Below are 43,934 nucleotides of genomic sequence, written 5' to 3' on the forward strand. Positions count from 1 at the left end.
GATATCTTCTGGACACGTCGGGGCGGGGCTTTCTAAAAATAAAACGGACGTGAACGCGACCCGAGCGCCCGCGCCCCCGGTCGCGCCCGGGGTCAGTGCTTCGGCACGGCGTCCGCGGACTCCGGCAGCGGGTAGGCGCCGGGGTCGACCGGGCCCGGGAGGTCGGTCGCCGGGCGGCCGGGCGCGGTCGGGTCCGGCAGCGACGGCTGGGCCGGCGGGGCCGGGACCTGGCTGAACGGGATGCCGGGCGGCGACTGGACCGGGCTGGTCCGGCCGAGGGGCGGGGCGCCGCGGCCCTGGACGGCGCAGCCCGCCAGGCCCTCCAGGCCGTCCGGGCTCTGGACGGCCGGCTGGTTGCCGGTGAAGCAGTTGCCCGGGTCGACGGAGGCGAGCACCAGGTCGGTGCCGTTGCCGGTGGCCCGGTTGTCCTCGACGCGGTTGCCGCTCGCCGGGTGCCCGGGCGGGTCGGTGACGAGGATCCCGGCCGCGCGGTTGCCCCGGACCAGGTTGCGCTGCACCTGGTTGACGGTGCCGCCGCCGATCCCGATGCCGATGCCGTAGGCGCCGTCGGCCTGTTGGGGGGTGTCGGTGGCGTTGTTGTCGGTGACGACGTTGCCCGCGAGCACCGCGCCGTGCTGCGGGGCGAGGGCTTCGAGGTCGTTGGAGTTGAGGGTGACGCCGACCCGGTTGCCGCGGACCAGGTTGCCGACGACGGTGAGGTTGTCGGAGGCGTTGGTGATCTCGATGCCGACGGCGTTGCGCTCGACGGTGTTGCCCCGCACCAGGGTGTCGCAGGGCTTGCACTGGCCGACGTAGATGCCGGAGTCGGCGCCCCCGGAGGCGTACGAGTCCTCGATGACTCCGCCGCGGGCGTCGAAGGCGTAGATGCCGTACAGGCCGTTGTTGTAGGCGGTGACGTTGCTGGCGCGGAAGCCCTGGACGGGCGGGAAGCGGACGGTGTCCAGCGGGTCGTAGGCGGAGCCGCCGGCGCCGTGCTGCTGCAGCTTCTCGTCGGTGACGCCGGTGAACAGCACGCCGTTGGCGAGGTAGCCGTGGACGGTGAGGTTCTCCACCACCGAGCCGGGGCCGGAGACGGTGATGCCGTTGACCAGCCGCAGGCCGCCGTCCAGGACCACGGTGTTGCGGTCGGTGCCGCGCAGCACGATCTTGGGCTTGGTGAGGCGCACGCTCTCCCGGTAGGTGCCCGGGTCGACCAGCACGGTGTCCCCCTCGCGGGCCACGTCCACGGCCTGCTGGACGGTCGGGAAGTGCTGCGGGACCCGGATGACCGTGCCGTCCGGGTGCTTGGCGTCGGAGGAGGCCGAGCCGCCCGAGGAACAGCCGGTGAGGGCGAGGACGGCGGCGGCGAGCAGCGCGGGCAGACGCCTGACGGTTCGGGTCCCGCGTGAGGGTGTTGCGGTCGGGCCGGGGTGACGGGTGGTCAAAAGTTGCATACGGCGTGTTCTATCGTCTCCAATGTCGCCCATGCATGCCGAAGCCGGAAAGGCGCAGGACCGGACACCGACCGTCAGGACCGGTGTGGGTCGGAGGGCTCTGATCACGGGCGGGGCGGTGGCGGCCGCCGGACTCGGTGCCGGGGCCGCGGCGCTGGCCCTGGGCGGCGGCGACGGCCGGGCGGACCCCGGCCGGCCGGCGGCGGCGCCGGAGCCGTCCGCCGTGCCCTTCCACGGCGAACGGCAGGCCGGGGTGACGGCCCCGCAGCAGCCGGCCACCCAGCTGCTGGCCCTCGACCTGGCGCCCGCCGCGACCTCGGACGGGCGGGCCGCCCTGCGCGGCCTGCTCGGCGGGCTGACCCGGGTGCTGGCCGAGGCGGCGGGCGCCCGCCCGGCGGACGCGCGGCTGCGGGACGGACGGCCGGCCGGGCTCAGCAGCCTGGTGGGGGTCGGGCCGGGCCTCGCCGCCCGGCTGGGGCTGAACGTTCCGCCGGCCCTGCTGACCGAGCTGCCCGCCTTCCCCGGGGACCGGCTCGACCCGGCGCGCGGCGGCGGCGACCTGGTGGTCCAGCTGTGCGCGGTGGACCGCTGGCCGCTGTCCGTGGTCGCCGAGCAGGTGGGCGATGCGGCCCGGGCGGCCGGCGCGACGGTGCGCTGGACGCAGTCCGGCTTCCTGGCCCGGACGACCGGGGGCGCCACCCCGCGCAACCTGTTCGGCTTCAAGGACGGCACGGCGAACCCGGACGGTACGGACAGCGGGCAGTGGGTCTGGGGTCCGCCGGGACCGTACGAGCACGGGACGGCGCTGGTCTACCGCCGGATCCGGATGGACACCGCCGCCTTCGCCGCCCTCCCCGGGGACCGCCAGGAGCAGGTGATGGGCCGCCGGGCCGGCGACGGCGCCCCGCTCACCGGCACGGCGGAGCACGACGAGCCGGACATCTACACCAAGAACCCGGACGGCTCGTACGTCATCCCGGCCACCGCCCACGTCCGCCTCTCCAGCCCCCGGCTGGACGGCGGCGCCCGGATGCTGCGGCGCGGCTACAGCTACGACGACGGCCCGGGCGACCGGGGCCTGCTGTTCTGCGCCTTCGTGCGCGACCCGGCCCAGTTCACCCGGGTCCAGAACCGGCTGGCCGCCCGCGACGCCCTCAACGCCTTCGTCGAGCACACGGCCTCGGCGGTGGCCTACGTGCTGCCGGGCGCGCCCGAGGGCGGGACGCTGGGGGACGGGCTGTTCGGATGAGCCGTTCGGACGAGCTGTTCGGGCGAACGGTGCGGAGGAACAGCCGCTGTCCGGCGGGAACATGAGCACCGGCGCAGCGACGCCGAGTGCGTCGAGCGGCGCCGGGAGCGGTGGCCGAGCGCCCTGCCCGACGGCTGGCGCCGAGCGGGGCGCCGACCGCGCTCCCGGACGCGGCTACCAGTCCACCGGGAGGCGGGCCGGGCTCCGGGTGGTGCCGCCGAGCTGCCAGGCGAGGTCCGCGACCGGGACGGTGAGGCGCAGGCCGGGCAGCGCGGTGGCGAGGCGGTGCAGGGACTCGCGCATCTCCAGCCGGACCCGCCAGGCGCCGATGCAGTAGTGCGGTCCGGCGCTGAAGGCGAGGGTGGGGGCGGCGAGCGGGAGGCCGAGGTCGGCGTCGAGGCCCTCGGGATGGACGGCCGGGTCGCGGTTGGCGCTGCCGAGGCTGACGGCGACGACCGAGCCGGCCGGGATGGTGACGTCACCGACCTCGATCGGCGCGGTGGTGCGGCGGATGGTGGCCTCGTCGTCGCCGAGCGGGATGTAGTGCAGCAGGCGTTCGGCGGTGCGCTCGGCGATGGCCGGGTCGGCGAGGCGCGGCCAGTGCTCGGGGCGTTCGCCGAGTACGTAGACCAGGGCGTTGGCGAGGGCCCCGGCGACGCTCTCGTTGCCGCTGGCGGTGAGCCCGGCGACCAGGAAGACGAGGGACTCCTCGGGGACGCCGCCGTCCTGGTCCGCGGCCCGGACCAGCCGGCTGACCAGGTCGTCACCGGGCTCGCGGCGCCGGCGGGCGACCAACTCGCCCATGAAGGCGCCGAATTCGGCGAGGGTGTCATCGTGACCGGTCTCGGTGCCGCGTCGCTCCTCGCCCCGGTCCTCGGCCTGGCCCTCGGCCGGGCTCCCGTTCTGGCCCTCGTTCTGGTTCGAGCTCCGGTTCCCGCCCTCGTCCTCGCCCTGGGCGAGCAGGGCGAGCGTCCAGCGGTGCAGCCGCTCCTCGTCCAGATGGTCGGGCCCGTCCCCGTCGAGCCCCATCAGCCGGGTGGTGACGGCGAACGGCACCGGCCGGGCGAACGCGGGGACGAGGTCGGCCGGCGGGCCGGCGGCGACCAGCCGGTCCACGGACTGCTGGACGGCGGCGGCGACCCAGGGCTGCCAGCCGGCGATGGCGCGCGGGGTGAAGGCCCGTTGGGCGGTGCCGCGCAGCCGGCGGTGGGCGGGCCCGTCCTGGTTGAACAGGGACGCCGGGTTGGCGGCCACGTCGGCGGTGGCACCCGCGGTGCCGACGTCATGCAGGTCGGCCCGGGTGACCCGGGGGTCGCCGAGGACCTGCCGGACGTCGTGGTAGCGGGTGATCAGCCACGCGGGGGTGCCGTCCGGGAGGGTGGTGGGGTGGGGCGGCTGGGCAGGGGTGAGGGGGAGCCGGTGGAGTGGGGGGAGGGTGGTCCGGGGGTCGGCTGCGACGGAGTCCATGGGTCCCTTCGCGGGGTTCGGAGGTCCGGCTGGTCGAGGGGAGTCGAAGCGCGTAATTGTCATATATTCATAGGCAATTGGACGCTTGTGGTGCTTCTCCCGTTACGCCCCGATGATATGCCCTCGGTGCCCCCGGTCGGGCGCCGGATCGGCGGGCAGCAGCGGCCGGAGGGCGCCCAGTACGGCACCGATGCAGGCGTCCCGCAGCTCGGTGCGGGTGCAGGTCTCCTCGGTCAGCCAGTCGATGACCAGCACCCGGACGAACACCAGCCAGCTGCGCAGGACCTGTGACACCGCCTGCCGCGCCCGCTCGTCCGCGAGCGGGAGGACGCCGAGCAGCCGGCCGCGCAGGGCGTCGAGCTCCTCGGCGATGATCGTCTGGATCACCTGGTCCCCGGCCAGCACCCGGTTGGCCGTGAGCACGGCGTGCCGGTTGGCGATGAAGTAGTCCAGGTGGGCGTCCATGCCCTCGACCAGCTGCTCGATCAGGGTGTCGGCCGGGTCGAAGCGGGTCTTGGCGAGCAGGCCGTCGGCGGCCTCCCGGTAGACCGCGGCGAAGAGGTCGTGCTTGCTCGCGAAGTGCCGGTACAGCAGCGCGCGGGAGACTCCGGCCCGCTCGGCGACCTCCTCCATCAGCACCTCCTCGTACGGCCGTTCGGCGAACAGTCGGGCGCCGACGGAGAGCAGCTGGGCGCGTCGCTCGGGGAGGGAGAGCCGACGGCGTCGTTCGTGGACTGGCATGCGGGCCAGGCTACTTGACACATGTCTACTTGTCGGCGCCGGCTTGGTGGGGCACGATTGGTAGACACGTGTCAACCAGACCTCTGACGGGTGGGTGGGTCATGGCCAAGGCGTTACGGGTGCTCACGTGGACGATGGGGATCGCCTGCGTGGCGATCGGGTTCCTCCACATCCTGCTGGGAAACGCCGCGATGCCCGGGATCGCGGACGCCGGTCCGACGGTCGGCAGCTTCGGCCGCTTCATGGGCGCGGTCTTCGCCGGGTACGGCGTCGCCTGGATCCGGGCCGCCCGGCAGGCGCCGGTGCCCGCCCGGACGGTCCGGCGGCTGGCGGCGGTGCTCCTGCTGGGCGGCCTCGCGCGGGTGCTGTCGATCGTGGTGGACGGCCGGCCGCACTGGTTCCAGCTGGTGCTGATGGCGATCGAACTCGGGCTCGCGCCGGTGTACTTGTGGCTCGCCGACGCCGACGAACGGGCTCGGGGCGGGAGCGGGAGCGGGGTCGGGAGCGGCAGCGGGGCCGGGGCCGTCGAGCGGCCGCGGGGCGGGGCTCAGCCCACCGGGGCGTAGTCCGCCAGGTGGGCGGCGAGGGTGGCCCGGTCGACGGTGGCGCCGGTCAGCGAGACGTAGCCGTCCGGGCGGACCAGCACGACGGCGTCGCCGCGGAGCCCGTACGCCCGGGCGACGTGGCCACCGGGGTCGAGCACGGCCGCCCGGCGCAGGCCCGGGAGGGCGGGCGGACCGAACGGGTCGGACGGGGTGGAGTCGGCGGGCAGGTCCGGGCCGCCGGGCGGTCCGGCCAGGGCCGGGTGCTCGCCGACCGTCAGCAGGGTGAGGTGCGGGCCGCGGAACAGGTCGAAGAGCCGGGTCGGCGTGTCGTCGGCGGTGGTGCAGGGCGCGTCGGGGGCGCGGTCGCCGGCCCGGATGCCGGTGGTGTCGTCGAGGTCGCGGCCGAGCGGCCCGCCCCGGTAGCCGACCGACAGCCCGGTGAAGTCGGCCCCCGCCGCATTGGACATGGTGCGGAACTGGTCGGTGAGGGCGCGGGCGCCGTCGGCGCTGAACAGCCTGCGGTGCTGGGTGGAGGTGGCGGCCAGGACGGCGGCGGCGACCGGCAGCCGCTCGGCCTGGTAGCTGTCCAGCAGTGCCTCGGGTGCGCCGCGCAGCACGGCGGCCAGCTTCCAGCTCAGGTTGTGCGCGTCCTGGATACCGGTGTTCATGCCCTGGCCGCCCGCCGCCGAGTGGCAGTGCGCGGCGTCCCCGGCGAGGAACACCCGGCCGTCGCGGTAGCGTTCGACCATCCGGACCGTCGGCCGCCAGACGGTGGACCAGGTCGGCTCGTGCAGCCGGACCCCGGGCAGGCCGGCCCGTTCGGCGAACAGCCGGCGGAAGGTCTCCGGGGTCGGGGCCGGCAGCTCGCCGTGCCCGTCCGGTTCGACGAGGACGTGCGCGGCCCAGGTGTCGTCCTCGCGCATCGGGACCAGCACCAGGGCGCCGACCCCCAGTCGGGGGTGGTTCCACAGGTGCATGCGGTCGGCGTCCAGGCCGTCCACGTCCAGGGTGGCCATCAGGAAGCGTTCCTCGTCCCAGGTCTCGCCGAGGAAGGGGATGCCGGCCAGTTTGCGGACGGTGCTGCGGCCGCCGTCGCAGCCGACGAGGTAGCGGGCGCCCAGCTGCTGGGTGCGGCCGTCGCGGCGGAGGGTGGCGAGCACGCCGTCCGCGTCCTGGGTGTGGCCGACCAGCTCGGTGCCGGTCTCGACGGTGACGCCGTACCCGGCGAGCCGCTCGCGCAGCACGGCCTCGGTGTGGTGCTGGGCGAGCAGCAGCATGCCGTTGTACGGGCGGTCGGGGGTCGGGCGGTTGGTGGGCGCCGGGTCGACCTCCCCGACGATCCGGTCGCCCTCGTAGGTGCGGACCTTGAGGTTGAGCGTGCCCCGGTCGAGGATCGCGTCCGCGACGCCGAGGTCGTGGAAGACCTCCAGCGTGCGCGGGGTGATCCCCTTGCCGCGCACGCCCCGGTCGCGGAAGCCCGGCTCCCGCTCGACGATGCGGCAGGCGACCCCGGCGCGGGCCAGGCCGAGGGCGAGCGCGAGGCCCACCGGGCCGGCGCCGACCACCAGGGCCTCGGTCGCACGGTCGGGGTGGGCGGGGCGAGTGCTGTGAACGGTGAGCATGACGGATCCCCCTCGGCCGTCCGGCCATAAGATACGGCGCGTTTCCTGCTTCCGACTGTAGACTCGGGCCCGCAAGAAACGCAACGTATCTACGAGGGGTGGGTGCGGAAACCCGTGGAGCAGGGCAAGCCGGCGCGGCGGCGCGGCGACGAACTGGAACGGGCGATCCTGGACGCCGTCTGGGGCGAACTCGTCGAGCACGGCTACGACCGGCTCACCATGGACGGCGTCGCCGCCCGCGCCCGGACCAGCAAACCGGTGCTCTACCGACGCTGGCCGAACCGCCCCGCCCTGGTCATCGCCGCCCTCGGCCACAACGCCCCGGACTTCCAGGAACCGCCGGACACCGGCGAGTTGCGCACCGACATGCTGCTCTTCATGCGCAGCCTGCTGCACCGCTTCGACGACCTGCCGGGCGAGGCCGTGCACGCCTTCCTGGTCGACCTGCTCCGCGACCCGGAACTCCGGGCCCGCTTCACCGGCTCGCTGACCTCCGACGGCCCGGTGAACACCCTGGAGACGATGCTGCGCAGAGCCGCCGACCGGGGCGAGATCAACCCCGACCGGATCACCCCGAGGGTCGTCTCGCTCCCGCTCGACCTGCTGCGCGACGCCTTCCTGACGGGCGGGACGGTGGCGCCGGACCAGGTGGTGGAGGAGATCCTGGACGAGGTCGTGCTGCCGCTGCTGCGGGCACCCTCGGAGGGCTGACCGTACGGTGGCCGTGCTTCAGCGCCGATCGAACGAACGTCCGTGAAGGGAGTCCGGAACATGAGCGGCACCGTGGTGGCAGTCAGCAGCAACGCCGAGTACTCGTTCACCAAGCCGAACCGGGACGGCATCATGCTGCTCGCCGGACTCGGCGTCGAGGGCGACGTGCACGCCGGGGTGACGGTCAGGCACCGTTCCCGCGTCGCCCAGGACCCGACCCTGCCCAACCTGCGCCAGGTCCACCTGATCCACCGCGAACTGCTCGCCGAACTCGGCGAGTCGGGCTTCGACGTGGCACCGGGCGCGCTCGGCGAGAACATCACCACCGAGGGCGTGGACCTGCTCGGCCTGCCGGTCGGCGCCGTGCTGCGGATCGGCCCGGAGGCGGCGGTGGAGATCACCGGCCTGCGCAACCCGTGCGCCCAGATCGACGCCTACCGGCCCGGCCTGCTCAAGCAGGTCGTCGGCCGCGCCGAGGACGGCACGATCGTGCGCCGCGCCGGAATCATGGGCATCGTCCGCACCGGCGGTCCGGTCCGGCCCGGCGACACCGTCGCGGTCGAGCTGCCCGACGGCCCGCACCGCCCGCTCGACCGGGTCTGAGGGCGTCGGGGTGTCGGGGCGTCGTCGATCGACGACCCGGTTGATCCCCCAAGTCGGCTGCTCCACAAGCCGGATGGCCGTCGAGCATACCCCCACCCCGTAACGGCGACGGCTCCCGGCGCGCGAGCAGCCGGGAGCCGGGGTGGAGCCTTCGTCGCTGACGAGGGTCAGGACCTGACCAGACGGGCGATGGCCTGATTGGCCTCGCGGATCTTGGTGCTCGCCTCCTGGCCGCCCTCGGCGATGGCGTCCCGGACGCAGCATTCGATGTGCTCGTCGAGGAGTTGGAGGGCGAAGGACTGGAGGGCGCGACTGGCGGCGGAGACCTGGGTCAGGACATCGATGCAGTAGGTGTCCTGCTCGACCATGCGCTGAAGACCACGGATCTGGCCCTCGATGCGGCGGAGCCGCTTGAGGAAGTCGTCCTTGTGGGAGCTGTAGCTGGCCATGGCCGTCTCCGGTTCCTGTGCGGTGAGGCGTGCCCACACTCTACCGGCGGCGCGGTAGGGGGAGTCGGCCCGGACGGGCGGGGTGGTGCCCGCCCGGGCCGACGTCCGCGGGTCAGCCCTCGACGCGGCCGACCAGGTCGTAGCCGGCCTCGTCGACGGCGGCGGCCACCTCGGAGTCGGCGAGCGACCGGGTGCTGCCGACGGTGACCTTGCCGGTGGCGAGGTCCACGGCGACGTCGTCGACGCCGTCGAGCTTCTTCAGCTCGGCGGTCACCGAGGTGACGCAGTGGCCGCAGGTCATGCCCTTCACCTGGAAGACCGAGGTCCGGGCGGACTCGGCGGCCGGGGCCGCGCCGGTGCCGCACGAGCCGCAGCAGGAGGAGGTCTCGGTGGCGGCGGACTCGACGGTGACGGTGGTCTCGCTCATGGGTGTGCTCCTGTCGTGGGTGCCCGGCGCCGGCCGGGCTGTCCGGGCGGCTGCTTCGCTGGTGAACATACCATACCCCCCTAGGGTAATGAAGAGGGTTCGCCGCGGCGCCTCCCGTCCGGCCGGCGCAGTGCCGTCCGGCGCGACGCGGGCGTCAACACAGCGCTGTGACAGTCCTGTTGCGGGTGCCCGGGCAAGGTGGGGGAGCTGCCCCGCATCCCCGACCGACACCACCACCAGAGGTGAACCCCATGGACCAGAGCACCCGGCCCGCCGCCCCGCGCGGCCTGCGCGAGATCCTCGCGGCCGGCGAGCGGACGTACTCCTTCGAGTTCTTCCCCGCCAAGGACGAGGCCGGTGAACGCGCCCTGTGGGCCGCGATCCGGCGGGTGGAGGCGGTCGCGCCGACCTTCGTCTCGGTCACCTACGGCGCCGGCGGCTCCTCGCGCGACCGCACCATCGGCACCACCGAGCTGATCGCCTCGCAGACCACCCTGCGCCCGGTGGCCCACCTGACCGCCGTCGGCCACTCCACGGCCGAACTCCAGGCCGTCCTGCGGCGCTACGCGGACGCCGGCATCCGCGACGTCCTCGCCCTGCGCGGCGACCCGCCGGGCAACCCCAATGGCGCCTGGCAGCCGCACCCGCAGGGCCTGCGGTACGCGGCCGAGCTGGTCCAACTGGTCAAGGACTGCGGCGCGTTCACCGTCGGCGTGGCCGCCTTCCCGGAACGCCACCCGCGCTCGGCGGACTGGGACGGCGACATCCGGCACTTCGTCGCCAAGTGCCGCGCCGGCGCCGACTACGCCGTCACCCAGATGTTCTTCGAGGTCGAGCACTACCTGCGGCTGCGCGACCGGCTGGCCGCGGCGGGCTGCGACACCCCGGTCATCCCCGAGATCATGCCCGCCACCGACGTGCGCCAGATCAGCCGCTTCGCCGAGCTCAGCGGCGCGTCCTTCCCGGCCGGCCTGGCGCGGCGACTGGAAGCGGCCCGCGGCGACCGCGCGGCGGCCCACCGGATCGGCGTCGACCACGCCACCCGGATGGCCGAGCGCCTCCTCCACGAGGGAGCCCCCGGCCTGCACTACATCACCCTGAACCGCTCCACCGCCGCACTGGAGATCCACCGCAACCTCAACCCGACGGCCCGCCTCCTGACCGCCACCCCCGCCTGACCCCGAACTCTCCCCGCAGATCCGTTCCGCGAGATCGGCGGGCGCGGGGAGCCCCTTGCCGTCCGGTGGCGGTCATCGGCGGCCGGGCCGGTGAGAACCGGCCCGGCCACCCCGCTGCACTCCACCCGTGCGAGGCCGGGACTTCCGGTGGGCGGCCGTCAGGTGTGGGCGGGGGTCACCGGGTGCGGTAGGCGTCGGTGATGGTCTGGTCGAGGGTGTTGCCGTCGGCGTCGGTGAGTTCGGCGTGCAGGGAGACGGCGGTGCCTGCCGGCGGGTTCTGGACGGTGACGGCGCCGGCCTCGACCGGGAGGCGGGTCCACGAGGCGCCGCCGTCGGTGGAGGCCGAGACGGTCAGGGAGCGGGTGCGGCCGTCGGCAGCGGCGCCCTGCACGGTGACCGGGATGCGCAGCGGGCTGCCGGCCGTCGCGGTGCCGGCCGGGGTGAGCTCGGGGGAGAACCGTACGACGCTCACCGGGAGGGCGGTCGGCCCGGTGGTGGCGGCCGAGGTGAAGGTCCAGGACGCGTTGACGCGGGTGGTCGCGCCGGCCGCGGCCTTGCGGGTCGCGGTGGCGGCCAGGCGGTACGAGGCCTTGCCGGGGGTCACGGTGAACTCGCCGCGTCCCGCCGCGCCGGACGCGGCGCCGACCAGCACGCCGTCGCGGTACAGCGAGGTGTAGGCGGTGTCGAACGACGGGGTCCACGGCGCGTGGCCGTCGCCGTCGGCGAGCAGCGGGACGTCGGCGGTGATCCGGTCGCCGTCGCGGGAGACGGCGGGCCGGTCGGTGAGTGCGGGGCCGAAGACGGGGCCGTCGAAGGTGTGGGTGGTCGTGGTGCCGGCCCGGACGGCGAGGCGGTCGGCGGTGTAGTGGTTCGGCCTGCTGCCGTCGGCGCGGGGGACGGTGACGCCGATGTCCCAGGTGCCGCGCTCGGGTGCGACGAGGAAGGTGGCGGTGCCGGGGGTGGCGATGCTCCGGGACTCGCCGATGCTCGCCCCGTCGGTCGGCTGGAGGCTGACGAGCGCGGTGCCGGCGCCGCCCGGTCCGGCGGCACCGCGGATGTTCACGGTGGCCAGTTCCCGCGCGGAGTAGTGCTTGCTGAGCCCGGTCAGCGCGCGGGTGCCGGAGAAGGTCCTGCCGAGCAGGTAGCCGCGGCTGCCGGTCTCCCAGTTGACGTCGAACCACTGCTTCACCTCCCCGGCCCCGGTCTCCGGTCCGAGGTGGGCGACGCGCAGGTTCGGCGACCCGTTGGCGACGTTGACGGTCCGGGTGGCACCCTCGTGGGTGACCTCGACGAACATCCCACTGTGCCGGAAGCGCGCGGTGTCGTCCGGCGGCCGGACGTCGACGAGGGCGGTGGTCCGCGCGTCGACGGTGACGGTGGTGTCGTGGTCGAGGTCGAGGCGCGGCTGGACGATCCAGTCCGTCCAGATCGTGCCGCCCGGCTCCAGACCCGAGGTCAGATTGCTGTCCAGCAGGTACCGGCCCTTGGGCAGCCGCACGGTGGTGGTGCCGGAGGGGGCGTCCAGTTGGACCGAGGTGTCGGCGCCGGGGCCGGAGATCCCGGTGACGCTGGTCCGGTACGGTGCGGTCGCGCGGCCGGCGCGGTCCAGGTGCTTGACGGTGAGGGTGTACGTCTCCGGCTCCGCGGCGAAGGCCGTGCCGGTGAGGGCCGTGCCGCCGAAGGCGGGGGTCGAGGTGCCGACCAGGGCGACGGCGACGGCCAGGGCCCGGAGGGCGTTCCGGCGGGAAACGGAACGGGAGGCGGAGCGGGCGGCGGAACGAGGGACGGAACGAGCGACGGAGCGGCGTGCGGAACGGGGAGCGGAGGTTGCGGTCATGTCCTGTACTGCTCGGACGGACGGGGGAGTTCCTGTGACGCACGTCACCGGAACCCGGGCGCCGGACCGGGCAGGGCAGAGTGTGGAAGCACTCATGAGAACGCGTCTTCGCCGCGGCGACCCCGACGTCCTGGGCGAGCTGTACGACGAGCACGCCCAGGTGTTGTACCGCTACGCCCTGCGCGTGACGGGCGACTGGGCGGAGGCCGAGGACGTCGTCTCGACGACCTTCCTGGAGGCGTGGCGCGGCCGGGAGCGGCTGCACCCCGACGGCGACGGGCTGCGCCCGTGGCTGCTGGGGATCGCGACCAACGTCATGCGCCGCAATGCCCGTGCCCGTCGGCGCCGTGACCTCGCGCTCGCCCGGATCCCGGAGCGCGGTTCGGTCCCGGACTTCGCCGACGACCTGGTCGCGCATCTCGCGGACGTGGAGCAGTTGCGTGCCGCCCGCCGGGCGCTCGCCCGGCTCCGGCGCCGCGACCGGGAGGTCTTCACCCTCGTGGTGTGGGCCGGACTGGACTACGCGAGCGCGGCCGAGGCGCTCGGCACGCCGGTCGGCACGGTCCGTTCGCGACTGTCCCGGGCCCGCGCCCGACTGCGCGAACTCACCGAGGCCGAGGCCCATGCCGAGGCCAGAGCCGCGGCCAGGGCGCACGCCAGGGCCCGTGCCGCCGTCCCCGCCCTGCCCGTACCGGGCCGCCTGCCCGCGCTCCGGCCGTCGACCCAGGAGAGCCACGGATGAACGCCGTCCCATGGCGCGGTAGGCCGCGCCCGTCGTCCGGGGAGCCCGGAGAGCCCGGAGAGCCCGAAGAGCCCGGGGGGCCCGAGGAACCCGGGAGATCGGACGTGTCCGAGGAGTCCGAGCGCCGCGAGCTCGCCGAGCTGCTGCCGCCGCCGGCGGTGCCCGGCCTGGGCGCGGATCGTCAACTGCTGCTGAGGGAACAGGTGTTGCGCCGGGCCGCCGCATCCGCGGAGCCGCCGGGCCGCCGCTCCGCCCCGCGGGCCCCGTTCCGGCGTCCGGCAAGGTTCCGGATCGCGGTGCCGGCGCTGGCCTGCGCGCTCGCGGTCGCCGGTGTCCTGGCGGTGGACCTCGGGGGCGCGGGGACGGCCGGGCGCGACCGTACGGTGGCGCAGGGCGGTGCCGCCGTCGCCTCCGAAGCGGCTCGGCTCCTCGACCGGATCGCGCTCGCCGCCGCGGCGGGGCCGGAGCAGCCGACGGTCGGCGCCGACCGGTTCGTCTTCATCGAGAGCAGGGTGGCCTACGCCGCGCAGAGCGCGGCGGGCGGCCCTGTGACGATGGCTCCCGCGCACACCCGGCAGGTCTGGCTGTCCGCCGACGGCAGCCGTTCCGGCCTGCTGCGCGAGGAGGGCGGGCCCGACACCCGGCTCGGCGAGGACGGGCCGGTTCTCCTCCTCGACCGGCCGGGGGCGTCGCCGCGGCCCGACGCCTCGCGCGGGAGCGGCCCGTCGATCGGCGAACCGACCCACGCGTACGTCGCCTCCCTGCCCACCGACCCGGACGCCCTGCTGAGGCTGATCCGGGAACAGACCCGCGGTGCGGGCCAGGGCGGTGCGGGCCAGGACCCGGACCAGCGGGCCTTCGCGGCGATCGGCGACCTGCTGGCCGAGACCTGGGCGCCGCCGCGGGTCAGTGCCGCGCTCTACCGGGCCGCCGAGCGGATCCCCGGGGTCACCGTGGTCCCGTCGGCCGTGGACGCCGCCGGCCGGGAGGGCGTCGCCGTGGCCCGTACGGCGCACGGGCGGCAGACGCAGTGGGTCTTCGACCGGACCACGTACGCGTTCCTCGGCGAGCGCACGGTCCTCGGCGAGGCCGGCGAGGCGGGGCCGGCCGGGACGGTGGTCGGCACGTCCGCGGTCCTCGTCAAGGGGGCGGTCGACCGCGTCGGCGAACTCCCGCGGGCGGCAGGCTGATCCGGGCCGCCGCCGCACGGACCGCCGCACTGACCGCCGTACTGGCCCCGCCCACCTCGCCGGGCCCGCGCGCATCGGTGGGATGACCGATGTGCGGGCGGCGGGGGCGCGGCCATAGTCCTGACAGGAGCGTCCGCGGGTGGCCGCGGTGCGCCCGGTTCCCGAAAGGACGTCCTGTGGACACGTGTGCGGCGTATGCGGATCTGGTGTTTCTCGGCGGGCGGGTGGTCACGGTCGACGCGGACTTCTCGGTCGCCTCGGCCCTGGCGGTGACCGGTGCGGTCATCAGCGCCGTCGGCGGAAAGGAGGACGTCGCGCCGCTCATCGGGCCCCGCACCCGGGTCGTCGACCTGCGGGGGGCGACGCTGCTTCCCGGCATCAACGACTCCCACCTGCACGGATGCGCCTTCGGCATGGCGACGCCGCCGCTCTCCCTCGACCTCGGCCACCCCGCGGTGTCCTCGCTCGGGGACGTGGCCGAGGCGGTGCGGGAGGCCGTCGGACGCACCCCGGCCGGGCAGTGGACCACGGGGCACGGCTGGGACACCGGGTACCTCGACGAGTGCCTCCTGGATCCGTCGCGGCAGCCCTCGCGGCACGACCTCGACGCCGTGAGCCCGGACCACCCCGTCGTGCTGTACTCCTTCTCCGGACACGCCACCTGGGTCAACTCCAAGGCCCTGGAGCTCATCGGGATCGACCGGAACACCGTCGCCCCACCCGGCGGAGCCGTCGTGGTGGACGAGGCGGGGGAGCTCACCGGGCTGCTCCACGAGGGGGCCCAGGCCCTCGTCCGGAACGCGCTGCCGCCGCTCGGCCGGCAGGAGCGGACCGATGCGATCAGGACGACCCTCGCCACCCTCGCCCGGCTCGGCGTGACCAGCTACACGGAGCCCGGGCTCGGCCCCGGCGGCGAGGGCATCATGCGGGGCGCGCTCGGCGAGGAGACCCTCGACGTGTACCGCCGACTGCTGGCCGACGACGAACTGACCGCCCGCGTCGGCGTCCTGCTGCTGCCCACCGGCATGGCGAGCACCACCGAGGAGTTCGCCCGCGGCCTCGCCGCCCTCGGTGAGCCCGGCGACACGGACCCGCGCCGCCTCGCGGTCCACGGGGTCAAGGTCTTCGCCGACGGCATCGTCCCCAACAGGACGGCCTGGATGCACGAGCCGTACGTCGGCGGCGGCTGCGGCTCCCTGTGCGTCGGCGGCGACACCGACAGCGAGCGGACCGCCGGGATCGGGGCCATGATCCGGCTCGCCCACACCGCCGGGCACCAGCTGGGCGTCCACGTCACCGGCGACCGGGCCATCGACACCGTCGCGGACGCCTTCGCCGCGGCCATGGCCGAGCACCCGCGGCCCGACGCCCGCCACTACGTCATCCACGGCGACTTCCTCACCGCGCACAGCATGGAGGTGCTGGCCGCGCACGGCTTCGGCGTCAACATGAACCCCACCATCAAGTGGACCGTCGCCGACATGGAGGAGGAACTCGTCGGCGCCGAGCGGGCCGCGTACGCCTGGCCCTACCGCGACGCCGTCGACGCCGGCGTGCGGGTCACGAGCGGATCCGACGCGCCCGTCACCCACCCGGACTGGCGCCAGGGCGTCGCCACCATGATGCTGCGCGAGTCCAAGGCCGCCGGCCGGGTCAGCGGCCCCGAGCAGCGCATCGGCCTGGCCGAGGCGCTGCGCACCTACACGATCGACGCGGCCTGGCAGGACTTCGCCGACGACTGGAAGGGCTCCCTGGAGCCGGGCAAGGCCGCGGACCTGTGCGTGCTCGACGGGGACCTGCTCGCCGCCGACCCCCGCGACATCCCGACGATGCCCGTCGTCCTCACCGTCATGGACGGGCGGATCGTGCACGACGCCCTGCGCGATTGACGTAACTCCGGGCACATGATCATCCTTGGACGGTGGCGGCGGAGCGAAGCGGGGCGGAACGCAACGGGACGGACATCCTGGACGCGGCCGTCCGGGTCCGCGAGGCCGCCAGGGGTGCCGCGGCCGGTACGACCGGCCTCGACGCGGTCCTGGCGGCGCTGTCGGAGGTGATGGAGTACGACCACGCCTCCCTGGCCCGGTGGGATCCGCTGCGCGGGCACCACACCACCCTGGCCGGGAGCTACCCGGACGACGCCACCGCGTACATCGAGACCCGCCTGCACCACGATCCGGTGTTCCCCGTGCTCCGCAGTCCGGCCCGGGGCGGCCTGTGGCTCGGGGATGTCCCCGGGCGGCTCCTCGCGGCCTCCCCGGGCTTCCGGGAGGTGCTGCGCCCCCTCGGCATCGAGGACGGCGTGGCCCAGTGCCTGTTCGCCGTCGACGGCCGGTACGTCGGGATGCTGAACGTGAGCACCCGTCGGCCGCGGCGCGCGCCCGATCCCGCCCGGGCCGTGGTCACCCTGCTCAGCGAGGCGCTCGCCGCGGCCGTCGCCCCCCGGGCGGCCTCGCGGCCCGAGGACGCGCCCGCGGCCGTCCTGCCCGCGTCGTCCCGGCCCGGCGGACTCTCGCCCCGGGAGCTCCAGGTCCTGGCCGAACTGACGGCCGGCCGCACCAACCGGGAGATCGCCGAGCGGCTGTACATCACGCCGCGCACGGTGGGGACCCACATCGAGCACATCCTCGCCAAGCTCGACCTCCCCAACCGTGCGGCCGCCGCGGCCCGGGCCGCGGCCTGGGGGATCGGCTGCTCCCGCTGACGCGGACCGGCGGCCCGCGGCCGTAGGAGCGGGGCGGTCGGCGCGCGGGGTCGTCCGGCACCCTGCGGACGGGCCCGCTCAGTGCTGGTGGTCGGCGGGGGCCGGGGTCTCGGCGGCGCCGTCCGTCGTCACGGTGAAGGCCGCCGTGCGGACGGTGTCCTGGTGCTTGAAGTCCAGGAAGAGGCGGTAGCCGCCGGTGCTCGGGGCGGTGGTGGTGAAGCCGATCTCCGGGCCCGGGGCGCCGGTGTCCGGGTGGACGTGCAGGTAGGCGAGGTCGCCGGCGCGCAGCGCGACGAGGTGGCCGTACGCGCCGAGGTAGGGCTGGAGGTCGGTGACGGGCCTGCCGTCCTTGCTGACGCTCAGGGTCAGCCTGCCGCTGCGCCCGGGCGTGAGGTCGCCGCCCAGGGTGACGGTGTAGCCGTCGACCGTGACGGTCCGTCCGGTCTCCGGCAGCGGGGCGGGCCGCAGGTCGCCCGCGGCGTGCAGGTCGGCGCCGAGGGTGAGTCCCTCGGCGGTGCCGGCCGGGGTGAAGTCCGCGAGGACCCGGTACTCCCCGGCGGCGGGGACGGCGGTCCGGGCGCTCCAGGTGCCGTCGGCGGCCAGGGTCGGGTGCAGGTGCTGGAAGGTCGACAGGTCGCGCGGGGCGACGATCAGGTGCAGGTCCTTCTCATGCTCCTGCTGGTAGGCGGTGACGGGTTTGCCGTCGCTGCCGAGGATGCGGAAGCGCAGGTCGGTGGGGGAGCCGGCGGTCACGAAAGGGTTCTCGACGCTGAGCGTGTAGCCGCGCTCGGAGATCTGGAGCCCGCCGGGCGGGTGCTCGGCGCCGCCGCCCGACTCCTCGGTGTGCCCCGCGTGCCCGGCCATGGCGGGGACGGGGGAGGGGCCGCCGCTGCCGGTGGCGTGGCCGACGCCGAGGGCGAGGCCGAAGGCGGCGGCGAGTCCGGCGGCGAAGGCGGTGATGCGCAGCGGGGTGTTCATGACGCGGTTTCTCCTCGTGGCGCGGAGCGAAAGGGGGGTGGGGCGGGCGCTCAGGCCCGCATGAGCCGGGCGATGGCCTGCGTGGCCTCGGCGACCTTGGCGTCCGCCTCGGCGCCGCCGGCCGCGATGGCGTCGTGGACGCAGTGGGCGAGGTGGGAGTCGAGCAGCTGCAGGGCGACCGACTGGAGGGCCTTGGTGGCGGCCGAGACCTGGGTGAGCGTGTCGATGCAGTAGGTGTCGGTGTCGACCATGCGCTGGAGGCCGCGGATCTGGCCCTCGACGCGGCGCAGTCGGCGCAGCAGCCGGTCCTTGTCGTCGTGGTAGCCGGCCATGGGGTCCTCCTCGGGGTTCCGCGGGGTTCGATGCCTTGAGTGAATACCCCATGGGGGTATCGAGTCAAGCGGTCGCCGTCCCGGAAAAATACCTGCCAGGGGTATCGCTCAACCCTTGCGGTCGATACCCCTCGGGGGTATAAATGAACCCGGCACCGCCCGATACCCCTCCTAGGTATGAAGGCCCGGCCGCCGAACGTACCGCACGACGACGTCACGAGGAGCGACGATGACTACCCAGGCACCCGCCTCCGCGGAGGTGGAACTCTCGATCGGCGGAATGACGTGCGCCTCCTGCGCGGCCCGCATCGAGAAGAAGCTCAACCGGATGGACGGGGTCACCGCCAGCGTCAACTACGCCACCGAGAAGGCGAAGGTCTCCTTCGAGGGCGGGGTCGAGGTCGCCGACCTGATCGCCACCGTCGAGGCCACCGGCTACACCGCCGCGCTGCCCGCGCCCCCGGCCGCGGCAGGCGGCGCGGACGCCGAGCGGTCCGGGCCGGCCGACGAACTGGCCCCGCTGCGCCAGCGGCTGTTCACCGCGGTGGCGCTCGCGGTCCCGGTGATCGCGATGGCGATGGTGCCGGCCCTCCAGTTCGACAACTGGCAGTGGCTGTCGCTGACCCTCGCCGCCCCGGTCGTCACCTACGCCGCCTGGCCGTTCCACCGGGCCGCGTTCACCAACGCCCGGCACGGCGCCGCGACCATGGACACCCTGGTCTCGCTCGGCACCCTCGCCGCGTTCCTCTGGTCGCTGTGGGCGCTGTTCCTCGGCGACGCCGGGATGCCGGGCATGCGGCACGGCTTCGAGTTCACCATCGGCCGCAGCGACGGCTCGTCCAACATCTACCTGGAGGCGGCGGCCGGCGTCACCGCCTTCATCCTGGCCGGCCGCTACTTCGAGGCGCGCTCCAAGCGCACCGCCGGGGCCGCGCTCAAGGCGCTGCTGGAACTGGGCGCCAAGGACGTGACGGTGCTGCGCGGCGGAACCGAACTGCGCATCCCGATCGCGGACCTCGCGGTGGGCGACCGCTTCGTGGTCCGGCCGGGCGAGAAGATCGCCACCGACGGTGTGGTGGTCGAGGGTGCCTCGGCCGTGGACGCCTCGATGCTGACCGGCGAGTCCGTCCCGGTCGAGGTCGGGGTCGGGGACGCCGTCACCGGTGCCACCGTCAACGCGGGCGGGCGCCTGGTGGTCGAGGCCACCCGGGTCGGCGCCGACACCCAGCTGTCCCGGATGGCCAGGCTGGTCGAGGACGCGCAGAACGGCAAGGCCGCCGCGCAGCGCCTCGCCGACCGGATCTCCGCGGTCTTCGTGCCGATCGTGATCACCCTCGCGGTGGCCACCCTCGGCTACTGGCTGGGCACCGGCGAGGGCTGGACCGCCGCCTTCACGGCAGCGGTGGCCGTGCTGATCATCGCCTGCCCGTGCGCCCTCGGCCTGGCCACCCCGACCGCCCTGCTGGTCGGCACCGGCCGCGGCGCCCAACTGGGCGTCCTGATCAAGGGCCCGGAGGTGCTGGAGTCCACCCGCAAGGTCGACACCATCGTCCTGGACAAGACCGGCACCGTCACCACCGGCCAGATGACCCTGCTCGCGGTGCACACCGCCGAGGGCGTGGACCGGGCCGAGGTGCTGCGCCTGGCCGGCGCCCTGGAGCACGCCTCCGAGCACCCGATCGCCCGGGCGATCGCCACCGCCGCCGCCAAGGCCGGCGAACTGCCCGCCGTCGAGGGCTTCGAGAACGTCCCGGGCCTGGGCGTCCAGGGCGTGGTGGACGGCCACGCCGTGGTGGCCGGCCGGGAGGCCCTGCTGAACGCGTGGTCGCAGCACCTGCCCGAGACGCTGGCCGAGGCCAAGCGCACCGCCGAGGCGGCCGGCCGCACCGCGATCGCGGTCGGCTGGGACGGCGAGGCGCGGGCCGTGCTGGAGGTCGCCGACGCGGTCAAGCCGACCAGCGCCGAGGCGATCGGCAAGCTGCGCGCACTGGGTCTGACCCCGGTGCTGCTGACCGGCGACAACCGGCTGGTCGCCGAGGCCGTGGCGGCCGAGGTCGGCATCGCGCCGGAGCACGTGATCGCCGAGGTCATGCCGCAGGACAAGGTCGACACCGTCAAGCGGCTGCAGGCCGAGGGCAAGGTCGTGGCGATGGTCGGCGACGGCGTCAACGACGCCGCCGCGCTCGCCCAGGCCGACCTGGGCCTGGCGATGGGCACCGGCACCGACGCCGCCATCGAGGCCGGCGACCTCACCCTGGTCCGCGGCGACCTGCTGGCCGCGGCGGACGCCATCCGGCTCTCCCGCAGGACCCTCGGCACCATCAAGAGCAACCTGTTCTGGGCCTTCGGCTACAACGTCGCCGCCCTGCCGCTGGCCGCGGCCGGGATGCTCAACCCGATGATCGCGGGGGCCGCGATGGCCTTCTCCTCGGTCTTCGTGGTCGGCAACAGCCTCCGGCTGCGCCGCTTCCGCTGAGCGGCCCCCTCCGCCTCCGCCTCGTCCGCGCTTCCGCGGGGGCCCCGCGTCCGTCCGGGCGCCGAGGCGCCGAGGACCCGAGCCACTCCCCACCGCCGGGCCGAGGCCCCGGAACCCCGCAAAGGGTTCCGGGGCCTCGGCGTCGGTCCGGCCGATCAGTCCTCCGGCAGCCCCACCGCCTGCCAGCGGTACGCCGCGTCCTCCTGCCACACCTGCAACTCGCCCTCCACCACCGCCGCCAGGCACAGCCGCCAGTCGTCGCCCATGGCCAGCGCGACCCGGGTGGCCGGGCGCAGCGTGGGCCGCCACCAGCGCGGCCGACGGGAGGCGCCGCCGGCCGGCAGCCGCAGCCGTACGCCGCCAGCGCCGGCCAGTGCGACGGTCGGGCCGCCGCGGTGGCCCACCATGGCGATGCCGAGCGAGGGCTCGCCGTCGCCGATCTCGGTGCCCGCCCCGGCCGCGCCGAGGGTGTGCAACTGGACCGAGCCGTCCGCCCGCAGAGTGGCGGCCTGCGGTCCGGCGGAGGTGCGGGCCAGCGCCCCGGCGCGCAGCGGCCCGGCCGGGCCCACCGGGACGGGCGGCCGGGCGGCGCCGGGCCGCCAGCTCAGCACCCGCTCGCGGTGCTCGACCAGCAGCAGCCAGGCACCGGGCCGCTCCTCCTCGGCGGCGAGCACCCGGTCGGCCGGGCAGCCGGGGTGTTCCTGCCCGGTCAGGGTGCGGCCGGGGGCCCAGCGGTAGGAGCGCAGCGCGCCGCCGGCCGCCGTCCAGACCGTCATCTCCCCGGACGAACCGACCGCGCCCGCCAGGCCGTTGACCCCGCGCGCCGCCTCCCACCAGCCGGTCGCCGTACCGACCCACAGGGTGCCGCCGCGGTCCTCGGCGCAGACCACCAGCTCGGCCTGGGGGCCGGCCCAGCCGGCGCTCAACTCCCGTACGGCGGAGAGGCCCTGGCCGGCAGGAAGGCGCCGGTCGCGGCTGCCCGGCCCGGTCAGCGCGGTGCCGTCGGCGCCGCCGGTGACCACCAGCGGCCGCCCGGCCGGGTCGGGCAGCACGGCCAGGCCCGCGGTGCGGGCCACCGGCCGGTGGCCGCGCAGCAGTTCGCGGCCCCTGGCGGCCCACGGGCCGAGCGGGGAGGGACGGCGGTCCGGCTCGCGGGCCAGCGGCTCGCAGGCCCAGCGCGCCAACTCCTCGCCGTAGCCCGCGGCCAGCAGTTCGGCGCGGGCCTGCTCGGCGGCCAGCCGGTGGTCCAGCCGGCCGTGGTCGGGCAGCAGCAGGGTGCGGGCGAGGGTGCCGACCGCGAACAGGTCCTTGGCGGTGGTCGGGAAGCCGCCCACCTGCTCGGCCTCCGGCGGGACGTGCCCGGGGGTGAACACCGCGACCGTCAGGGTGTGGTCCAGCGGGGCGAGGAAGGTCAGGTCGATCAGCTTGACCTGCCCCTGGCCGTCCACCAGGACGTTGGCGGGGGAGATGTCACGGTGCACCCAGCGCTTGCGGTGCAGCTCGTCGACGATCCGGCAGAGCCGGGTCAGCACCTCCGCCACCGCCGACGGGCCGCCGCGCTGGCCGCGCGCCCAGGTGTGCAGCGGCGCGCCCTCGACCCAGGGCGAGATCTGGTAGCCCAGCAGCGCGCCGCCGGGCGGGGTTCCGGGCCGGTGCGGGGAGGGGCCGAGCAGGAAGCTGGGCACCACCAGGTCGGTGACGCCCAGCCGGTGCGCGTTGTGCGAGACGTCGTCCCAGCGGCCGAGCCAGCGCCGCACCTCGGTCGGGTCGCGCTCCAGCATGATCTTGGCGGCGACCAGCTCCTTGCGCCCGTTGTGTCCGGTGCGAACCGCCCGCCACACCTCGGCCTCACCGCCCCGGTGGTGGAACTCCAGGAGCTCGTACTGCTCCGGGTCGAACTCCGGCCCGAACCGGAGCCCGGGCACCCAACGCGACTCCGACACACGACCCCCGACGCTACTGACCGCTGTGGACGCGCTGTTGGCGCGCTGCTGTTGAGCCGCTGCCGTGCTGCCGTTCCGCCGGCGACGCGATGCCCAGGATAGTGCTCTTTCCTGTTCGTCCGTCCGATCGAGGGCCTATTCTGATGGCGCCCGGGCAACATCACGACACGACGTCAACTCATGATCGCCCAAAGACAGTTGATCATGCGATGGTCGGTGTCCGAACACAGGGGGACGGTGCATGGCACTGATAGCGGTGCTACTGGTCGTGCTGGCGCTGGCCGGTGCGGTCGCCGTCGTCCTGGCCCGCCGCCGACGGACCCTGGACGCCCAGGCGGTGACGAAGGCCCTGGCCGCGGCCGCCGAACGGCTCGCCGCCGGCCGGGCCGCCCAGGCCCGCCGCCGCTACGCCCGGCTGGCCCGCCGACTCGCCGACGCCCCCGAGGAACTGCGCCCGCAGCGCGGCCTCGCCCTGCTCGGCCAGGCCGACGCCACCGTTCCCACCGGCGACCAGCAGGCCACCCTCGCCCTGCACCGCGAGGCCTACCCGCTGCTCGCCGACCCGGCCCGGCAGCTGCCCCGGTGGAGCCTGCGCCGCCTCGCCGAGGAACGGATGCGGGCCCCCGAGGGCGACCTCGGCCCGCTGCTCGCCTTCCTCCGGGCCACCGCCGCGGGCGCCGAGCCCGGCGAGGAGGCCGAAGCCGCCGCCCGCACCGTCGACTGGCTGCAGCACCGCTGCCGCGAAGGCGCCCCCGACCAGCGCGAACACGTCACCGCCGCCGCCCTCGCCGCCCTGCCCGGCCGGGACTGGCCCGTGCTCGCCCGGGCCGCCCTGCTGTGCGCCACCGACCGGGCCGCCGACGCCGAGGCCCTGCTCGCCGCCGCCGCCCCCACCGGCAGCGGCGAACTCTGGTTCCGCTGGGGCGCCCAGCTCTACACCCTGCACCGCGACCGACCCGCCGTCACCGCCTTCGACGAGGCCCTGCGCCGCGGCCCCGGCGAACCCTCCCCGTGGGGGCGCGGCCCGGCCCTGCGCACCGACAGCCTGCTCTTCCGCGGCCTGGCCCGCCAGCGCCTCGGCGCCACCGAGGAGGCCTGGGCCGACCTCGCCGCCGCCGCCGGCGAGAGCCCGACCGACCCCCGCCCCCGCTACGCCCTCGGCCGGCTCGCCCTGCTGCTCGGTGCCGACGAACCGGCCCGGGAGCAGTTCACCGCCGCCCTGACCGTCCGGCCCGACTTCGCCCCGGCCCGGTTCGGCCTCGCCCTGGTGCACGAGCGGGCCGAACGCCCCGCCGAGGCCGCCGCCGACTACCGGGCCGGCCTCGGCGGGGCCCCCGACTGGCGCCCCGCCAGGGTCCGGCTCGGCGCCGCCCTGCTCGCCGCCGGCCAGGCCGAACAGGCCGAGCCGGTCCTGCGCGCCGAGGCCGACACCGAACCCGGAAGCCGCTGGACCGCCGTCGCCGCCTTCCACCACGGCCTCGCCCGCGCCCGCGCCGACGACCCGGCCGGCGCCCTCGCCCGCTGGGAGTCGCTCGACGACGAGGACCTGGGCCCCCGCCGGGCCCTGGCCCGCGACCGGCTCGCCCGCACCCGCCTGGCCACCGACCCGACGGCCGCCCGCGAACTCTGGCAGCAGGCCACCGCCGACCACCCGGCCGCCCCCGGCTACCGGGCCGCCCTGCGCGAAGCCGCCCTGCGCGAGGCCGCCCACCTGCTGGTCACCGGCCGGGACCACGCCGAACCGCGCGCCCGCGCCGCCGCCGCGCTCGCCCTCGCCGACACCCTGCCCGGCGCCCTCACCCACCGCCAGGCCCGGCTGCGGGCCGCCCTCGCCCTGGCCGAGGGCACCCCGGAGCCGGTCACCACCCTGCTCGACGCCGGCAGCGGCCTGCGCGACCGCTACCACCTGGCCGCCGTCGCCCTGCTGGCGGGACGCCCGGCCCGGACGATCGCCCTGCTCGGCCCGCCCGACCCGGCCGGTGACCCGGCGACCGCCCGACTGCGCGCCCTGCTCGCCGAACGGGCCGGCAACTGGGCCGCCGCACTGGACTGGTACCGGTACTTCCTGGCCTCGGGCACCGCGGCGGGCGCGGCGCCCACCGGCGACTGCGCGCTCTGCGACCGCCCCGCCGCCGGCACCTGCGGCGGCTGCGGCCGCGAGGCCTGCACCGACCACCAGCACACCCCCGAGGCCGCCGGCTCGGCCCGCTGCGTGCGCTGCGCCACCCCCGCCCTGCGCGCCGTCCTCGACTGCGCCCGCCGGGCCGGCACCCCCGAAGAAGCCGAACCCGTGCTCGCCCGCTGGGCCGAGGCGCTCGGCGAGGGCGCCGCCGCCGCGGCCGTCCGGCTCGACCTCGCCCTGCTGCGCGCCGAACTCGGCCGGCTGGACGACGCCCTGGCCGGCCTGCCCGCGGACGCCGGGACGGCCCGCGCCGCCGTCCTGGTCCACCGGGCGGGCGCAGCCCTCGCGGCCGGGCGGCTCGGCCCGGCCGCCGTCGACCTGCGCCAGGCGCTCCGACTCGCCCCCGGACACGAGCTGCCGGGCCGCGAGCGGGCGGCCGGCGCACTCGTCCTGCTGGCCGAGCACGAGGCGCACCAGGCCGCCCTCGACGGCCGCCACCGCGAGGCCTGGGAGGTCTACCGAGAGCTGCTGGTCAAGGACCCGGCCCACCCCCGGCTGCTGCACGCCCTCGGCCTGGCCGGCTACCGGCTCGCCGCCGCTGCCTTCGCCGCCTCCGGCACCCCTGATGCGCCTGGCGTCCCCGACGTCCCAGGCGCCCCCGGTGCCCCCGACTCCCCCGGCGAAGAGGTCTGGGCCTGGACGCTCGGCTGCCTGGTCGCCGCCCTGCACCAGCCCGAGCTGTGGACCGAGTCCGCCCGGATCACCGGCCGCACCGCCGAACCCCAGCGGCTGGCAGCCGCCCGCGCCGCCCTGCTCGACCGCCTCCGCGACGACCTGCGCGCCCTGGACCGGGCCGCCGGACGCAGCGGCGACGAGGTCACCGCCTGGACGCTGCGCCTCGGCATGGAGGCGCACTGCGCGGACGCCTTCGCCCAGGAGGACATCCGGATCACCCTGCCCGGCCGCCCGGCCCGCCGTCTCGCGCTCGGCCCCGCGCTCGAAGGGCTGCTCCGCGACGATCCCGAACTCCCGGGCTGGGCCGAGGCCTTCGAGCAGGCCGTACGGGCCTGGCGGCGGCCCGCCGGCCCCGACGCGCCCGCGCCCACCCGGGCCCTCGGCCTGTTCGGCGACCTCGGCGCGCAGCGCTACCTGCAGCTCCAGGGCCGGCAGGCCGCCGCCGTCGCCGCCCTGGACGCGGTGCCCGAACAGCGGCGCGGCGAGGACTGGCAGTCGCTGCTCGGCGAGTCCCTGGTCAGCCAGGCCCGCGAGCACCACCGCAACCAGGACTGGCGCGAGGCCCTGGAGAGCCTCACCCGCGCCCGGTCCGTCCCCGGTGCCAGGCTGCCCGCCGACGCCGCCGTCATCGCCGCCGAGTCCGGCCTGCGAGCGGCCCGCGCGCTGCTCAAGAACAACCTGGACGACCAGGCGGGGGCCGCCGAACTCCTGGAGAAAGCCCTGGCGTTGGCCCCCGACGACCCCGAGGTGCAGGGTGACCTCGGTGCCACCTACGCCCAGTGGGCGCGCAAGATCAACAACGAGGACAAGGACTACCCCCGCGCCCTCGCCCTGCTGGAGAAGAGCCTGGAGCTGGCACCCGGCGACCCGACCGCCCGCCACTTCCTGGAGGCCGCCCTCGGCAACCGGGCCGGCCAGCTCAGCCACGCCGACGCCACCGACGCGGAACTCGTGGAGGCCGCCGAAGCCTGGCGGGCGCTGATCGAACTCAACCCCGATCCGGACCACCGGCTCGGCCTCGCCTTCGTGCTGCGCCAGCTCGCCCGCTCGGCCGCCTTCGCCGACGACCGCCGGCGCGCCGTCGAGTGGATGGCCGAGGCGCTGCGCGCCGACCCGGAATGGGAAGGCGGGGTCGAGCAGGAGGCCCCGCGCCGGGTCTCGGTGATGCTCGCCAACCACGTGGTGGACGGCATGGAGGACCAGCCGTTCACCGACCAGGCCGCGATGCTCCAGAGGGCCAGGTCCTACGACGACTCCACCGACATCCGCCGGCTGATGGTCAGCGTCTGGCGCGGCAAAGCCATCAGCCACTACGAGGGCCGCCGCTACCGCGCGGCGATCCGGCTGCTGGAAGAGGCGCTCGAACTGTCCGGCACCGCGGAGGACACCGACAAGCTGCGCCGCGAACTCGGCATCGTCTACGGCTCCTTCGCCGTCCAGCAGGCCAATGCCCGAAAGCTGCGCGAGGCCCGGGACCTGGCCCGCAAGGCCGTCGAGTACAGCCCGGACGACGTCGAGCTGCACGTCATGCAGCGGCGGATCAACTCGCTCTACTGACGGCAACCGCACGGCAGTTGACGTCGTCCTAGACCGTACGCCGCAGACCGCAGACCGCAGACCGCCGGCCTCAGGCCGTCACCCGGGCCGCCACCCCGAGCCGTCCCCGACACCGCGAGGAGAGAGACCGCCCGCCATGCCACTGAACGAACCGTCGCCGTACGAGGTCCTGGGCATCCCGCTCACGGCCGGCGTGCGCGAGATCAACCTCGCCGTCGGACCGGCGATGCGGGCCGGCCGGTACACCCGCCAGCAGATCCAGGAGGCCGCCGCGCTGCTGCGCAACCCGGACCGGCGCCTGGAGGCGGACCTCCAGCAGCCCCTCCCGCCCGAGCCGGTCGACCAGGCCGCCGAGCTGCTCGCCCCCGCGCTCGCCGAGCCGCTGCTGGTGATCGAGCGCCCACCGCTGCCGCCGGCCGCCCTTCCCGCCCTCCACCGCGCCGAGCTGGCCGCCGACTTCGCCGAGCCCGCCCCCGGCGGCGCCGACCCCGAACCGCCCGTCCCCGCCCGTTACGCGGCGGACCTGTCCGTGCTGCCGCAGATCGAGGTTCCCGAATGACCGACGCACCCACCGGCGCGCCCGCCGACTCGCTCGCCGACGCACCCACCGGCGCGCCCGCCGACCCGCCCGCCGACCCGCCCGCCGACGCACCCACCGGCGCGCCCGCCGCAGACCCGCTCGACGGCCGCCGGCGGCTGGAGATCCCGCCCGGCGTCGAGGACGTCGACCTGGAGCAGGCGTTCGGCCGGCTGCTCTTCCGGGCCTCGCTGCTGGGGAGCAAGCTGACGGAGCAGAAGCAGGCCGCCCGGGCCGAGCAGCGCGAACTGCTGGGCATCCTGGTCGAGGTGGACGACGCGCTCGCCGCCCTCGGCCTGGACCGCGAGCTGGTGGCGCTCGGGCGCGGCGCCGGACTGGAGGCCACCCGGCGGCGGTTGCTCGGGCAGCTTGCCAAGGCCAAGGTGCGGCCGATGCGGCTGGAGGGCATGACGGCGGACCCGGACCTGACCGAGATCGTGGGCACCGAGCCCCGCGCCGGGGTGGCGCCGGAAACGGTGGTGCGGACGGTGGTGACCGGGTTCTTCTGGGGGGACGAAGTGCTGCGCCGGGCCCAGGTGGTGGTCGCCGCGCCGGAGCCGGATCCGCGGCCGGAGCCCGGGGACGGGCCGGTGGAGGCCGCGGCGGAGGACTTCCCGCCGCCGCTCCCGGAGCCGGAGCCGACCGAAGCCACCGAAGCCACCGAGGTCACCGAAGCCGCCGAGACCGCCGGGACCGCCGCACCCGTCGAGCCCGAGGCGCCGGAGACGCCCGAGGCCGCCGAGGCCGCCGAGGCCGTCCCGCCCGCCATCGCCCCCGCGTTCGCGACCGCGACCGCGCCCGCCGCCGTCGACCCGATCACCCGGGCCCAGCCCAAGGCGGCCCCGCCCCGGGCCCGCCGCCGGGGCAAGGCCGTGGCCAAGCAGGCCAAGCAGGCCAAACAGGCCAAGCGCAAGAAGTAGCCAGGACCACGAGGGGCAAGAGGGGAACGACATGTACCGCACACTCGGCATCGACCTGGGCACCACCAACTCGGTGGTCGCCCACCTGCGCCGGGGCGAGCCGGAGATCATCTTCAACCGGCAGAACCAGGAGGCCACGCCCTCCGTGGTCGGCAGCGGCCGCAAGGGCGAGCTGCTGGTGGGCTCCACCGCGCGCAGCCGGATCGCCGTCGACGGCGTCAACGTGATCCGCTCGGTCAAGCGCTTCATGGGCCGCAAGTTCAAGGACCCGCAGGTGCAGGCGGCCCTGAAGGAGGTGGACTACAAGGTCACCGCGGGCACCGACGGCGACGTCAACGTCTGGTTCAACGGCCGCTCGTACACCCCGATCGAGATCTCCGCGATCATCCTGCACCGCCTCAAGGAGGACGCCGAGCAGCGCTTCGGCGAGCCCTTCCACCGCGCCGTCATCACCGTCCCCGCCTACTTCGGCGAGCGGCAGGTCGCCGCCACCCAGGAGGCGGGCCGGATGGCCGGCCTGCACGTGCTGCGGATCATCAACGAGCCGACCGCCGCCGCCCTCGCCTACGGCATCACCTCCGAGGCGGGCGACGAGGGGCGGACCGTCCTGGTCTACGACCTCGGCGGCGGCACCTTCGACATCTCCATCCTGCTGCTGGTGCCCGGCTCGGTCTCGGTGCTCGGCATCGAGGGCGACAACCTGCTCGGCGGCGACGACTTCGACCGCGGGATCACCACCGCGCTGCTGGAGGACATCCGCGAGGAGTACGGCGCGGAGTACCAGCCCGACCTGCGCGACCGTCCGAAGATCGCCGCCACCGCCGAGACCATCAAGATCGAGCTCTCCAACCAGGAGTCCTCCGAGGTCATCCTGCCGGGCCTGGGCGCCGGGCAGCTGGTGCTGGAGACGGAGTTCGAGCGGGCCCGCTTCGAGGAGCTGATCGAGGCCCGGATCGAGCGCACCATCGAACTGACCCACAAGGCCATCATGCAGGCCAACCTGACGGTCGGGGACATCGACGAGGTGGTGCTGGTCGGCGGCTCGACCGCGATCCCGCTGGTCGCCCGCCGGCTCGGCGAGGTCTTCGGCCCGCGCCGGATCCGGCGCGGCGTCAACCCGATGCAGTGCGTGGCGCTCGGCGCGGCCGTCCAGTCCGCGCTGGTCGGCGAGGTGGAGTGCCCCGAGTGCCGGGCCCCCGGCGACCTGTCCGCCTCCAACTGCGCCAACTGCGCCACCACCCTGCTCGGCGGCGCCCGGGTCTCCTGCCCGACCTGCCACATCCCGGTCGACGCCGACGCCGCCGCCTGCCCCAAGTGCGAGCGGGCGCTGGACGGTTCGGGCGTCACCGGGGCCGGCGCGACGGTCCCGCAGCAGACCCGGGCCACCGCCGTGGTGCACGGCGGCAACTGCCCGCGCTGCGGCACCCCGGCCGCCCCCGGCGTCACCGCCTGCGAACTGTGCGGCGAGCCGCTCAACTCGGCCGCCCCCGGCCACACCAAGGTGGCCGGCACCGCCGCCGAGGACGTGGGCCTGCGCTGCGCCTCCTGCGGCCTGGTGAACCCGCCCGGCTGCGAGGTCTGCCCGGGCTGCGGCGAGCTGGCGCAGGTCACCAACCCGTTCGACATCACCCCGAAGAACCTCGGCATCGAGCTGAACGACGGCCGCCTCGCCGTCATCATCCCCAAGAACACCAGCTACCCGACGAGTTCGCCGGTCAGCCGGGAGTTCGTGGTCTCCGGCAGCGGCCGGCAGCGGCTGGAGATCGCGGTCTACGAGGGCGAGCACGAGATCGCCCAGCAGAACGAGTTGATCGGCCACCTGACCCTGCGGCTGCCCGAGGGCCTGGGCGGCCGCACCCCGGTGGAGGTCTCCTTCGGCCTCGACCGGGACCGCACCATCACGCTGTCGGTGCGGATCCAGGGCGGCGCCGAGAAGACCGTCAAGCTGGAACGGGTCACTCTCGACCCCGAGTTGAAGGTGCAGGTCGAGGAGCAGCAGCGGCAGATCGAGTCCTTCACCGACCGCTGGGGCGGCGAGCTGACCGAGGCCGAGATGCGCGAGGCGCAGCGGCTGATGGACAGCCTGGACGACCTGGCGGCCGGGCAGACCCGGGGTCGGTCGGTGGACGCGGCGCTGGAGCGGGCCCAGCAGCAGCTCAAGGCCCAGCGCTGGGTGCGCGGTTCGGAGGCGTACCTGAGCCTGTTCATCCACTACTGCGAGAAGCACCTCGATCCGAGCGACCTGGACCGGTTGCGGTCGGTGGCCGCGGAGCTGCGGCTGCGCCGCGAGGCCGCCGACTGGGAGGGCGCGGTGCGCGCGGCCCAGCGGGCGGACGAGCTGTGCGACGCGCTCGGGCACACCATGCGGATGCTGACCATGTGCAACGTCTACGTGACCCAGAACATGGTCTCGCCCGCCCTGGGCCAGCTGATCATGGCCGAGCTGCGCGGGCTGGACGAGGCGGTGGAGGCGCCCAACATGGCGGAGGTCAACACCCACATGTCGAATCTGCTGGCCCTGTACGCGCAGGCGCAGCGGGAGCTGGGCAGCGAGCCGGCCCAGGAGTCGCTCGGCCCGGTCCGCCCCGAGGAGGCGGGGCCGCGATGAGCGCCGTGGAGGCCTTCCCGCAGGTGCCGGAGGTCCCGGCGGCCCCGGGGGTCCAGGGGATCCCGGACGCGCCGGAGGTGCCGTGTCCGCTGTGCAGGGTCCCGGCGGATCCGCAGACCCTGCGCTGCCCCTCCTGCCGGGAGGATCTGTCGGTGCTGTTCCGGCTGCGTTACGCCGGACGGATCGACTACAACCGGGCGCTGGACGCCCTGGCGGCCGGGAACGGGCCGCTCGCCCTCGGCCTGCTGCACCGCGCGGTGGCGGCCGAGCCCGGGCTTCATCCGGCCCGGGAGCTGCTGGAATCACTGAACGTCGCCGCTCCCGCGGTGGCGGCGCGGGTGGGGCGGGAGGCCGACACGCCCTAGAACGGGGCAATCCGGCGTGCGGAGGAGCTGATCGCTTGTGATCGTGGGCGAGGTGTGATCGTCACACTTCGACCCGCTCTGCTCACAAGGAGTGACGCAATGCGTATGCGTACCACCTTCGCCGCCACCGCCCTCGCCGCGGCCGCGGTCCTCGCCGGGGCCGGCACCGCCTCCGCCGGTGAGGCCACCGCCAACGGTGCCGCCATCGGCTCGCCCGGCATCCTGTCCGGCAACGTGATCCAGGTTCCGATCAACCTGGAGGCCAACGTCTGCGGGAACTCGATCGGCATCATCTCGCTCCTCAACCCGGTCACCGGCAACACCTGCATCAACAAGTGACCCTGTGCGCTGGGGCCGTCCGTCGACCGCGACGGCCGGCCCCAGCGCCGCGTGCGCACCCCCGTTCGGGGGTGGCGGCGCGGGGCCGGGGCCCGCGACCATGGTCCCCGTCCCGCACCGCCGTCCCCAGGAGCCAGCCCGTGCCGACCACGCCGACCCCGCGCAGCTACGCCTCCGGCACCTCGGACGTCCCGCTGCTCGGCGACACCATCGGGGAGAACCTCGACCGCGCGGTGCGCGCCTTCCCCGAGCGCGACGCCCTGGTCGACCGGGCCACCGCCCGCCGCTGGACGTACGCCGAACTCGCCGCGGACGTCGACGCCCTGGCGCTCGGACTGCTGGAGCTCGGGATCGCCAAGGGGGACCGGGTCGGCATCTGGGCCCCCAACTGCGCCGAGTGGACGCTCACCCAGTACGCCACCGCCAAGCTCGGGGCGATCCTCGTCACGGTCAACCCGGCCTACCGCTCGCACGAGTTGGAGTACGTGCTCAACCAGGCCGGCATCCGGCTGCTGGTCGCCGCCGAGCGCTTCAAGACCTCCGACTACGCCGGGATGATCGAGGAAGTCCGCCACCGCTGCCCGGAGCTGGAGCGCGTCCTGCTGCTCGGCAGCCCCGCCTGGGAAGCCGTGACCGCCGCCGGCAGGCGGGCCGACACCTCCCGACTCGCCGATCGTCAGCGCGAGTTGGCCCCCGACGACCCGATCAACATCCAGTACACCTCCGGGACGACGGGCTTCCCCAAGGGCGCGACGCTCTCGCATCACAACATCCTCAACAACGGCTACTTCGTCGGCGAGCTGCTCAACTACACCGAGCAGGACCGGATCTGCATCCCGGTGCCCTTCTACCACTGCTTCGGCATGGTGATGGGAAACCTGGCCGCCACCTCGCACGGCGCCTGCACGGTCATCCCCGCCCCCTCCTTCGAGCCCGGCGCCACCCTGGCCGCCGTCGCCGCCGAACGCTGCACCTCGCTGTACGGGGTACCGACCATGTTCATCGCCGAGCTGGCCGACCCGGACTTCGACCGCTACGACCTCGGCAGCCTGCGCACCGGCATCATGGCCGGCTCGCCCTGCCCGAGCGAGGTGATGAAGGAGGTCATCGGCCGGATGGGCATGACGCAGGTGTCCATCTGCTACGGCATGACCGAGACCTCGCCGGTCTCCACCCAGACCCGGGTCGACGACCCGGTCGAGCGCAGGGTCGCCACGGTGGGCCGGGTCGGCCCGCACCTGGAGGCCAAGGTGGTCGACCCGGCCACCGGCCGCACCGTCCCGCGCGGCGAACCCGGCGAGCTGTGCACCCGCGGCTACTCCGTCATGCTCGGCTACTGGGGCGAGCCCGAGCGCACCGCCGAGGCCGTCGACGCCGCCCGCTGGATGCACACCGGGGACCTCGCGGTGATGGACGAGGACGGCTACCTGGCCATCACCGGCCGGATCAAGGACTTGGTGATCCGCGGCGGCGAGAACCTCTACCCGCGCGAGATCGAGGAGTTCCTCCACGCCCACCCGGACATCCTCGACGTCCAGGTCATCGGCGTGCCCGACACCAGGTACGGCGAGGAGCTGATGGCCTGGATCCGGATGCGGGAGGGCGCCGAGCCGCTCACCGCCGAGTCCGTCCGCGCGTACTGCGCCGGCCGGCTCGCCCACTTCAAGATCCCGCGCTACGTGCACGTGGTCGAGGAGTTCCCGATGACGGTCACCGGGAAGATCCGCAAGGTCGAGATGCGGGCGGAGGCCCAGCGGATCCTGGGGCTGTAGACCCCGGGCCCCGACCCGGACGCCCCTCCGCCCGGGCGCGTCCGGGGAGCGCGGTGGCCCGCCCGGCGGGAGAGTGTGATCATGCCCCTCGACGTCACAGTGGAACGCCTGATCCCCCTCCCGCCCGCCACGGTCGCCGCCTACGCGATGGACTGGCGCCACGACCCCGAGTGGACCCAGGGCATCCGCGACGCCACCCTCACCCGGGAGGCCGACACCGGCGGCCTCGGCGCGGGCGCCGAGATCACCCGGACCGCCCGTTTCCTGGGCCGGACCTTCTCGTACGTGCTGCGGGTGGCACGCCACGACCCGCCGACGCTCCTCGACATGGTCTCCGTCGCCGGACCGATGCCCATGCGCGTCACCTACACCTTCGAGCCCACCCAGGCCGGCACCTTCGCCCGCATCCGCGTCCGCGGCGGCTTCCGCCTGACCGGCCCGCTGCTGTCCCACCAGGTGCGCACCGCGCTCACCGCGGACCTGCGGGCCCTGGAGGGACGGCTCACGGGGTGACCGCCGTCCCGTACGGACCTGCGCTTCCCCTCCTGCCGAGGGCCCTCAGAGGGTGTTCCTCAGGGACCGGTCCGGGTTGCCGCCCTCCAGGATCTCCCGCAGGTCGGCGACCGCCGCCGGGACGCCGTAGGACTCCGCGACAGCGACCGGGTTGATCACCACTTCGTCGATACCGGCCTCGAAATGGCGCTCGATGCCCGCCCGGATCTCCCGGAGACCGCCGAACAGGAAGACGCCCTCCTCGACCAACTCCCGGGCGGACGACACCGGGTCGGACACATCGAGGTCCAGACCCGCCCGGCGCAGCATGTCCACGTAGTGGGGCGCACACAGATGAAATCTGGTCCCGCGCTGGGCGAGCACCATCGCACTGCGCCCCGGCCGGTCCAGCACGGCATGGACGACGGTGACGATCCGCGGCCGCTCGCGCCCGGCGTCGCGGGCGCCCTTCTCCAGTGCCGGAGCCAGGACGTCCCGCACATAGTCGGGCGGCGTCAGCCAGGTGATCGCCGTGTCGGCCACCGAACCCGCCGCCCGGGCCATGCCGGGGCGCAGCACACCCGCGCCGACCTCCGGCGGCGTGGTTCCGGCCGGCGCCGACATCCTGGGCAGCACCACCCCGCGCATCGGGAACAGCGGCCCCGAGTGGTGGTCCAACCGCCCCTCGTGCAGCAGCCGGCGCAGGACGTCCAGGTACTCCGCCACCGCCGCCGCCGGACGGGCGTAGGGCGCGCCGTGCAGCGCGGCCACGAAGCCGGGCTCGCCCGCCCCGTAACCCACCACCGGCGGATGGCCCGTCAGCGCGCCGAGCGTGCGGGCCTGCACGGCCGCGTCGTACGGATGCCGGAGCGCCGTCAGCGCCACGGACAGGCCGACCGGGATCCGGCAGCCCGCACCCGCCAGATACGCCAGCACATGATGCGACTCCAACGCCACCGACTGGCCCAGCCAGAGCCGCGCGGCGACCCCCTCCCGGACCAGCTCGGCCAGCGGCAGGACATCCCGCGGGTCCTGGACCTGGAGGGGATACAGCACCGAGACCTTGCGCGAACTCGTCATCCCCGCCACCTCAGACCAGCACTTCCGCATCAGGCACTTCCGCATCAGGCACATCCGCATCCGGCACGGCCGCATCCGGCACGGCCGGTGCCGGCAGGGCCGGCGAACCGAGGTTGCGGGCCGGCTCGGCGGGGGACGCCGACGCCTCGCGCAGGGCCTGGGCGACCTGCTCCTCCAGCGACGGGCCCGCCGGATCGGTCGCACGGCGCACGACACCGTCGGCGACCGCCGCCGCCCGGTGCTGGCCGAAGCTGCGCCCGCCCCAGCCGTCCCGCTCGTCGCGCGGCTCCCAGGCGAGTGCGACACCGGGGCGCAGCGGGGAGGCGAAGACCGACGCGTCCCCGGCGACTCCCGGAAGGCCCGCCACGGCGTCCGCGAGCACCGGCGCGACGGCCGCGTCCGCGGCGCCGAGGTACACCACCACGGCGTCCCGCCGCGGATACGTCCACGGACGGGACAGCACCTTCGCCCGGTACCGCACACCCAGGCCCGCCAGCCGCTCCAGCAGCGCCCGCCACACCGGCGGGGCGGCACCGGGTTCCGCCAGGTGCACGTACAGCCGCAGCACCTCGCCGGCCCGGACCGGCGAACCGTCGGGCCCGTCGACCAGCAGGAAGCCGGGCGACAGCGCCGGACGCACCGCCGGAAGCTCGACCACGCAGGGCCTGCCGACGGCCGGCGGCCCGTCCGAGCGCACCGCGCCGGGCCGCACGCCGACCAGCACCCGGCCCAACTCGACCCGCACCGGACCGTCCGCCCCGCCGTCGGCTGCCTCGACCGGGGAGCGGAGCACACCCGCCGCGACGGTCCGGGTGTGGCCGGTGGCCGCGATCAGTTCGCGCTCGAAGGTCTCGCTGCGCCGCGGCATCCGGGCCGGGCCCTCCTGGCGCACGATGCCGGCGTGCCAGCGTTCGTACAGCAGGCCGGCCAGCGCCGAGCGCAGTTCGCCCCAGGTGTCCGCGGCGACCACCAGGTCGTCGTCGACCTCGACCCGCGGCGTGCCGTCGGTGATCCGCAGGCCGCCGAGCGCCGCGCGCAGGGCCGGGGAGAGCGGGGCCGGGGAATGCTGATGGGACACGATCGTCTCCTGATCCCGTTGTCGATCCGTACGAGTGGGCGTGGGCCCGCGGTCAGTCCTGGACGAGGCCGAGCACCTCGGCGGACCGGAGCGGGTCGAGCAGCGCGTTGCGGCCCACCCCGGCGGCCCCGCGGAGGACGGCGGTGAGGCGGTGGGTGAGGGCCGCCGTGGCGATCGTGCGCTCGAACAGGTGCCAGCCCGCGTACCGGATCACCCGAGCGGTGAACTGCCTTTCGTCGGCGGCGGGTTCGGAGCGAACCCGGCGGTAGCCGGACCAGAACGCGGCGATCTGCGGACGCACCGCGTCGAGCTGCTCGGCGCCGCTGCGCATCAGCGCCTCGTGGACCTCGGCGGGCGGGACCGGGGTGTCCGGCCCGAGGCCCGCGAACATTCCGACGGCCGCCCGGTGGAGCCATTGCCCGACGTACGCGCCGACGTCCCGGGCCGGATCGGCGATCCGGAACTCCTCCCAGTCCGTCAGGTACAGATCGTCGCCGGACAGCAGGAACTGGTCGAGCCGCAGGTCGCCGTGGATCGGCACCGCGGGCGCGGCCGCGCTCGACCCGGCCAGTTCCCGCAGGGCGGCCCGGACCCGCTTGTCGTGCTGCAGCATCGACCACACCTCCAACTCGCCCCCGCTGGCGGCGGCGTAGTCCTCGGCGGTCAGCTCGACCAGCCGGGCGGTGGACCCTTCCCGCCCTCCGGTGGCGGGTTCGGGCAGGTCGGCGGGGTGGACCGGCATGCGGTGCAGTTCCGCGAGCGCCAGGCCGGCCCGGTGCGACAGCGCGGCGTCGAAGCGGCCCTGATCGGCGAGCAGGTTGCCCGGCACCGCGTCGACCAGGCGCTCGTGCACCAGCAGCAGGGCCCCGGGGTCGGCGCCGAGGAAGGCCGGCGAGTGCCAGTGCTCCGGAGGGCGACCGGCGGCCAGCACCTGTTCGAACGCGCGGGCCCGGTCGAAGCGTTCGGCGGCGAGCGGCTGCGCGAGCCGCTTCACGAACACCTCCCGGCCGTCGGCGGTCGGGCCCGCCCAGTTGTCGTTCCGCCCGGGCCGGCTGATGGGCGTCCGGTCCGCGAACGGTGCCACGCCCAGGCGTTCGAGAGCCTGGACGACATCGGGGACGTGGTCGAGTGGAACCGGTGCGAAGACGCCGGTGGGGTCCGTGGCGGGGACCGGCCCCGTCGGCGTTCCGGCCGTGTCCCGGATCGCGGTGATCGTCGCTGCCATGGGAGCCACGGTAGGCGGCGGCGCCCCCTGACGGGCAGCCGCACGGTCCTGCCGGGCACGGCCCGCGGCGGGGGTGGCAGAGCCCTGCCGGACGGGGTCGTGCGCCGCACGTCCCTGCCGGACGGCGGGCGCAACGGTGAGGTTCCGACCGGACGTCGGACGTGCCGGCAGGGAACTGGCGGGAGATCCGGATTCGCCTCCCCGGGGGCGCAGTTGTCTGCCTCTGGGCGGGTGGGGGCGGCGGCTGGTGTGCTGATGGTGCTGCAACCGGCAGCGGACGTGTGAACGAACGGAGTCAGCATGGACAGCAGTGACCTGATGGGTGGTTACTCCGCCTACACCACGCCGGGTGCGGCGCGGAACGACCTGGTGTCGATCCCCGACGGGACGGAGGGGTTCACGCCCGTCGTCACCCTCATCTCGGTGATCTCGATCATCGTGAGCCCGGCCACCATGTCCCTCCTGTAGGAGGGGCGCTCCGAGCGTCCGGCTCGGGCTCCCATGGCACGGACCCCGTGCCGCCGCGATCCCGTGGCGGTCGGGCTCCGCGCCCCGTACAGCCCGCCTACCTGACCGAGTCCGAAGGGGCGGGGTCCCCGTGGTGCTGCGACCGGCAGCGGATGTGTGAGCGAATGGAGTCAGCATGGACAGCAGTGACCTGATGGGTGGTTACTCCGCCTACACCACGCCGAATGCGGCGCGGAACGACCTGGTGTCGATCCCCGACGGGACGGAGGGGTTCACGCCCGCGATCACGGTCTCGATCTCGGTGTTGGTCACCGTCATCGTGAGGGGTTGCAACTGAGCGTTCGGCTCCGTGTCGTGGCGCCGGCACGGGCTTCGGCCCGTGCCGGCGGCGGCGTTCGGCGCTCAGCGCTCCCGGGGGGGCGACGCGGTGCGGTGGACCCAGCCGGCGATCGCCACTCGGGAGGAGCAGCCGAGCTTGCGCATGGTCTCGCGGATGTGGTTCACCACGGTCCATTCGGAGATGGCCAGTTGCCGGGCGATCTGCTTGTTGCTCAGGCCCTCGGCGATCAGCCGGGCGACCTCGCTCTGACGGGGCGTCAGCACCGCGTCGGAGGACGGCTCGGCCGCCGTGGCCCGGGGGGACCCGGCGGGCCGGTCCGGAACGGGTTCCGACGGGTCGCCGGGCGTCCGCGCGGTGACGCAGCCGAGCGCGAAGTCACGGATCAGGTCCGGGAGTTCGACCACCGAACCGGCCGCCATGGCGGCGAGCGACTCGCGGTCGCCGAGCAGCAGCCGCCGCTCGACCCGGCCGACGGTGAAGTCGGGTTCCGTCGGGTCGTCGAGCAGGTGGCGCCGGACGGTGTGGAAGCAGCCCAGCGCCCGGGCGACCGCGGCGGCGCGCGCGGCGGGGCCCGGCAGCAGCGGGCTGCCCATCAGGGCGAGGAGCGCGCCGAGCGCGGCCGGGGCTCCGAGGGGGCGCAGCGTGGCCAGTGCGCGGTCGAGGTAGTTGGTCGAGTCGGCCGCTCGTCCCGCCGCCGCCGCGAACGCGCTCAGGTGCAGCAGCGCGAGGCCGGCGACCAGGTTGTCCCGGGCCTGGATGGCCTCGGCGAGCGCGCGGGTGGCGAGCGCGGCCGCGGCGCCCGCGGAGCGGTGGAGGAACTCGGCCAGCGCGGTGTCGAGCAGCCGGCGACGGGCCAGGTGGCCGCCGTCGGCGCCCGGTTCGATGGCCCGGTGCAGCAGTGCGAGCCCCTCGTCCGGGCGGCTCGGGGTGATGGCGATCCCGCGCAGGTGCGTGATCCTGACGGTGAACCGGCCGTCCGCCGGGTCCTCGTGTCCCGCGTCGCCGGGCTGAACGCCGTCGAGGATGGCCAGCGCCGCTTCCGGCTCGTCGTTGCGGACGGCGGCCTCGGCCAGCAGCAGGGCCGTCCGTCGCCGGCTGTCCCGGTCGGCGTCGGGGCCGCCCAGCGAGGCCAGTCCGGCGGGCCAGTCGAACGGGGTGCCGATCGCGTAGTGGTACACCCGGGACAGCTCGGCGAGGTCGAGTGCTTCTTCCGCGAGCCCGGCGGCGACCAGTGTGTCGAGCGCCCGGCGGATGTTCCCCTCCTCGCTGCGGAACGCGATGATCCCCCCGGCCTGCGGGCCGCCCGTCATGAGGCGGACGGTGGATCCGGCCAGCCGGGCGTGGTGCCGGGCGTGGGCGAGCCGGACGTCCTCCAGTCCGTTCGCCGACTCACCCGTCTGCTTGTCCGGTCGGTACGACCAGCGGCCGAAGGAGAGGTGCAGCCGGGTTCGGGTGTAGCCGTCGAGACGGCCCGAGGGAAGCGCGGAGAGGCTGAGCAGGTGCCGGCCGAGCAGTGACTCCAGGGCGGCCGGGTACTCGTCGAGGCCGACCCCGGAGATCTGCCGGAGCGACTCGGGTCCTGCGCCGCCGCTGAACACGCGGGCGCAGGCGAGCAGTCGGCGTCCGGCGTGGCTCAGGCCGCGCAGCGCTTCGGGTTCGGTGTCGTCCGGGCCGTACGCGTCCAGTAACCGGGCGAGGCCGTCGATGGCGGGCCGGGGCCGGTCCGCAAGCGCTCCGGCCCGGGGGGACTGGCCGTCGAGCGCGGCCCAGAGGACCTCCGGCCCCTCCAGGGCCGCGATCCGTGCGGCCAGGCCGATCGCCCCGGGGTTGCCGTGGAGTTCCACGCAGGCGCGGGCGACGGCCAGTTGGTTGTGCCGCTCGACCTGGAAAGCGGGGTTGAAGGCGCGCAGGCAGGCCACGAAGAGCTCGACGGAGGGCACCGAGGCCAGCGCCTCGACGTCGATGGCGCAGCAGTCCAGCGGCACCGGGAGCGGGGGAACGCTCCGGTGTGCGAAGCCGTCCTGCGCCACCGGCCGGCGCGCGGTGACCAGGGCCTTGACGCCCGTCCCGGCCAGCGCCCGGGCCAGTCGGGCCAGGACCTGCCGGTCGGGGTCGCGTCGCGCGCCGTCCAACAGCAGTACGGACGGGGCGTCGTCGGAATCGCGGGTTCGGGTGATCCAGCGGCGCAGGCCGTCCGCCCAGCCGTCCCCGGGCGCCGGCGCGATCCGGCCGATCGTTCCGCCGGTGCGGGTCCGGTGGGCGAGCGCGACCTCCTCGGCGAGCCGGCTCTTGCCGATCCCCGGCGCCCCGGACAGCAGCACGCCGTCGACGTCCGGCCGTTCGAGCACGGCCAGTACCTCGGCGAGCTCGCCGGCCCGCCCGACCGTCTCCATCGGGAACGGGCCGGTGGCGGCGGGCGGTCGGGCGACGGTCGGCGGTCCGGTCCCGGACGGCCGGTCGGCAGCCGTCGCTGCCGCGACGGCGAAATCAGCGGACGTCATACGCGTCTCCAGAACGTGCCGGCGCGGTGGGTGACCCGGCCGTGTGGGTTCACTGTGACGGGCCGGTCGGCTCGGGCGTCGCGCCGGTGGCGCGCATCGGCCCGGCCGGCCGAGGTTGATCCTCGATCAGATCAGTTGTTGGACAAGAAAGTTGGTACATCGCGTGGATCCGGCGGCGGATCGGCTCCAGTGGGTACTGGTCGGCGTAGATGACGAGTTTGACCGTCACCCCTTCCAGCAGGCTGCGGAGCATGATCCCCTCCAGGTGGGGGTCCTCGGCCCCGCGGGAGTGGAACAACTCGCGGAGCCGCTCCTCCAGTTCGGAGAGCAGCCGGTCCTTCCTGGCCTCCGCCGCCGCGTACAGCGGGTGCGTCCCCGGATCGATCATGAGGCCCAGGGCCATCTGCTGGATGTGACGCGTGCGGTGGGCCGCCAGCAGCGCGCGGTCGATGATGGCGGACAACCGTTCGTCCGGAGTGCCCTCGACGTCCAGGAGTTGGTGGATGCCCTCCAGGTAGCGGTCCAGCAACTCGTCCGCGAGTGCGTGCTTGGTCGGGAAGTAGTAGCTGATCAGCCCGCGCGAGACACCTGCCTGCTCGGTGATGTCGGAGACGGTGGCCTGGTGGAAGCCCTTTCCGGCCAGGACGTCGATGGCGGCGGTGACGATCCGTTCGCGGGACGCTTCCCGCAGCCGGGCGTTGACATGAGGTGAGCGAGGTGACACGCGGGCTCCAGGGCTTCGGCCGCCATGACGGTTGACTGTACAGACATCCAGTCAACAGGACCAGACCGTCTGCTCGTTCGCGCCCGGAAGTACGTCAACGAGTGTGTGGCGCGCAAGATGCCCGGGCCGAGCCGGATCCGACGGCGGCACCACTGCGAACGGGATCGCGTCCCGGCGCCCGGCGTGGAGCAGGTTCACCCCTCCGCCTCCGCCTGGCACTGCCACGGGCCCGACCGGCGAAAACAGTGATGGCCGACGAGGATCTCCGTCCTCGTCGGCCATCGGTGCTCGTGGCGGTTACCGCGCGCCCCACTCCTGGTCGGTCGGCACGATCTCGCGGCCGAGCGGCATCAGCGAGATCGGGATCATCTTGAGGTTGGCCCAGCCGAAGGGGATGCCGATGATCGACAGGAACAGCGGAATGCTGGTGATCAGGTGCCCGATCGCCAGCCACCACCCGGCGAAGACCAGCCAGATGACGTTCCCCACGCAGGACGCCGGCCCGGCGTCCGGCCGTTCCACCGCGGTGCGCCCGAACGGCCACAGGATGAACCCGGCGATCCGAAACGAGGCAATGCCAAATGGGATGGTAATTACGAGAAGGCAGCAGATAATTCCGGCGAGAACGTAGGCAAGAGCCATCCAAATTCCGCAGAAAACCAACCAGATGACATTGAGGATAAACTTTACTGCACTCATGCTTGGTACCTTCTCACGGCTGATGGCGTTGCACTACGACCGTGCCATTCCCGCCGGCGAGCGTGTCTACGCCCTTAGGGGTAGTTCCTCAGGGATCGGTCCGGGCTGCAGCCTCAGATAGGGACTCCTTCGGGTTCAGCGCCAGCAAAGGAGGGCCAGGTGTGCGGCGGCCGACCGCGAGTGACTGGTTGGATCCCGAGCGGCGGGGTGCCGATTGTGGCCGTTGGTCGCGTAGCTGGCCCTCTCCAGGGCGAGCAGGTGGGGCCGCTCAAGAGGGGAACGGTCATTGTTCTCGACCCCGTCACGTATGAGGTGTGGGGCACCGTGGTGGAGGAGCGAAACCAGGGGTGCAGATCGCTGCCGCAGACCGCGGCGCGCAGCACCCGCACGATCGCGTCGGTGGGGTTCTTGATCACCGGGTCGGGCACGTTCTCGACGCGCACGTCTCCGGCTCCGTACAGCAGGGTTGCTCGCATGGCTCCAAATCTCCTTGAGCGGGTCACCGGCGGCATCCGCTCCGCCGCCGGGCGGGGACAGCGGTTCACCGGCGTCCGGAGCTGCTGCACCACGCTGTCGAACTCTCCTACGTCGCTCACGGCAGGCTCCGCTCGTGGGCCGGAGTGGTGGCATATCTTCTCGCCGGTGCGGTCGATGCGCTGACCGCCCCGGTCGTCGCACTCGCCGTGTTCGTCGTGCTGCCGGTCTTCTTACTTCCTGACCAGCGAGGGGCTGCGGCTGCCCGGTCGCGGCCGAGGGGAAGGAAACCGCCGGAGGTAGGCGAGTTGTCCGGCCGGTACCCGGGCTTCATGCTGGGCGAGACGATCCCGGAGGCCGTCAAGAGCAACGCGTAGCGGTCGTGCGCCCGGCCCGCCGGGCCTGGCCGGCACGGTGGCCCGATTGCACGCTTGAGGGGCCCACGGATGAGATGTACCGCAGGAGGCCTCGCGTACGCAGTGGAAGGCCGACGGGCTGCGGCGCGCGGTCACCGACGCGGGCGCCCAAGCGAATGGCCTGGGCGGTTGCCGCGGAAGTCCGCGACGCCCGCCCAGGTCGGTCGGCAGGGAGAGGGGGTCGGTGGGTGACGCTCAGCGTCCGCTCACCAGGCCGTCCAGCTCGGTGTCCCAGTCGATCAGGTGCTCCTCCGTGCCAGGGGGAACCAGGGTGAAGCTCTCCCTCCGCAGCCAGCGGCGAAGCTGCCTGGCGGGTATGTCGACCAGGGCCGCGCCCTCGTGTCCGCTGAGCATGATGCGCAGCTGCTTGCGACCGTGGCAGCGAGAGGGTCGCTGCAGCGGTATCCGAAGCGCACGGGAATGTCGAGGAACTGGTCCTCGCCGAGTACAAGCCGGCCGTCCAGGGCGAGCTCGGTGGAGGTACGGGCACTCGGGACGGGTCGCGATCTGCCGAGAAGGGGCGTCACCGGGTGGGCGGGCCCTGGATCGACAGCTGCGCGCGCGGTCTTCCCGGTCGCGCGCGTCGACCCGGCAGGCCCGAGGACCCTTGACGGAGATTCAGACCAGGAGCCGTATCCGGCTCGGATGTCCCGGCAACGCACCGGCACCTGGTGGGAAGTGCACCATCCGCCTGATGTGGAGCAACCGGTCGGTTCGTGGACTGGCTCCGCGGCCTCCCGGCTCCGCGGCTTCCGACGTCACAGTGTCTCTCTGCGACCAGTCGCCCCCAG

37 protein-coding genes and 1 pseudogene are annotated in these 43,934 nt (G+C 74.6%); 20 read left to right on the top strand and 18 right to left on the bottom strand.

The genetic code is table 11. From position 1 onward, the window contains the following. Window positions 1-92 precede the first annotated feature (92 nt). Window positions 93-1,454, bottom strand: coding sequence for a right-handed parallel beta-helix repeat-containing protein (locus ACFWJ4_RS26075; RefSeq protein WP_380547543.1), 1,362 nt, complete (start codon window positions 1,452-1,454; stop codon window positions 93-95). A gap of 31 nt (window positions 1,455-1,485) precedes the next feature. Between ACFWJ4_RS26075 and ACFWJ4_RS26080 the strand changes: the two genes are divergently transcribed. After that, a complete protein-coding gene (locus ACFWJ4_RS26080) occupies window positions 1,486-2,703 on the top strand; it encodes a Dyp-type peroxidase (RefSeq protein ID WP_380547546.1) in 1,218 nt (405 codons plus the stop codon). 174 nt (window positions 2,704-2,877) lie between these two features. Here the strand turns inward: ACFWJ4_RS26080 and ACFWJ4_RS26085 are convergent, their stop codons facing one another. Further along, entirely contained in the window at window positions 2,878-4,170 is a 1,293-nt protein-coding gene (locus ACFWJ4_RS26085; RefSeq protein WP_380547549.1) for a cytochrome P450, read from the bottom strand. Between the two features lie 102 nt (window positions 4,171-4,272). After that, window positions 4,273-4,911 carry a TetR/AcrR family transcriptional regulator gene (locus ACFWJ4_RS26090; protein ID WP_380547552.1) on the bottom strand — a complete coding sequence of 213 codons (639 nt, stop codon included), beginning with the start codon at window positions 4,909-4,911 and terminating at the stop codon, window positions 4,273-4,275. A gap of 101 nt (window positions 4,912-5,012) precedes the next feature. Between ACFWJ4_RS26090 and ACFWJ4_RS26095 the strand changes: the two genes are divergently transcribed. Continuing rightward, on the top strand, window positions 5,013-5,477 hold the full coding sequence (locus ACFWJ4_RS26095) for a DUF4345 domain-containing protein (RefSeq protein ID WP_380547555.1): 465 nt from the start codon (window positions 5,013-5,015) through the stop codon (window positions 5,475-5,477). Here the strand turns inward: ACFWJ4_RS26095 and ACFWJ4_RS26100 are convergent. Continuing rightward, window positions 5,459-7,078, bottom strand: a complete 1,620-nt coding sequence (locus tag ACFWJ4_RS26100; RefSeq protein ID WP_380547558.1) for an FAD-dependent monooxygenase — start codon at window positions 7,076-7,078, stop codon at window positions 5,459-5,461. The genes ACFWJ4_RS26095 and ACFWJ4_RS26100 overlap by 19 nt on opposite strands. A gap of 102 nt (window positions 7,079-7,180) precedes the next feature. Here ACFWJ4_RS26100 and ACFWJ4_RS26105 point away from each other — a divergent pair, with 102 nt between their 5' ends. Together ACFWJ4_RS26105 and ACFWJ4_RS26110 are read left to right on the top strand one after the other, a co-directional pair. Then, window positions 7,181-7,789: a TetR/AcrR family transcriptional regulator gene (locus ACFWJ4_RS26105; RefSeq protein WP_380547561.1), complete on the top strand. Its 609-nt coding sequence runs from the start codon at window positions 7,181-7,183 to the stop codon at window positions 7,787-7,789. Between the two features lie 60 nt (window positions 7,790-7,849). Beyond that, the gene (locus ACFWJ4_RS26110) at window positions 7,850-8,392 is read left to right on the top strand and encodes an MOSC domain-containing protein (protein WP_380547564.1); all 543 of its coding nucleotides are present in this window, start codon (window positions 7,850-7,852) and stop codon (window positions 8,390-8,392) included. A 167-nt stretch (window positions 8,393-8,559) separates the two neighbouring features. On the opposite strand, the gene ACFWJ4_RS26115 is transcribed toward ACFWJ4_RS26110, so the two are convergent. Both ACFWJ4_RS26115 and ACFWJ4_RS26120 read right to left on the bottom strand, forming a co-directional pair. Continuing rightward, window positions 8,560-8,841 (bottom strand): metal-sensitive transcriptional regulator, encoded by a 282-nt coding sequence (locus ACFWJ4_RS26115; RefSeq protein ID WP_224282060.1) that lies wholly within the window; start codon window positions 8,839-8,841, stop codon window positions 8,560-8,562. Window positions 8,842-8,953: 112 nt separating this feature from the next. Next, window positions 8,954-9,268 carry a heavy-metal-associated domain-containing protein gene (locus tag ACFWJ4_RS26120; protein WP_380547568.1) on the bottom strand — a complete coding sequence of 105 codons (315 nt, stop codon included), beginning with the start codon at window positions 9,266-9,268 and terminating at the stop codon, window positions 8,954-8,956. A gap of 251 nt (window positions 9,269-9,519) precedes the next feature. Between ACFWJ4_RS26120 and metF the strand changes: the two genes are divergently transcribed. Next, window positions 9,520-10,446, top strand: a complete 927-nt coding sequence (metF, locus tag ACFWJ4_RS26125) for a methylenetetrahydrofolate reductase [NAD(P)H] (protein ID WP_380547571.1) — start codon at window positions 9,520-9,522, stop codon at window positions 10,444-10,446. A 175-nt stretch (window positions 10,447-10,621) separates the two neighbouring features. Here the strand turns inward: metF and ACFWJ4_RS26130 are convergent, their stop codons facing one another. Further along, the gene (locus ACFWJ4_RS26130; protein WP_380547574.1) at window positions 10,622-12,283 is read right to left on the bottom strand and encodes a serine protease; all 1,662 of its coding nucleotides are present in this window, start codon (window positions 12,281-12,283) and stop codon (window positions 10,622-10,624) included. A gap of 94 nt (window positions 12,284-12,377) precedes the next feature. Between ACFWJ4_RS26130 and ACFWJ4_RS26135 the strand changes: the two genes are divergently transcribed. The 4 genes from ACFWJ4_RS26135 (at window position 12,378) to ACFWJ4_RS26150 (ending at window position 16,922) form a co-directional block, all read left to right on the top strand. Continuing rightward, window positions 12,378-13,025 carry an RNA polymerase sigma factor gene (locus tag ACFWJ4_RS26135; RefSeq protein ID WP_380547576.1) on the top strand — a complete coding sequence of 216 codons (648 nt, stop codon included), beginning with the start codon at window positions 12,378-12,380 and terminating at the stop codon, window positions 13,023-13,025. A gap of 104 nt (window positions 13,026-13,129) precedes the next feature. Further along, complete coding sequence (locus tag ACFWJ4_RS26140; RefSeq protein ID WP_380547579.1) at window positions 13,130-14,215, top strand: CU044_5270 family protein; 1,086 nt, start codon at window positions 13,130-13,132, stop codon at window positions 14,213-14,215. Between the two features lie 206 nt (window positions 14,216-14,421). Then, window positions 14,422-16,104: an amidohydrolase gene (locus ACFWJ4_RS26145; protein ID WP_380547581.1), complete on the top strand. Its 1,683-nt coding sequence runs from the start codon at window positions 14,422-14,424 to the stop codon at window positions 16,102-16,104. A gap of 32 nt (window positions 16,105-16,136) precedes the next feature. Continuing rightward, entirely contained in the window at window positions 16,137-16,922 is a 786-nt protein-coding gene (locus ACFWJ4_RS26150) for a LuxR C-terminal-related transcriptional regulator (protein ID WP_380547584.1), read from the top strand. Between the two features lie 78 nt (window positions 16,923-17,000). Here the strand turns inward: ACFWJ4_RS26150 and ACFWJ4_RS26155 are convergent, their stop codons facing one another. Continuing rightward, entirely contained in the window at window positions 17,001-17,900 is a 900-nt protein-coding gene (locus tag ACFWJ4_RS26155) for a hypothetical protein (protein WP_380547587.1), read from the bottom strand. A gap of 50 nt (window positions 17,901-17,950) precedes the next feature. Beyond that, window positions 17,951-18,277: a metal-sensitive transcriptional regulator gene (locus tag ACFWJ4_RS26160; protein ID WP_380547638.1), complete on the bottom strand. Its 327-nt coding sequence runs from the start codon at window positions 18,275-18,277 to the stop codon at window positions 17,951-17,953. Window positions 18,278-18,461: 184 nt separating this feature from the next. On the opposite strand from ACFWJ4_RS26160, the gene ACFWJ4_RS26165 reads away from it, so the two are divergent. Beyond that, complete coding sequence (locus ACFWJ4_RS26165; RefSeq protein ID WP_380547589.1) at window positions 18,462-20,708, top strand: heavy metal translocating P-type ATPase; 2,247 nt, start codon at window positions 18,462-18,464, stop codon at window positions 20,706-20,708. Between the two features lie 155 nt (window positions 20,709-20,863). Here the strand turns inward: ACFWJ4_RS26165 and ACFWJ4_RS26170 are convergent, their stop codons facing one another. Beyond that, window positions 20,864-22,651, bottom strand: coding sequence for a serine/threonine protein kinase (locus ACFWJ4_RS26170; protein WP_380547592.1), 1,788 nt, complete (start codon window positions 22,649-22,651; stop codon window positions 20,864-20,866). A gap of 241 nt (window positions 22,652-22,892) precedes the next feature. Between ACFWJ4_RS26170 and ACFWJ4_RS26175 the strand changes: the two genes are divergently transcribed. The 8 genes from ACFWJ4_RS26175 to ACFWJ4_RS26210 all read left to right on the top strand — a co-directional run bounded on the left by ACFWJ4_RS26175 (window position 22,893) and on the right by ACFWJ4_RS26210 (window position 34,159). Further along, complete coding sequence (locus ACFWJ4_RS26175; RefSeq protein ID WP_380547595.1) at window positions 22,893-27,065, top strand: hypothetical protein; 4,173 nt, start codon at window positions 22,893-22,895, stop codon at window positions 27,063-27,065. A gap of 136 nt (window positions 27,066-27,201) precedes the next feature. Further along, complete coding sequence (locus ACFWJ4_RS26180) at window positions 27,202-27,624, top strand: hypothetical protein (RefSeq protein WP_359905463.1); 423 nt, start codon at window positions 27,202-27,204, stop codon at window positions 27,622-27,624. Continuing rightward, window positions 27,621-28,562 (top strand): nucleotide exchange factor GrpE, encoded by a 942-nt coding sequence (locus tag ACFWJ4_RS26185; protein ID WP_380547598.1) that lies wholly within the window; start codon window positions 27,621-27,623, stop codon window positions 28,560-28,562. Before ACFWJ4_RS26180 ends, ACFWJ4_RS26185 begins: the two co-directional genes overlap by 4 nt. 31 nt (window positions 28,563-28,593) lie before the next feature. Further along, window positions 28,594-31,170 carry an Hsp70 family protein gene (locus tag ACFWJ4_RS26190; RefSeq protein WP_380547601.1) on the top strand — a complete coding sequence of 859 codons (2,577 nt, stop codon included), beginning with the start codon at window positions 28,594-28,596 and terminating at the stop codon, window positions 31,168-31,170. Further along, window positions 31,167-31,535 carry a hypothetical protein gene (locus ACFWJ4_RS26195; RefSeq protein ID WP_380547603.1) on the top strand — a complete coding sequence of 123 codons (369 nt, stop codon included), beginning with the start codon at window positions 31,167-31,169 and terminating at the stop codon, window positions 31,533-31,535. Before ACFWJ4_RS26190 ends, ACFWJ4_RS26195 begins: the two co-directional genes overlap by 4 nt. Before the next feature lie 99 nt (window positions 31,536-31,634). Further along, a complete protein-coding gene (locus tag ACFWJ4_RS26200; protein ID WP_380547606.1) occupies window positions 31,635-31,874 on the top strand; it encodes a chaplin in 240 nt (79 codons plus the stop codon). A gap of 140 nt (window positions 31,875-32,014) precedes the next feature. Further along, window positions 32,015-33,646: an AMP-binding protein gene (locus tag ACFWJ4_RS26205; protein ID WP_380547608.1), complete on the top strand. Its 1,632-nt coding sequence runs from the start codon at window positions 32,015-32,017 to the stop codon at window positions 33,644-33,646. 81 nt (window positions 33,647-33,727) lie between these two features. Next, complete coding sequence (locus ACFWJ4_RS26210) at window positions 33,728-34,159, top strand: SRPBCC family protein (RefSeq protein WP_380547611.1); 432 nt, start codon at window positions 33,728-33,730, stop codon at window positions 34,157-34,159. 45 nt (window positions 34,160-34,204) lie between these two features. Here ACFWJ4_RS26210 and ACFWJ4_RS26215 read toward each other — a convergent pair whose 3' ends face one another. The 3 genes from ACFWJ4_RS26215 to lxmK are packed head-to-tail and all read right to left on the bottom strand — an operon-like array spanning window position 34,205 to window position 37,521. Continuing rightward, a complete protein-coding gene (locus ACFWJ4_RS26215) occupies window positions 34,205-35,218 on the bottom strand; it encodes an LLM class flavin-dependent oxidoreductase (protein ID WP_380547614.1) in 1,014 nt (337 codons plus the stop codon). A 10-nt stretch (window positions 35,219-35,228) separates the two neighbouring features. Then, the gene (locus ACFWJ4_RS26220; RefSeq protein WP_380547617.1) at window positions 35,229-36,296 is read right to left on the bottom strand and encodes a T3SS effector HopA1 family protein; all 1,068 of its coding nucleotides are present in this window, start codon (window positions 36,294-36,296) and stop codon (window positions 35,229-35,231) included. 52 nt (window positions 36,297-36,348) lie between these two features. Beyond that, complete coding sequence (gene lxmK / locus ACFWJ4_RS26225; RefSeq protein WP_380547620.1) at window positions 36,349-37,521, bottom strand: class V lanthionine synthetase subunit LxmK; 1,173 nt, start codon at window positions 37,519-37,521, stop codon at window positions 36,349-36,351. 300 nt (window positions 37,522-37,821) lie between these two features. Here lxmK and ACFWJ4_RS26230 point away from each other — a divergent pair, with 300 nt between their 5' ends. Then, window positions 37,822-37,989, top strand: a complete 168-nt coding sequence (locus ACFWJ4_RS26230; RefSeq protein WP_380547623.1) for a hypothetical protein — start codon at window positions 37,822-37,824, stop codon at window positions 37,987-37,989. A 175-nt stretch (window positions 37,990-38,164) separates the two neighbouring features. Further along, window positions 38,165-38,326, top strand: a complete 162-nt coding sequence (locus ACFWJ4_RS26235; protein WP_359905491.1) for a hypothetical protein — start codon at window positions 38,165-38,167, stop codon at window positions 38,324-38,326. Window positions 38,327-38,391: 65 nt separating this feature from the next. Here ACFWJ4_RS26235 and ACFWJ4_RS26240 read toward each other — a convergent pair whose 3' ends face one another. The 5 genes and pseudogenes from ACFWJ4_RS26240 to ACFWJ4_RS26260 all read right to left on the bottom strand — a co-directional run bounded on the left by ACFWJ4_RS26240 (window position 38,392) and on the right by ACFWJ4_RS26260 (window position 43,497). Beyond that, window positions 38,392-40,830, bottom strand: coding sequence for a LuxR C-terminal-related transcriptional regulator (locus ACFWJ4_RS26240; RefSeq protein WP_380547626.1), 2,439 nt, complete (start codon window positions 40,828-40,830; stop codon window positions 38,392-38,394). 49 nt (window positions 40,831-40,879) lie between these two features. Beyond that, window positions 40,880-41,554: a TetR/AcrR family transcriptional regulator gene (locus tag ACFWJ4_RS26245; protein ID WP_380547629.1), complete on the bottom strand. Its 675-nt coding sequence runs from the start codon at window positions 41,552-41,554 to the stop codon at window positions 40,880-40,882. Window positions 41,555-41,851: 297 nt separating this feature from the next. Continuing rightward, entirely contained in the window at window positions 41,852-42,253 is a 402-nt protein-coding gene (locus ACFWJ4_RS26250; RefSeq protein ID WP_380547632.1) for a YccF domain-containing protein, read from the bottom strand. 341 nt (window positions 42,254-42,594) lie between these two features. Then, window positions 42,595-42,729 (bottom strand): annotated as a pseudogene (locus tag ACFWJ4_RS26255) (IMP dehydrogenase); the annotation flags it as partial. A gap of 609 nt (window positions 42,730-43,338) precedes the next feature. After that, entirely contained in the window at window positions 43,339-43,497 is a 159-nt protein-coding gene (locus tag ACFWJ4_RS26260) for a hypothetical protein (RefSeq protein WP_380547635.1), read from the bottom strand. Window positions 43,498-43,934: the final 437 nt, after the last annotated feature.

This window comes from Kitasatospora sp. NPDC127067 (assembly GCF_042724755.1).
In the GTDB taxonomy this organism is placed as follows: Bacteria; Actinomycetota; Actinomycetes; order Streptomycetales; family Streptomycetaceae; genus Kitasatospora; species Kitasatospora lactacystinica.

Excerpts from the sequence above, each read along its gene's own strand:
- ACFWJ4_RS26230 (WP_380547623.1), top strand. The coding sequence starts at position 37,822 with ATGGACAGCAGTGACCTGATGGGTGGTTACTCCGCCTACACCACGCCG.
- lxmK (WP_380547620.1), bottom strand. The coding sequence starts at position 37,521 with ATGGCAGCGACGATCACCGCGATCCGGGACACGGCCGGAACGCCGACG.
- ACFWJ4_RS26110 (WP_380547564.1), top strand. The coding sequence starts at position 7,850 with ATGAGCGGCACCGTGGTGGCAGTCAGCAGCAACGCCGAGTACTCGTTC.
- ACFWJ4_RS26210 (WP_380547611.1), top strand. The coding sequence starts at position 33,728 with ATGCCCCTCGACGTCACAGTGGAACGCCTGATCCCCCTCCCGCCCGCC.
- ACFWJ4_RS26080 (WP_380547546.1), top strand. The coding sequence starts at position 1,486 with ATGCATGCCGAAGCCGGAAAGGCGCAGGACCGGACACCGACCGTCAGG.
- ACFWJ4_RS26135 (WP_380547576.1), top strand. The coding sequence starts at position 12,378 with ATGAGAACGCGTCTTCGCCGCGGCGACCCCGACGTCCTGGGCGAGCTG.
- ACFWJ4_RS26075 (WP_380547543.1), bottom strand. The coding sequence starts at position 1,454 with ATGCAACTTTTGACCACCCGTCACCCCGGCCCGACCGCAACACCCTCA.
- ACFWJ4_RS26240 (WP_380547626.1), bottom strand. The coding sequence starts at position 40,830 with ATGACGTCCGCTGATTTCGCCGTCGCGGCAGCGACGGCTGCCGACCGG.
- ACFWJ4_RS26185 (WP_380547598.1), top strand. The coding sequence starts at position 27,621 with ATGACCGACGCACCCACCGGCGCGCCCGCCGACTCGCTCGCCGACGCA.
- ACFWJ4_RS26155 (WP_380547587.1), bottom strand. The coding sequence starts at position 17,900 with ATGAACACCCCGCTGCGCATCACCGCCTTCGCCGCCGGACTCGCCGCC.
- ACFWJ4_RS26165 (WP_380547589.1), top strand. The coding sequence starts at position 18,462 with ATGACTACCCAGGCACCCGCCTCCGCGGAGGTGGAACTCTCGATCGGC.
- ACFWJ4_RS26175 (WP_380547595.1), top strand. The coding sequence starts at position 22,893 with ATGGCACTGATAGCGGTGCTACTGGTCGTGCTGGCGCTGGCCGGTGCG.
- ACFWJ4_RS26085 (WP_380547549.1), bottom strand. The coding sequence starts at position 4,170 with ATGGACTCCGTCGCAGCCGACCCCCGGACCACCCTCCCCCCACTCCAC.
- ACFWJ4_RS26215 (WP_380547614.1), bottom strand. The coding sequence starts at position 35,218 with ATGACGAGTTCGCGCAAGGTCTCGGTGCTGTATCCCCTCCAGGTCCAG.
- ACFWJ4_RS26190 (WP_380547601.1), top strand. The coding sequence starts at position 28,594 with ATGTACCGCACACTCGGCATCGACCTGGGCACCACCAACTCGGTGGTC.
- ACFWJ4_RS26100 (WP_380547558.1), bottom strand. The coding sequence starts at position 7,078 with ATGCTCACCGTTCACAGCACTCGCCCCGCCCACCCCGACCGTGCGACC.
- ACFWJ4_RS26200 (WP_380547606.1), top strand. The coding sequence starts at position 31,635 with ATGCGTATGCGTACCACCTTCGCCGCCACCGCCCTCGCCGCGGCCGCG.
- ACFWJ4_RS26090 (WP_380547552.1), bottom strand. The coding sequence starts at position 4,911 with ATGCCAGTCCACGAACGACGCCGTCGGCTCTCCCTCCCCGAGCGACGC.
- ACFWJ4_RS26095 (WP_380547555.1), top strand. The coding sequence starts at position 5,013 with ATGGCCAAGGCGTTACGGGTGCTCACGTGGACGATGGGGATCGCCTGC.
- ACFWJ4_RS26115 (WP_224282060.1), bottom strand. The coding sequence starts at position 8,841 with ATGGCCAGCTACAGCTCCCACAAGGACGACTTCCTCAAGCGGCTCCGC.
- ACFWJ4_RS26250 (WP_380547632.1), bottom strand. The coding sequence starts at position 42,253 with ATGAGTGCAGTAAAGTTTATCCTCAATGTCATCTGGTTGGTTTTCTGC.
- ACFWJ4_RS26195 (WP_380547603.1), top strand. The coding sequence starts at position 31,167 with ATGAGCGCCGTGGAGGCCTTCCCGCAGGTGCCGGAGGTCCCGGCGGCC.
- ACFWJ4_RS26130 (WP_380547574.1), bottom strand. The coding sequence starts at position 12,283 with ATGACCGCAACCTCCGCTCCCCGTTCCGCACGCCGCTCCGTCGCTCGT.
- ACFWJ4_RS26235 (WP_359905491.1), top strand. The coding sequence starts at position 38,165 with ATGGACAGCAGTGACCTGATGGGTGGTTACTCCGCCTACACCACGCCG.
- ACFWJ4_RS26260 (WP_380547635.1), bottom strand. The coding sequence starts at position 43,497 with ATGCTCAGCGGACACGAGGGCGCGGCCCTGGTCGACATACCCGCCAGG.
- ACFWJ4_RS26180 (WP_359905463.1), top strand. The coding sequence starts at position 27,202 with ATGCCACTGAACGAACCGTCGCCGTACGAGGTCCTGGGCATCCCGCTC.
- ACFWJ4_RS26120 (WP_380547568.1), bottom strand. The coding sequence starts at position 9,268 with ATGAGCGAGACCACCGTCACCGTCGAGTCCGCCGCCACCGAGACCTCC.
- metF (WP_380547571.1), top strand. The coding sequence starts at position 9,520 with ATGGACCAGAGCACCCGGCCCGCCGCCCCGCGCGGCCTGCGCGAGATC.